The organism is Acinetobacter sp. 12966 (genome assembly GCF_031196995.1).
Taxonomy (GTDB): domain Bacteria; phylum Pseudomonadota; class Gammaproteobacteria; order Pseudomonadales; family Moraxellaceae; genus Acinetobacter; species Acinetobacter geminorum.
The window spans coordinates 115,344-173,014 of sequence record NZ_JAVIMC010000023.1 but is presented as its reverse complement, the minus strand read 5'-3'; the positions used below and the strand labels follow the sequence as shown (position 1 = coordinate 173,014).

Genomic DNA, 57,671 nt, shown 5'->3' with positions numbered 1-57,671 from the left:
ACAGTGTTCCGCCTTCACAAATTATGGAAATGGGCAGTCTTGACGGGATTGTAAGCTGTGTCGAATTAGGGGTGGGTTTTGCTTTATTACCGAAATCATATCTCACAAAAGTTGCAGATAAAGTTTCAGTCAATTGTTTTGGACTTAATACTGAATCCGCTCATTTTACTACTTACTTGGTTGCCCAGTCTCCTGAAACATGGGGAACCAATTTAAAGCAGTTTATTCATTTTATTGAGCAACAATTTCAATTAAAGGTTGCTTAGGTTGTGATTGATTTTCATACGTAAATATCTAACTTAATTTATAAATTAAAAGTGATATATATGTATGAAAAAGTCATTTTATATTCTCACAGAGGTTTGTAATCATCTTGATGCTATAAAATTGTTGAAAAGGGTAGTTTATATAGGCCGGCTATGGTCAAATATGCCCCCTTGAAAGATGACACAAGCAATAATTTGGAGTTTGGGAATGAATATACCCTTAATCATCAATATTGTGGTTTTTGTCGGGTTAATATTTTTACTCGCCCAAACACGTAAAACGGACTGGAGCTTATCGAAAAAAGTTCTGGCTGGCTTAGTTCTAGGTGTGGTGTTTGGTTTAGGACTACATTTGATTTATGGCGGTGGCCATCCGATTCTTGCTGAATCTATTAGCTGGTTTAATATCGTTGGAAACGGCTATGTAAAACTTTTACAAATGGTTGTGATGCCTTTGGTATTTGTGTCTATTTTGGGAGCGGTGGCAAAATTACACCAAGCATCTTCTTTAGGCAAAATCAGTTTTTATACGATCGGTACTTTACTCTTTACAACGCTGATTGCTGCACTGGTAGGGGTATTTGTTACCAATCTGTTTGGCTTAACGGCAAAAGGTTTGGTGCAAGGTGCTGCTGAAACTGCACGTTTAACTGCGATTAATACAGATTATGTAGGTAAAGTTACCGATTTAAGTGTACCGCAGTTTATTCTTTCCTTTATTCCAAGTAACCCATTTGCTGAATTAACTGGTGCAAACCCAACTTCAATTATTAGCGTGGTTATTTTCGCCGTCTTTTTAGGTATAGCAGCGCTTAACCTAATGAAGGACGACGCAGAAAAAGGTCAACGTATTCTGACTGCGATTCAGACGTTGCAGTCATGGGTAATGAAACTCGTTCGTCTCGTGATGACACTTACGCCGTATGGTGTATTTGCGCTTATGACCAAAGTTGTGGCTAGTTCAAATGTCGCAGATATCTTAAATCTAGGCGGTTTCTTGGTGGCGTCTTATTTAGGCTTGGTGATTATGTTTATCGTACATGCCATTATTTTGATGATGACGGGTGTTTCTCCTCTTAAATTCTTTAAGAAAGTTGCTCCAGTTTTAACGTTCGCATTTACTAGTCGTTCAAGTGCTGCCAGTATTCCATTGAGCATTGAAACACAAACTCGTCGTTTAGGTGTGCCTGAATCTATTGCAAGTTTCTCTGCTTCTTTTGGGGCGACTATTGGTCAAAATGGTTGTGCAGGTTTATATCCGGCAATGCTCGCGGTGATGGTTGCACCTACTATGGGTATTAACACCTTAGATCCAATGTGGATTGCATCGTTAGTTGGTATTGTGACTTTAAGTTCAATTGGGGTTGCCGGAGTAGGTGGTGGTGCGACTTTTGCTGCGCTGATTGTTCTTCCTGCAATGGGTTTACCTGTAACTTTGGTTGCGCTTCTTATTTCAATTGAACCCCTCATTGATATGGGACGTACTGCATTAAACGTAAATGGTTCAATGACTGCGGGTGTAGTGACGAGTCAATTCATGGGCCAGACTGATAAAGAAATATTAAACAGTGAAGATGAAATTGAATTAACTCAACATCATTAAAGATCAGTAAAAAAAACGGCTCTCTATTCTGGATGAGCCGTTTTTTATATGCATAAATTATTACTGTGATGTTAATTTTAAAAAAACTGTATCTGTTTTTCTTTTAAATAATTTTCGAAAATGAGCCTATTACAAAAGAGAGCACTATCATGAAAATGTATCAAGTCGATGCTTTTACAAAAGAGTTATTTCGTGGAAATCCAGCCGCTGTCGTTGTTGAAAAAGAGTGGTTAGATGTAGATTTAATGCAGAAGATAGCACTTGAAAACAACTTATCTGAAACTGCTTTTGTAAAAATTATAGACTCTGAAAACTATGAAATCCGTTGGTTCACTCCAACGATCGAAGTTGATTTCTGTGGGCATGCCACACTTGCCAGTGCTTTTGTATTATTTAAAGATTTTACCGAGAAAAAGACTCTTAATTTTCATGTCCGAAATTTAGGGCTTTTTATCGTTCACCAAGATGAAGACGGTAAAATCAGAATGGATTTTCCAATTCGCAAAGCTCATCAAGTTGAAGATTATCCAGCTCTTTTACGTCAAGCATTAACAAAACCCTTTAAAGCGGTTTATCAAAATGTTCAAGCCTACATTGTTGAGTATGAATCAGTGCAAGACGTGTTAGATGAGCAGCCTGACATGAACTTACTTAAAGCCTTAGGTAAACGGACTGCGATTACCACTGCAGGGATGGATGTTGCAATCACCTCAAAAGCCGATCAACAATATGATTGTGTATCGCGTTATTTTGCACCTGTCGCGGGCATTGAGGAAGATCCAGTTACGGGTTCAATTCATACGGCAATAGCACCATTATGGGCAGAGAAACTCGATAAAAATAATATTATGGCTTATCAGGCTTCTAGCCGTGGAGGCGTTTTATATTGCAATATCCTGAATCAGGAACGTATTGAAGTTTCAGGGTATGGGAAGCTTTATATGCAAGCTGAAATTTTTCCTTAAAATATAAGGCCGTTTAAATAAACGGCTTTTTTTTCAAAACTTTACTATGAAAGTCAGCTTAAATTTCCTACTATAGTCCCACAACTATTGATTTTTTATTATTCAAATTAATTGGTATTTATATGTTTATGCAGTTTAAACAACTGACACTCTCCCTATGTATTCTTGGTTTAAGTGCTGCGTCTTGGGCACAAACTACACTAGTAAAAAGTAAGCAAAATATTGAGGAATATAAATTAGATAATGGTTTTCGGATTGTACTTGCGCCGAATGACAAAGAAAATAAAATCTTTATTAATACCATTTATTTAACAGGCTCATTAAATGACCCGCAAGGTAAAAGTGGCTTAGCTCATTTGCTTGAGCACTTGGCTTTTAAGGGGACACAAAATGTTAAAGGGGAAGAATTCCAGCGTCGTTTAGATCAATATACATTGATGACAAACGCTAGTACCGATTATTACTCGACCAAATATACCAATATTGTTCGTCCAGAAAAAACTGCGCTTGATCAGGTGCTGTATCTTGAATCTGAACGTATGGATAAATTAGTTCTTCAAGAAAAATTTGTTCCTTCTGAAATTGAAATCGTAAAACGCGAACGTGAGGTCCGTATGGATCAGCCTTTTGCTGTGCTGATGGATCAAATGTGGAAGTCAGCTTATGGTAACCAATATTTAGGTCGTTTACCGATTGGCGATTTACCTGAGCTTAAATCGATTAAAATGCCTGAATTAAACCAGTTCTATCGTAGCTGGTATGCACCTAATAATGCAGTCATGGTGATTTCAGGTAAGTTCGATAAGACAGATGTCTTAAAAACAATAGATCAATATTTTAGCCCAATCGCGGCAAGAGCTGTTCCTAAGCCTGTACAGATTCCTGTGCTCGACTCTACAAAAATAAAAAATCGTCAGTTTATGGTGAAAAAGGGGAGCGATCTCGCTAAATTCCATATCTATATGAATGGTAAAAATACCAAAATTCAGCCCACGCTCGCTTTAGCGCCTTTGTTATATACAATGCAGCCAAGTGGTCACTTATACCAGAACATGGTTGAAACAGGTATTACCACAAATGTTGATGCGAGTACTTGGCTAGATCAAGATTTTAATGTGGTCTTTCTTGGTGCCATTTATTCACCTAGTAATGACCCAAAAAAAGTTGAAAGCTCTTTGTTAGCGGGCATTGAAAAAGGGAAGCCTTTTACTGAGGTTGAATTAAATCGTGTTAAAAGTTTAATGAAAACTCAAGGTGACTTAATCACTAAAGATGCGGTAGCACTTGGGTCACGGTTAAGTGATTACACCGTCGCTGGCGGGCAATGGGATCAATATTTTAAAGATTTGGATTCAGTAGAAAAAGTTAAGCTAGATGAAGTGAATCAAACTTTAAAGCAGTTCCTTGTGGCTGAGCATCGTATTGATGGCGACATTTTGCCAACCCCCGAAGACCAGAAAAAAGCTCAACAGCAAAATTCAAAAGAGTCGCCTAAAACTCTAGATCAGGTCGAAGCAAAGGCTGAGCCTTTAAAAGATCCGAAAGTATATCAACAAGAAGTTGCTGAGTTTTTAAAAACTTCAAAGCAATATGTTGAAAGCAATGAGAAAAAGATTATTCGTGGAAAACTAAAAAATGGAATGAAGTATGCTTTATTCCCAGTTGAAACACGTGATGATCGGACTTATGCAACGATTACGATGGACTTCGGAACAGAAAAATCTTTATTTAATAAAGGTACGGTAGTTGATTTAACGTCATACTTATTGCTTCGTGGTTCTGATAAATACAGTTTGCAAGATATTGCTGATAAATCAATTGATGCAGGCGGTGCGGCTTATGCAAGTGCTGATGGCAATGGCATGACCATTAATATTCAGTCTAAATCAGAAAAATTTGATGAGTTTTTCAAGTTTGTTCTTGATGTGATGAAAAATCCGAAATTTGAACAATCTCAATTTGATTTAATTAAATCGCAAAGCTTATCAAGCCTTGATCGCCCTTATACTGAGCCAGATGTAGTGGCTGGCTTAACACTTTCACGGTTGCTTGAAGAATATCAACCAGGTGATTTGCGTTATCACTTTGAACCTGAACTGGCAAAACAGCAGTTGAAAAATGCAACTCAAGAACAGGTGAAAGAGTTATATGAGCGTTTCTTTGCAATGAACCATGCTCAAATTGCCATTACAGGTGAATTTGATGCGAAAAAGATGCAGAAATTACTGAATCAGGAATTTGGTCGTTGGAACGGTAAGCAACCATATCAAAAAATCTTGATTGATCACGTTGATTTTCCAGCACAGCAAGTTCATGTTTTGTCTGAGCAGCGCGAATTTGGTAGCTACCAAAGTGTGCTTTCAATTCCAGTTGGGAAAAACCATCCAGATGCATCTGCTCTCATTTTAATGAATTATATTTTAGGGGAATCTCAAATTTCATCACGTTTAGCTCAAGAGCTTCGTGAGAAAAATGCGTTGGTGTATGGTTTTGGAAGTGGGCTGCAACTTGACCGTGACACGAATGTAGGGGCTTTGAGTATTAGTGCAAATTATACTTCGGGTCGCTCAGCACAAGTGTCTGCATCAATACATAAAGTGTTAAATGATTTGGTTAAAAACGGTGTAACTGAGCAAGAGCTTGAAGCTGCTAAAGCAGATATCATGAAGAAACGAGTTACGGCACTAGAAGATGAGCGTAATATTCATGGCATGTTAAATCTACAGCTTGAAACAAACAAAACATTGCAAGACCGAATTCGTCATGATCAAGAGTTAACTAAATTGACTGTTGCTGACATTAATAGAGTAATTAAGAAGTATATTAAACCTGAACATTTAGTCGAAGTGATGGCTGATCAATATGGTCAGGCAGCAAAAAAATAAAGTCTTCTCGTAAATAAAAAGCCACTGAAAAGTGGCTTTTTATTTAGGTCTTTAAATCATATTAATGATCATGTTTGTGCGCGTGAAAATCTTCATTTTTACGGAAACGTAAATAATTTTCGAATTGTTCACAATACTCATCGAAGTTATCTTCAAGCATCATCTGAAACTGCTGAAGAAGGTAAGACATGACCTGATCTTTCGCATCACGCATTTCATTACCATCTTTAAAGTTATTTGCTGCTACCCACGTATTGAAACGGGCAGTGGCAAATAACATTGCAGCACTCACTTGACCACGTAGCTCAGCTGGATCTACTTTTTTATCTTTTGGCGGGCGACAAAAATCATTAGCTTGTTTAATAAATTCATCCGCACGCTCAAAGAAAACAGCATTTAATGCTTCTTCTTCAGTAATATCTGTTGCATTAATCTTTTGAGACATGACTTATTCCCGCAAAAATAGAGCTGCTTATTATAGGCAAACGCTTGCGGAAACAAAACCTTTGACTTAGTCTGTAAATAGCCTAAGTATTGGTAGGAGAAACTAATATGCAAGATGCAATTGCTATTCAAAGTTTAAAGACAGATATTGCTTTATTACGCCAGCATGTTTTCCCACCTCAATATTTAGAGCATGTCGAAGGATTGCCCATTTATTATGGCTTGCAAGAAGAAGTCGAAAACTACTACCGTCAATGGCAGGGGCTAATTGAAAGGGCGCAAGAGCTTTTTCAGCCATTTATGGAAGATGAATTACCAGATGCGATTCATTTGCCAAGTCATTTAAATTTACCGCTATTCTTTTTTCACGTAGACCGAATTCGGATTAATAAAACACGCGCAAAAGAATCTAAAACTTTTCGCGGTGTTGCGAGTCTTATTGAAAAATGCGGGCAGTTCGAAACTGATCAGATTTTTACGATGCAAGAATGGTTGCAAAGTGATGATACCGCGGCTCTGGTTGCTCACCGTGAATTCATCGATTTAAGAACCTATGTATTCCAGCATGGACAAAGCGAATATACACGTTCACGCTTTTATACTAATGGGATTGTGCTAGGGATTGAGCCGCATTTTAAACTGGTCGATGCTCGTGATAAGCCAAGAAAACAACGCAGCGATAGCTATAGTGATCCCTTAGCAGATAACGGCGTATGGAAAGTATTTGGTAAATACCGATAAAAAGTCGCTGCTTGTTTACAGCGACTTTTTATAAATTACCAGAAAGTTTCAACCTCACTAAAAGCCTGTAAAGCTTTTGCTGAGCGCTTTTGTAATTGTGGCTGTTTGGCTTTGACCCAGCCTAGAGCAAACCAGAAAGACGGATCTTGTTCAACCACATTGTTAAAAATACCTTCTGCAATAAACAAATCGTTATATTGACCTAGGGTATTTTGCACAGGTTGTAGCTGTTTTAAATATTGCTGTACTTTTTTATTTGGATAAAGGCTCGAAATAAACTCAACACAATAACGTAACTGTTTAGCTTGCTTTCTTATTTTGTGCTGTTCATTCACTTCAAGCTCAGAGAAGTGTTCAGCATTATTAATCACTTGATGATGTAACTTATCTAAACTCTTTTTAATGTGTTTTTTTAATCCACCTGTTTTGCTGTCTGAATCTTCTTCTGAATAAGCAAATGCTAATAAATCGAGTAATAGCTTAATCGTGTCCGCAGAGGTAAAGATTGTTGAGAGTTCTTTTGAGGGCTGAGCTGAAACTGGTAGTAAAAGTTCAGGTGATCCATGTTGTTGAATAATAGGTAACACTTCGGTGCGAATCGCATCTTCATCACGAGTGTCTCCAAGTTTACGGAAAAGCTCGGCAATTTGTTCTTCCCAAACAGGATTTAGCTCGCTTGACCAACCTGCAAAATGCTTAAGGGCACTACGTAAACGACGTAAGCTGACACGTGCCTGATGGATATGCTCAGCTTTGGCAACTCCATCGGCAATGACAGCCATATTTGGTAAGAATTGCCCTAAACAGTTTTCGACAATCTTTTTTAGAGCCTGTTCAGCAGTAATATCTTTATTTAATGTCAGACTTTTAGCATGAACAGCAGGTGAGGCGGCTTGTCCTAATGCTAATAAGTTGCCACGTTCGGCTTTGCTTCTTACATCAAGCCAAAGTGCGTAACGATTAATCCATTGCTGCGCAAACTGAATGAGCGTTTTCACAGCCCCTTGTTTGAGTTCAAATTCGACTTCACAAATTACACTTTGTGCATCCGCTGTTTTTACGACCCCATCATCTAAGCAAACTTCAATCGCTGTATTATCTGCTTCAAACACATGGTAGGTGCGCTGTACATCAGTCTCAAACTGCAAACTTAATTTTTCGGCTTCTGTTCCTAAAGCCGTATTAATTAAATCAGTTACCACTTTATTATCTTGATATAACTCAAGGTTTAAGTCAGGTTCTTGGTCACACACACCTAAATGAATTTCTTCTTCAACACGGTGGAGATGGCTTTGACCTGCGGCTTTAAATGTTTGTACCCATTGATCATCTTCTTTACGTAAACGTAAGGCCATACCGTTTTTTGCAAGCAGTCGATCAGGAGTATCGTAATACTTTGCCTGTAAGTGAATATTCTTTGCTTTGTGTTTTTTTAAGTATTGCTGGACAGTTTTTTTCTTCGATTCAGGTAACTGAAACTTTAGTTCGACTTCGACCATAATATATCTCCCTGAATCAGGTATTTAGACTATCTTGAATAAGTATAATAGCTTAGCTCTAAAAATAATGGTTTTGATAGAGAAAGTTACAATCAAACATATGACGCTACACTTTTATTTAGGTGTACAATCAGGTGACGTTTTGATCAAATAAAAATCAGGAAGATGATCGTGAATGCACCAGTGAACTTTAGCCATGAAGCTCAGCCAGAGTTTGAATTGCCGATTAAAAATTATCAGGAATTTTATCGTTTTTATTTAACTGAACACCGTAACATCATGAGCAGACGTTTGCATGTGGTGGGTAGCAGTATTGGCATATACTTTTTTTCAAAAGCAATTCGTAAGAAACAAGCAAAATATGCACTCTATGGTTTAGTGTCTGGCTATGCGTGTGCATGGATTGGACATTTTATGTTTGAAAAAAATAAGCCTGCCAGTTTTAAACAACCTTTCTATAGCTTTATTTCTGATTGGCGAATGTTGTCTGATGTTGCACGTGGCCGTTTGAGTTTGGTTGATCGTAAACACGACAAAATTCCGAGTTAATTTTTACTTTCTCTTTTAAATATACCGATTGGTACTGGTAAGCCTATATCAATCGGTACTTATGATGGCCTATAAATCCGTTATACTAGCGAAGTTTTTAAAAGCGAGAGTAGAGTATGCGCGGTTTATACCTCATTACCAACGATGACCCAATCCAACTATTATTAGAAAAACTAGATGCCGCACTCGCAACTCATCAGGTCGCAATTTTACAGTACCGCCGTAAGAAAATAGACAAAGCAGAGCAACCCGCAGAAGTCGAACAAATCAAATTATTGTGTGAAAAATATCAAGTTCCTTTTGTCATTAATGATGACCTAAAACTGGCCGCTCAGTTTGGTTTAGGTGTGCATTTAGGGCAAAGTGATGGCGAAATTACTGATGCAAAATCGCAATTACCAGAAGGCGTCATTATTGGCCGTACTTGCCTGAACTCATTAGAACTTGCACAAAAAGCAATTACAGATGGCGCGACTTATATTGCATTTGGTGCGGTCTATGCGACCTCTACAAAACCTGAAGCAGGTAATGTGGGGATCGAAGTGATTAAGCAAGCAGCAGCCCAATATGATGTACCAATTTGTGCGATTGGTGGTTTAACTGTTGAAAACTCACAACCAGTGATTGAAGCTGGGGCTGACCTGTGTGCAGTCATTAGTGATATATTAGGCCGATCAACTGCTGAAATTCCTGCCCGTGTACAGGCCTGGGCACAATTATTTTCTTAAGCTTTCAAAATTATTTTTTAGATATTTAAGACGAGCATTTCCATGAGTTTATCTCCAAAGCAAGAACAGTTATTTAAACAAGCCAGCAAACACATTCCAGGTGGTGTGAACTCTCCGGTACGTGCCTTTAATGGCGTTGGAGGAACACCGGTTTTCATCGAGAAAGCAAAAGGTGCTTATTTATGGGATGTGGATGGTAAGCGTTATGTTGATTATGTTGGTTCTTGGGGACCAATGATTTTAGGTCATGCTCATCCAGAGATTATTAAGGCTGTACAAACAGCAGCAGAAGACGGCTTAAGTTTTGGCGCACCAACCGTACACGAAACAACATTGGCAGATATTATCTGTGAAATCATGCCATCAATTGAATTGGTACGTATGACCAACTCAGGTACAGAAGCAACCATGACGGCTATTCGTTTAGCGCGTGGTTATACTGGCCGTGACAAAATCGTGAAATTTGAAGGTTGTTACCACGGCCACTCAGACTCACTTTTAGTAAAAGCAGGTTCGGGCTTACTTACTTTAGGTGAAGGTGAACCTACTTCAAAGGGTGTTCCAGTTGATTTTGCTAAACATACTTTAACGCTGCCGTATAATGATATTGCTGCATTAAAAGAATGCTTTGCTAAGTTCGGCCATGAAATTGCGGGTGTTATTATTGAACCAGTCGCGGGTAACATGAATATGGTGAAACCAATCGACGGTTTCTTACAAGCCATTCGTGATATTTGTGATGAATATAAATCTGTATTCATTATTGATGAAGTGATGACAGGCTTCCGTGTTGCTTTAGGCGGTGCGCAATCAGTTTATAACGTTAAACCTGATTTAACGACTTTAGGTAAAATTATTGGTGCAGGTCTGCCTGTTGGTGCATTTGGTGGTAAGCGTGAAATCATGGAATGCATTGCACCTTTAGGTGGTGTATACCAAGCAGGTACATTATCTGGTAACCCACTTGCTATGCGTGCTGGTATTGAAATGTTTAAACATTTACGCCAACCTGACTTTTACAGCAAATTATCTGCTCAACTTGAAAAGTTACTTGCAGGCTTACAAGCTGCAGCTGATGAAGCGGGTATTCCATTTAAGACTCAGCAAGCTGGCGCAATGTTCGGTCTTTACTTTACCGACCAAGAAGACATTACAAGCTTTGACTCTATGTTGGCATGTGATATTGAAGCTTTCAAAAAGTTCTTCCATGGCATGTTAAAACGTGGGGTCAACTTGGCACCTTCAGCATTTGAAGCAGGCTTTATTTCATCTGCACATTCTGATGAAGATATTGAATTTACGATTCAGGCTGCAAAAGAAACATTCGCTGAAATGAAGTAAGCAAAAAAGCCCGTGTTAAATGGGCTTTTTAATTTGAGCTATTTTTATATTTGTAGAGAACAATGTTTTATCCCTTACCTCGAAAAATCCAATTAGCTGCAAGTACTTCAAATTGGTCAATTGAGTCAGCGCAAAGTATTTTGCTCATGGTTGGGCTCAATGAGCTTAAACTACGACCAGATTGGTCTGAGCAACCATTGGCGAACCATTTGGAATTGTTGATTAAGCGCGCTCAATCACTCGAAATTCCAATTATTTTTATTGAGACATCTCAGCTTCAACAAACCATGTTGGAGCTTGGTCAGCGTTTGTCATCAAATACTAAAGCCCAAGTTATGATGGCAGGTGATTTGTCGCCTCTGTTTAAACAAGTCATGCAGCTTGTTTTATCGATTACAGATCAGGTCAGTGTTGTAAATGATGCGATCTTGGCGGCTAATCTAGAGCAGCATATCCAATGGGTTGAAAAGATCAGTTTTGACCATATAAAACATTTAAATACGCAGAGCTTAATGCGGTTATGGTCTTTAAGTGCGCCGTCCTCTTATATCTTGTCAGATAAAGGAATCTTATTGGCAATTGCTGAACAGGTGGGGCGACATCCTATGGAGATCCATCCTGAAATTGATTTAAGAAACTACGGACTAGATCAGTCTGCTGTGAATTATCTGGTCGATCTATGGCGTGCAAATGGTGCGAGCTTAAGTGCTGAAGAGATAATGCAAGCACCGACATTGCAACATATTATGCAGTTATTGAAGCCTTGACTGACTATAGACCTCAAGTGATCCATAATATTTGCAAATTCTGCTGTTAATTTACCCGAACGGCATTGTAATTCGGACGTAAGCTTTTTATTATTGCCCGCTTGTTTTTCATCTTACCTTGGGAATACAACTTTGAGTGATTTTCTAAGTGAACATCTGATCTATCGTGATGATGATTTTATGGTGATTCATAAACCTTCGGACATCTTGAGTGTTCCTGGTAAGGGTGATTTACATGATAGCGTTTTGACTAGGTTGGTTGCGATTGAACCTAAAACTTTGCTCATTCATCGTCTAGACCGAGATACCTCAGGTATTTTAGTATTTGGTTTATCGAAGCGCGGTCAAAGTGCGATTGCACGTCAATTTCAAGATCGTCAGACTTCAAAAATATATGAAGCGCTTGTCGCAGGTCATTTAGAGGGTGAAGGGACTGTAGATATTCCTGTCATCTATGACCCAAGCCGACCACCTTTACATATTGTCGACGCTTCTCACAACAAGCCTGCTTTAACACATTGGCAGGTCATAGAACATTTTCAGATTCAGGGACAGCCTGTAACTCGTGTGAAATTAACACCAATTACGGGCCGATCTCATCAACTCCGTGTACACATGCAATATCTTGGGCATCCAATTGTAGGTGACACGCTGTATGCAACACCGGAGCAGCAACTTGTTCCGCGTTTATGTTTGCATGCCAAACAGTTAAGTTTTAATCATCCTGTCACAGCAGAAACATTAACTTTTGACTGTCCTGTACCGTTTTAATGTAAAAATTTTAATGCGTGATTTTTTGTAGCAAAGCGATTTAATTGGTTTTTGCTTCAAAATTTTGCTTTAAAGACTACATAAAAAGATGCAAAAATAAGCTAATTTGCATCGTACAATATGTAGTGCGAACTTGAGAGAAAGGTGGAAAAATTGCAGCAGTATGCTATTGGTCAACGTTGGCTATCAGACACAGAAACTGAGCTCGGTTTAGGTGTTCTTATTGATGTAGATGAAAGATCTGTCAGCATTTTATTCCCCAAAAGTGATGAGACACGTGTCTATGCACGTAATAATGCTCCACTATCTCGTATCATCTTCAATACGAATGATGAAGTTCAAGATCAAGAAGGCCAGAAGTGGATCGTTGAGTCTGTTGAAGATCGTCATGGCGTTTTGCGTTACAACGTTGTTCGTACTTTAGAGAATGGCGAGCAAGAGCGTAAAGCACTCAATGAAACACGTATTGGTGCGCAAATTCAATTATCTAAACCTTTAGATCGTTTGCTTGCAAGTCAAGTTGACTATAAAGAGTGGTATGACTTGCGTATTGAAGCGATGTTGATGCAAGCACAAATGCAGACCAGTCCTCTACGTGGGATGGTCGGTGCACGTGTTGGCCTGATCCCTCATCAGCTTTATATCGCACATGAAGTTGGTAAACGTTTTGCTCCTCGTGTTTTACTTGCCGATGAAGTTGGTTTAGGTAAAACAATTGAAGCTGGTTTAATTATCCACCAACAGCTTAAAACTGGTCGTTCAGAACGAATTCTGATTTTAGTCCCTGATTCTCTTCAGTATCAGTGGATGATTGAAATGCGTCGCCGTTTTAACTTGCAATTCTCTCTATTTGATTTAACGCGTACAGCATCTATTAAAGAACATGATCCAGAGCTTAACCCGTTCTTGACTGAGCAATGCATTATTGCCAGCGTTGACTTAATGGTTGACCATGATGATTTGCGTGAGCAAGCCATAGAAGCTGGTTTTGATTTGCTTGTGGTTGATGAAGCACATCATTTGATGTGGAGCGAAGAAGAAGGCGGTAATGACCGCTACGATTTAATTGAAGAGCTTGCTGAAAATACAGCAGGAGTATTATTACTCACTGCAACACCTGAACAATTAGGTGTGGAAAGTCATTTCGCACGTTTACGTTTACTTGATCCACAGCGTTTTAGTAGTTTAGAACGCTTCTTAGATGAAGAGACTCAGTACCAGCAGACTGCAAAAATTGCTGAAGTACTCATGTCGGATCAAGCTTTAGCCCCAGAGCATTTATCTGCTTTAGAAGGTTTGTTAGGTCACAGTATTGAAGACCAGCCAGATCAACGCTTTAGAGCAATTCACGAATTATTAGACCGTCACGGTACTGGACGTATTTTATTCCGTAATACGCGTGAAGCAATTCAAGGCTTCCCAGGTCGTGATTGTCAGCCAGCACCATTACCAGCACCAGAAGATTGGTCAAAAGACGGCAAACTGCGTGAGCAAATGTGGCCTGAAGAAGCACAGATTGATGGTTCATGGATGCAAAATGATCCGCGTGTGCCATGGTTAATGGAAATTTTACGCAAAGATCTTAAGCATAAAAAAGTGCTTTTAATTGCGCGTAGCGGACCAGTAGTTGAATCTTTAGAAAATGTGTTGCGTTTGCATGCAGGTATTCGTACTGCAATGTTCCATGAAGGGATGAGCTTACTAGAACGTGACCAAGCGGCTGCTTATTTCGCTGAAGAAAGCTATGGCGCACAGATTCTACTGTGTTCGGAAATTGGTTCGGAAGGCCGTAATTTCCAATTTGCCAGTGATCTAATTTTATTTGATCTACCAGCTAACCCAGATGTTTTAGAGCAACGTATCGGCCGTCTAGACCGTATTGGTCAAGAAAACCGTATTCAAATTCATGTGCCATATCTTGTGGGAACAGCTCAAGAGCGTATGTTCCGTTGGTATAACGAAGCATTAAATATTTTCAGCAATATTTCTCCAACAGCACAAACGCTGCAAGAGAACTTTATTGTTGAGTTAAAAGACTGTTTACTTGCAGACCAAGGTCAAACATTTGAAGATTTGCTTGAAGAGGTGAATGTTCAACGTCAAGCCTTAGAAGCTGAACTTCAAGCTGGCCGAGATCGTTTACTTGAATATAATTCATGCCGTCCTATTGTGGCACAAGAAATTGTTCAAGCTCTTGAAGACTATGACGACAATACAACGCTGCCAATGTTTGTGAAGCGTTTCATGTCATCAACCAATATCGATTTTGATGAACAAAGTAATGGTACGGTGATTATTAAACCGACCGACCAAATGCAAGTGCAAGGTTTGGCATTAGACGAAGAAGGTATGACAGCCACTTTCTATCGCGATCAAGCTCAGCTCCGTGAAGATGCTCAATATTTAACTTTAGAGCATCCATTCATTGAAAGTGTTATGGAGATGATCCGTACGCAATCATTTGGTAGTACCAATGTTGCTGTACTTAAATCTAATGCATTAAAGCAGGGTTCAGTGTTAATTGAAGTCTGGTTTAAAGTGGATGTTGTTGCACCGAAGTCACTGAATTTACCATCAAGCTTACCTAAGCAGCTTATTCGTGTATTGTTAAGTGAAAATGGTCAGGACTTATCTGAGAAAATTGATCCGACAATTTTAAAACCATATTTGCACCATTTAGATGGTAATAGCTGTCGTCAAGTAGTTAAAGCTCGTCGTGATATCATTGAGCAGCGCTATAAACAAGCGTTAGAAATTGCGAAAGTTGATTTACCGCAGCTTCAGCAGCAAGCAAAAGAACACTATGGTAATAAATGGCAATATGAAATTGACCGTTTAACCTATCTAAAACAGTTCAACCCAAGTATTCGTCAAGATGAAATTGAACGTTTACAAAAGTTGCAAAAAGAAGGCTTGAGCTTGCTTGACGGTTTAACTGTTACACCAGAAGCAATTCAGGTGTTAGTTGTGGTTAAGCCGTAACTCACTCAAAACAAAAAAAGCGCCGAGAGGGCGCTTTTTTTATATATTGATTTTGAGTTAGATGAGACTGGCATCTTTTAACTCTAGCTTTAAATAAGCATAAAAAATTGGAGCAGCGATTAAACCACCTAAACCAAAAATTGACTCAAATACTAGCATTGCTAATAAAATTTCCCATGCATTGGCATTGATCTTATGCCCAATAATTTTAGCATTAATAAAATATTCAAGTTTGTGAACAAGAACGAGATAAAGTAATGCTGCTCCTGCTAGTCCAAGAGAAATGGTAAGAGCGGCAATAAATGTCAAAGTATTTGAAATCAGATTACCTAAAATTGGAATCAGTCCAAACATAAAAGTCAAAATGGTTAAAGTTTTTGCAAAAGGAAGATGGACTCCCCACAGCGGTAATAAAATAAATGCAAACAAAATAAAGAGCAGCGTGTTAATAGCTGAAATTTTTATTTGGGCAAAAACAACATTTTTAAATGAAATTGATAATTTTTGAATACGTTGGATAAGCAGTGACTTAAAAACAGGCTGAGGCGTACGGCGATGAAAACCATGTATCGCCACCAAAATACCAATAATTAATCCCATGACCATAGTCACGAAGTTATGCAAAATATCGGAACTGGTATTTTTTAGGGTGGTGACGTTATCTTTCATAAATGCAAAGATTTCGTCTTTTAGATCTGTCACGCTATCAGGAATATAACCTGGAAGATATTTTGTGATTTCTGCTTGTAAATGAAGTAAGGTTTGATCAACTTTGCTATTAATACTATGTAATCCGACGCCTTTTAGATCGTATACAACGAAACTAATCAGACTGGTAATGAAAAAACCAATAAGCGAAATGGTAACAATACTAAGTAAAATACTAATAAAAATACGGGCTCTTTGGCCGTCAATATAACGTTCTACAACCGAACTTAAGCTAATAATAATTTCATAAATGAGAAAGCCTGCAAAAAAACTTGCTAATAGATGTAATGGGATAACCGAAAGCAAAAAGATGCCCATAAGAATGTAGCTTGCAATCAGACTTTGACGATTATTCAAATTTTGCATGTGGATCCCTGAGATCGTTGGGAATATAGGAGAAAGAGCAAACGGAATGATTATTTATACTCTGGCAAGCTATTCGCTTCAATCAGTGAATTATATTTTTATTGGAAAATAGAGGAGTTAGATGTAAAAATGGCCTGTTCATCAACAAGCCATTCATTAGATCATTTTAGCGAATTTTTGCTTCATCTAGATGACGTGCGCCTTCTAAAATCATCCGAATCATAATCATGGTTTGTTCAGCAACTTCTGCACGTTGATTAATCGGTAAATCAATCACTTTGGCACCCATGTGAAACACAAGTTGAGTAATAGCTTTTGCAACAAGGTCTGGGTGATACAGGTGATTATTATTTAAGCGCTCAAGACGAATTAAATCTTCTTGTAGCTCTTGCTGAAAAAAGTTGAGCTGGCGGTCTACGGCAGCCTTATAAGAAGCAGAACCTGTAAAACTTTCACGTAGTAATAAACTTAAATTACCTTCATCGGCATCGAGTTGTTGAAGGAAAATATCGACAGAACTACGAATAATACTTTCTTGTAAGGAAGCACGTAGACGAGCCTGACGGATGATTTTACGTAAAACGATACCTGCACGGTCAATTAGAGAAATTGCTAATTCATCAATATCTTTAAAATGTCGATAGAAACTATTTGGTGCAATTCCTGCTTCTCGAGCTACTTCTCGTAAACTCAATGAAGCAATACTTTTTTGCGGACCAATAAGGTTTAAAGCGGCCTGAAAAAGTTCTTCTTTAGTAATTGTCGCTTTTCTTCCAACAGAACGCGTAGCTGTTTTAATTTCAATGACATCTTGTTGTTGAGGTGTGTCATTCAGGTTCTGAGAAAGTGAAGATTGGGTCATGCTGTTCAATATATTTGTAAACTCTCAGGATTATAGCCTTAGAAGCTGAACTTGTGAAATTGTAATTAAAAGTACGGGTGTATATACAAATATATATACATGTGTATAATAATTAAAAAAGAGCGACAGAGCCTTCAATTATGCAAGCAATCGAAAAGAGAAATTCTCTATTCAATTCATTGACACAAGCCATCTTTGATAAAGAAATGGCTAATTTCTGGCTACAAAAAGTTAATCCTTTATGGTCTGTAAAGCACGGACTTGTTCAAATTGTAAAAAAAGAATTTGTCGCTCATGACATGGTGAGCCTGACGCTAAAATGCAACCGCCTAGTAAAAATGGGTGTTGCAGGCCAGCATCATCCTGTGATTGTAGAAATTGCTGGTCGTCGCTATGAACGTACTTACAGTTTGACGCAAATAGATGCGCAGCACTTACGTTTAACAGTTAAAAAAGTTGCTGATGGTATCGTGAGTAACTGGTTTATTTCAGAAAGCAAAATTGGTGACGTTTTTGAGCTTGGACAACCGTATGGTGACATGCAACAAAACATCAAAACATCGAATTTAACTATGTTGGCTGCAGGTAGTGGCATTACCCCAATGTTGAGTCTAATTACTGCGATTAAACAAAGCCAGCAGTTAGATAAAGTTCAGGTACAACTTTTATATTGGGTAAAACAGCGTTCAGATGCGGCTTTTGTTGAATACTTTGAAAAAGTTGCACAGCAATATCCGAACTTTAATTATCAGATTTTCTATACACAAGAAACCCCAAATGATGAACGTTTAAATGCAGAGCATTTAGCTTTAGTTGATGATGTCGAAAACAGCACAATTTATGCGTGTGGACCTTCTGGTTTTGTGGCGACTGTTGAGCAACTTTTTGAAAAAGCTCCAGCCATTTTAACAGAGGCCTTTAGCCTAACAAATGAAAGCTCTGCTGATGATATTGGTTATGTGAATGTCACATTAACCGAGTCTAATAAGGTAATTGCAATTCCTAAAGGCCAGTCAATTCTGGTTAGTCTTGAACATGAAGGTCTTAAACCAACTCATGGTTGCCGTATGGGAATTTGTAATAAATGTGTTTGTAATAAATCACAAGGTTCAACACGTAATTTACTCAATGGTAGTGAAAATACTGAACCAAGCCAATTACTTAAAATTTGTGTGAACTCAGCACAATCCGATCTAGTTATTGATCTTTAAGAGAGAACTCTTATGAATATGCCAGTGAAAGTCGAATATTTTAAAAATCCTAAAAATCGAGATTTGACTCCAGCAGAACTTGATGCATTTGCAAAAGAGCTCGATCAGATCAAGCAAGAAGTATTGGATGATTTGGGCGAGAAAGACGCTAAATATATCCGCCGTGTTTATGCTGCAATTCGTTATAGTAGCTTTCTAGGCCGAGCATGTTTGTTTGCAGGTTGGTTCCCACCAGCGTGGATTTTAGGAACAGGCCTATTAGGCTTCTCTAAAATTATGGAAAACATGGAACTCGGTCATAACGTGATGCACGGTCAATATGACTGGATGAACGATCCTAAATTTAATGGTCAAACTTACGAGTGGGATACAGTTGGTACTTCTGATAACTGGCGCCAAACTCATAACTATAAACATCACACCTATACCAACATTAAAGGTATTGATGATGACATTGGTTACGGTTTACTTCGTTTATTCCCAGAGCAACGCTGGAAGCCAGGTTTCTTACTTCAACCTGTTTATAGCATCCCATTTTGTTTATTGTTCCAATGGGGCGTAGCTATTCAGAATCTTGAAATTGGACGTGTCCTTTATAAACGTAAGAGCATGGCAAAATTCTTGGAAGAATTAAAACCTGTTAATAAAAAGATTGGAAAACAACTTTTTAAAGACTATGTTTTCTTCCCTTTAATTGCAGGTCCAGCAGCTTTGCCTGTATTTACTGGTAATTTGGTTGCAAATGGTCTTCGTAATATCTGGACATTTACGATAATTTTCTGTGGTCACTTCACAAAAGATGCAGAAGTATTTCCAAAGTCTGTTTTACAAGAAGAAAGCCGTGGTCACTGGTATATGCGCCAGATTCGTGGTTCTTCTAACTTGAAAGGTTCAGAAGCATTACATATTTTAAGCGGACATTTGAGCCATCAGATTGAGCACCATTTATTCCCTGATATTCCAGCGCGTCGTTATCGCCAAATGGCTCCAAAAGTTGAAGCTGTATGTAAAAAATATGGTCTAAATTATAACAATGCAAGTCTGGCTAAACAGTTTGGACAGGTGGTAGGCCGTATCTTTAAATACGCTTTACCTTTTAAAAAATAAGATATTACTTTAACCTCGAAACGCACTACTGATTTTCAGAAGTGCGTTTTTTATAGTTAGCACTAGCATGAAGAAGTAAGAGGAGCATTATTGAATATATCCCACTGTTCAAACTGCTTTAAAGATAATGAAATTTCTTTTTCTATATTATTTTCATCTAACTGATTTGCATTAAAAACAACATGAGGTGTGTGCCAGATTAATCCACATCGTTGTGCAGTAGCTTTTAAAGGTGCCATCAGCTCATCTATGGTGAAGCCATTTTGACCATGTTTTTGATAAGCTGAATTCAAATTGCCAACCGTAACATGTAGGTAAAGTGGTTTACCTTCAATATTTTGGCCTTCCTGTTCATAAAAAAGATAAAACATCCGCGTTAAAACCGCATCCATCCAAGTTTTGAAAATCGGAGGAACTGAATACCAATAGATAGGGAACTGAAAAATAATGTGTGACGCAGAGATTAGACGTTGAGCTTCAATTGCTCCGTCTTTCATTATATCTAGAGATCCGTTATACAATTCTTGAATATCAACAATATTGATTTGGTTCTGAAGCTTTAATGCTTCAACCAAAGCACGATTAACCTTGGACTGATTTAAATCGGGATGAAAGACCAGTAAAAGTGGCTTATTCATAGTATGTCTCCTTAATTTCTATGATGATTAATCACATGCATAAACAATATTCACATCATAAAAAAAGTAGACCTATAATAAAATTGACTAAATTAATTGAGCAGATGAAAGAATTTTGATGAACAAACAGACTTCTTGGGATGATCAGAAATTCTTTTTAGTTGTTTTAGAAGAGGGGAGTTTCTCGGCAGCTGCTCGTAAATTAGGCGTCACACAACCCACTGTTCGAACACGTATAGAACAGCTTGAAAAACATCTAGGAACTGTTTTGTTTAGCCGTTCTGTTCATGGCTTGAAACCGACTGAGCATGCTCTAGCTCTTGAACTGCCAGTTCGAGCTATGCAACGTGCTTCTGACCATTTTATGCGTACAGCAAGTGCCGCCTTAAATCTAATTGCAGGCAGTGTACGAGTAAGTGTATCGGAGTTCTTAGGCACGCTTGTTCTGCCTCAAATGCTCTCAAAATTCCATTCACTTTACCCGGACGTTAATATCGAAATATCTTTAAACAATGCTTCTGCAAACTTACTTGAGCAAGAAGTTGATCTGGCAATCAGGATGTATCCTCCTGTTCAGGAAGCGCTTGTAGCCAAAAAGGTTGGTGAGGTGCCATTGGGTCTATATGCACATCGAGATTATATACAGCGTAAAGGTTACCCCACCTGTCTAGCAGATTTAAGTCAGCATGATTTGATAGGACCCGACCATAATCTTCTTGAAAGAGAAATGATTAGGATTTTTCTACCTGAAATAAAAAATGAACAATTCAAAGTACGCACCGATAGTCATCCTGCTCAGTTCTCAGCAGTTAAAGCCGCTTTAGGAGTAGGTTTTATTCAGTGCCCTATAGCAAATCAATGCTCAGAGCTTGTTCAACTGCTTCCAGACCTAGAGATTCATCGATATGATCTATGGCTGGTTATTCATGAAGACTTTAGACAAATTCCAAAAATCAGAGCGCTTTTTGATTATTTGGCTCAAGCTTTTGCAGAGTATGTAGATGGGGAAAGTTAGTTAATAAAAAGCCCAAGCAATCACTTGCTTGGGCTGGAAAAGGTAATTTATTTAAACTGAATTGAACCATTTGCATTCACAGTAATTTTAGACTCACCAGCTGCCATGTCTTGAGCTGGTGCAGCTTCGGCAACGGCAAACTTAGCCATGCTGGCACGCATTACAGGTTGTGGAAAATAGTTATTCGTGTTCAGGTTTAGAGTGACCAAAGTATATTGGTTTTTACTCCAAGCTTGGGTCAACATTTGAGCACGTTGTTGGAAGTTTTTAGAGGCTTCTACCATCAACTCATTTTCAACTTTTTTACGTTGCTCATCAGAAACCGTAAAGTTAATTGATTGAGTTTGGAAGTTTTGCTGTAACTCGTTTACTAACTGGCTAGCGGCTTTAAAGTCTTTACTTTCAAGACGGATTTCAGCACGGCCACGCCATTCTTTTAACTTATTGCTATCGTTATCGTAAATTGGGTAAGTGCTTTGGGCACCAGTTTCCACTTTTACTTGAGGATATTTACGAGAAACGCTAAGCGCTTGATTCATTAATTGATTAATTTGATTTGAAAGTTCAGCTGGTTGTTTGTTACTTTTTTCAATATATAAAGTCGCATGCATTTCATCATTAGAAACTTGGCGAGAAGCTTCGGCTTGTACATTTACAATATTGTAGTTCAAAGCATTATCATCCTGAGCAAAAACTAAAGGGCTAAGGAGGGAACCTAAAAGAAGGGTTGATACGGCTAAAGTACGCATAAATTTTTCCTTTAAAAATTAATATAAATTTAATTTTTTTCATTAAGAAATGTTAAACATAACTTATGCATAACTTTTGCAGATTTTGTGGCGTATTTGTAATATTGAGATCAGTTTTTTTAAATGATGGCTAATGTAAAATCTTTTAAAAAATAGTAACTTAAAAATAAAATATTTCAAAGTAAACTAAAAAATCAAAGTAATATAAAAAAAGAATATTTTCTTTAGGTTGTCACATAGTATGATGATAATTCATCATAACTATTGGGATGATACATTTTTTCAATAAGATTAGATGAGTAAAGTACATAAAAGACGTTTTTTTTCTTGTAAAATTAGGTATCATCGCGCTCCTAGTTACAAGATATAAAATAAGTGTCTTTGCTAGTTCTATAAAGCACCGAGTCAAAGGACCAATCGTCACCAGACTTATTTCTTTCTACCCCTATCAGAGATGGTAATCCGATATGAGCGTTACTTCCGTTAACCCTGCCACTAATGCTACTAACGAATATTATTTGACTCGCCAAAGTCAAATGGAATCAAATGTTCGTAGCTATCCACGTAAATTACCGTTAGCGATAGCGAAAGCACAAGGATGCTGGGTTACTGATGTTGAAGGTACACAGTACCTTGATTGTTTAGCTGGGGCAGGTACATTGGCTTTAGGTCATAATCATCCTGCGGTGATTCAAAGTATTCAAGATACATTGGCAAGTGGTTTGCCATTGCATACTTTAGACTTAACCACACCTTTAAAAGATGCATTCACTGAAGCATTGTTAGCATATTTACCTGGTGGTAAAGAAGAATATTGCTTGCAGTTCTGTGGTCCTGCTGGTGCAGACGCAACTGAAGCAGCAATTAAACTTGCTAAGACTTACACTGGCCGTAGTTCAGTGATCAGTTTCTCTGGCGGTTATCATGGTATGACCCATGGTGCACTTGCTATGACTGGTAACTTAAGTGCAAAAAATGCAGTTAACGGTTTAATGCCAGGCGTACAATTCATGCCATATCCGCATGAATACCGCTGCCCACTTGGTTTAGGTGGTGAAGCTGGTGTTGACGCTTTAACTTACTACTTTGAAAACTTTATTGAAGATGTAGAAAGCGGTGTAACAAAACCGGCTGCTGTTATTCTTGAAGCGATTCAAGGTGAAGGCGGCGTAGTTACAGCTCCAGTAAAATGGTTGCAAAAAATCCGTGAAGTGACTGAAAAGCACAATATCGTTTTAATTTTAGACGAAGTTCAAGCTGGCTTTGCACGTTCAGGCAAAATGTTTGCATTTGAACATGCAGGTATTGAACCTGATGTTGTTGTAATGTCTAAAGCAGTAGGTGGTGGTTTACCACTTGCAGTATTAGGTATTAAACGTAAATTTGATGCTTGGCAACCTGCTGGTCACACGGGTACTTTCCGTGGTAACCAACTTGCTATGGGTACTGGTCTTGTCGTATTAAAAACGATTAGCGAACAAAATCTTGCTCAAAATGCGCAAGAGCGTGGTGACTTCTTACAAGCTGAATTTAAAAAATTAGCCCAAGAATTCCCATGTATCGGTAACGTACGTGGTCGCGGTTTAATGATCGGTGTTGAGATCGTTGACGAGCGTAAACCAGCTGATCGTATTGGTTCACATCCTGCTGATTCACAATTAGCTGCTGCGATTCAAACTGCTTGTTTCAACAATAAATTATTGCTTGAAAAAGGTGGTCGTAACGGTACAGTAATTCGTTTACTTTGCCCGTTAATCATTACTCAAGACGAATGTGTTGAAGTAGTTGCTCGCTTTAAGAAAGCAATTGCAGAAGCATTGGTTGCAGTACGAGGCGCATAAGTATGGTGGATTTTGCAGAACATCGTAAAGCGTTACTCTGCAATGATGCACAATCCATTGCTGACTATGAGTCAGCAATGGGCGAAGCGGTCAAAGCCGTTTCAGCATGGTTGCAAGATGAAAAGATGTACACAGGTGGTAGCATTAAAGAATTGCGTTCAGCAATTTCTTTCCAACCTTCAAAAGAGGGTATGGGTGTACAAGAATCTCTTCAACGTATGATTGAGCTTTTCTTGAATAAAAGCTTGAAAGTACACCATCCACACTCATTAGCACACTTACACTGTCCAACCATGGTGATGAGCCAGATTGCGGAAGTGTTAATCAATGCAACTAACCAATCTATGGACTCATGGGATCAAAGCCCTGCAGGTTCATTAATGGAAGTCCAGCTCATTGATTGGTTGCGTCAAAAAGTAGGTTATGGTTCTGGTCAGGCTGGTGTTTTCACTTCTGGCGGTACTCAATCTAACTTGATGGGTGTGTTACTTGCTCGTGACTGGTGCATCTCGAAAAACTGGAAAGACGAAAATGGTAATCCATGGTCTGTACAGCGTGATGGTATTCCTGCCGATGCAATGAAAAACGTCAAAGTCATTTGTTCTGAAAATGCACATTTCTCTGTGCAAAAGAACATGGCAATGATGGGTATGGGCTTCCAGTCAGTTGTAACTGTTCCTGTGAATGAAAATGCACAGATGGATGTAGATGCTCTCGATAAAACGATGGCGCATCTCCAGTCTGAAGGTAAAGTTGTTGCTTGTGTCGTTGCGACAGCAGGTACAACCGATGCTGGTGCAATTGACCCATTGAAGAAAATCCGTGAAATTACCAATAAATATGGTTCATGGATGCATATTGATGCGGCATGGGGCGGTGCATTAATTCTGTCAAATGACTATCGTGCAATGCTTGATGGTATTGAGTTGTCTGACTCGATTACCCTCGACTTCCATAAGCATTATTTCCAAAGCATTAGCTGTGGCGCGTTCTTGTTGAAAGATGAAGCGAACTATCGTTTCATGCACTACGAAGCTGAATACTTGAACTCTGCTTATGACGAAGAGCACGGTGTACCAAACCTTGTGTCTAAGTCATTACAAACGACTCGTCGTTTTGATGCATTGAAATTGTGGATGACAATTGAATCACTAGGTGAAGACCTTTATGGTTCAATGATTGACCATGGTGTAAAACTTACTCGTGAAGTTGCAGATTACATCAAGGCAACTGATGGTTTAGAACTTTTAGTTGAACCACAGTTTGCTTCGGTATTGTTCCGCGTTGTTCCACAAGGCTACCCAGCTGAGTTTATCGATAGCTTAAACCAAAATGTAGCGGACGAATTGTTTGCACGTGGTGAAGCAAATATCGGTGTAACAAAAGTTGGTAATGTACAGTCATTGAAAATGACAACATTAAGCCCTGTTGTGACATTTGAAAATGTTAAAAACCTTTTAGGTCAAGTATTGGCGGAAGCTGACCGCATTAAAGATGCAATTGCTTCTGGTAACTATGTACCACCAATCGACTAATTGAGTTGATAACAAAAAAAGCTCGGTTTATTGCCGGGCTTTTTTATTGCAGATTGTTTTTATTTGGATTGTGTATGAAGACAAGAATACATGCACAAATCATGCATATTTTCAAAAAACAAAAATAATTATGCATGATTTATGGGAAGCAAATTTCTTATTGTATTGGTATGTCCCCAATATTTTGGTCACATTGTTATATCAATATCGTACTTACTTTAAATAATCCCGCGTTAACTGAAAAAAGTAAGTGGCTGTAATTACAATTAAGACAAGGAAGAAGAAATGCAACAAGCGAATATGCTCAATGAGTTTAAACTTATTATTGGCGGTCAACTTTGTTCAGGTGAACAAGGTGAGCTAGAAATTCTTAACCCTGCTACTGGCTTAACTGCTGCACGTTGTGCAAAAGCATCGGTTGCACAGGTAAATCAAGCAGTGAGTGCAGCTAAACAGGTATCTAAAGCTTGGCAACAAGTCTCGCACGATGAACGTAAATCAATTTTAAATAAAATTGCTGACGGTATTGAAAAGCATGCTGAAATGCTCGCGGAGCTGGTTGTGCTTGAACAAGGTAAGCCATTGGCGCTTGCACAAATGGAAGTGCAGGGTGCAATTGGCTGGACGCGTTATGCGGCTGCAATGGATTTACCTGTAGAAGTAATTGAAGACAGTGAAACTAAGCGTATCGAGCGCCATCGCCAACCATTAGGTGTAGTGGCTTCAATTACGCCATGGAACTGGCCACTGATGATTGCAGTTTGGCACATCATGCCTGCATTGCGTGCGGGTAACGTGGTCATTAGCAAACCTTCTGAATACACACCACTCTCAACTTTACGTTTATGTGAAATCATTCAGCAAGAAGTCCCTGCTGGTGTTATTTCAATTGTGGTTGGTGCTGGTGAGATTGGTGAAGCATTATCTTCTCATCCAGATGTGCAAAAAGTTGTGTTTACGGGATCAACTCGAACAGGTCAGCACATTATGGCTGGTGCAGCTCAGCAGCTAAAACACTTAACTTTAGAGCTCGGCGGTAATGATGCTGGTATTGTATTGCCAGATGCAAATATCGATGAAATTGCAGCTAAGATTTTTAATATGGCGTTCTTAAACGCTGGTCAAACATGTGCAGCTTTAAAGCGTCTGTACGTGCATGAAAGCCAATATGAAGCTTTATCTCAAAAGTTAGCTGATATTGCCAACGCCCAAGTGGTGGGTGACGGAATGGCGTCTTCTACAACATTTGGTCCAGTACAAAACCAAATGCAATATAACAAAGTGAAAGCTCTTATTGCCGATGCCATTTCTCAAGGTGCAAAAGCACTTTCAGGACAGCAAAAAGTACCAGAGCAGGGCTACTTTATTGCACCAACTATTTTGACTGGAGTTTCTGACTCTTGCCGCGTGGTGGAAGAAGAACAGTTTGGACCAGTGTTGCCTGTTTTAAAATATACTGATATCAACGATGCTATTGCTCGTGCCAATGACAGTGAGTTTGGTTTGGGTGGTTCAATCTGGTCGTCAGATATTAAAGCAGCGCAGACTTACGCTAGTCAGCTTCAATGTGGTACTGTTTGGATTAATACCCATGCAGAAGTCCTGCCTCATGCACCTTTTTGTGGCTGGAAAATGTCAGGCTTAGGTGCTGAGTTTGGCTTGGAAGGTTTGCTTGAAAATACGATTGGGCAAACGGTTCATATCAGTAAATTCTAAATATTCATTTTAAGGCGGATCTAGTATCCGCCTTTTTATTTTCACTTTTAAGAGTGAAATGCTTAGTTTACTTATTGGGAGTGATGATAGCTCATACTTTTAGGTTTGATTAAAAAATGATTCTGTTCTTTAATTTTTTTAAGAACAATGTAAGACTTTATGTGGCCAATAAAATTATAAGAAAGTAATCTTTCAGTCACAAATTGAGAAAGCTGTTCTAAATTTTCAGCAACGACTTTTAAAATAAAATCTGCATCACCACTAATTGAAAAAGCATCCTGAATGTTGTCTTCAGCTTCAATGAGCTCTTGAAAAGCTTGCTGCGATTTTGCCTCGTGTGTTCTTAGATTAATATGGATCATCGCTGTAACTTCGAGTCCTAGCGCCTGTTGCTGGATGCGTGCCGTGTAGCCTAGAATGATACCTTTTTGCTCAAGTAGCTGCCTTCTTCTTGAACATTGCGAAGCAGATAAACCAATTAAATCTCCTATTTCCTGATTGGTGAGCCGTCCATTCTTTTGTAGTGCCTGAATGATTTGCCAGTCGAACTTATCCATTGCATAAAATCCTTTTATGATACACAAATCATGTATTTTTATTAAAATGCGTTTTCATTATGCACGAAATCTAAAAGATAGATGAAATATTATTTTTCTATGGAATAAAAATTGGTCTCAAAGGATATAGAGCAATGTTCATAGAAATCGGTGAATTTTTAAATCTTCGTTTAAAACAAATGGGTATCCAACATCTCTTTGGTGTACCTGGTGATTTTAACCTCTCATATCTAGAACAAGTTGAAGCAGACCCACAACTCGAATTTATTGGAAATTGTAATGAATTAAATGCTGCTTATGCAGCAGATGGTTATGCACGAATTAACGGTTTTTCTGCCTTGGCAACCACTTATGGTGTAGGTGACTTAAGTGCGATTAATGGTATTGCAGGTGCCTATGCAGAAAATGTACCTCTTATTCATATCTCAGGTATTCCGCCTTTACATGCAGTTCAAAAGGGCACACTAATACATCACACGCTTGTCGATGGTAACTACGACAATATTATGAACTGTATGAAAGAGTTCACAGTTGCCCAAACACGTTTAACTCCAGCAAACGCAGCCTTTGAAATTGACCGTGTATTACGTCAGTGTTTCCTTGAACGCCGTCCTGTGCACATTCAACTACCAGGCGATATTACTCACGTTAAAATTGAAGTATCTGAGCGTCCGCTCGACTTAAGCTACCCAGCTGTTGAACCTGAATTATTGCAGAGTGTGGTAAGCAAACTTTGTGACATTATTGAGAATGCTCAAAGTCCTGCACTTCTTATTGATAATGAAGCTTCAGTTTTTGGTGTAACGTCACTTTTAAATGATTTGTCTCAAAAATGCTCAATTCCATTTGCAGGCATGAATACTGCAAAAAATATTATGGATGAAGGCTCACCTCGTTACATCGGAACTTATGTGGGTGGGGCAAGTCAACCGCATGTAAAAAATATCATTGAACAATCTGACTGTTTAATTGGTGTTGGCGCGCGCTTTACCGATGTAGGCTCAGCTGTATTTACGCATCAAATTGAGACCAAGAACTACATCGAAATTAAATCTTATGGCTTGAATATTTTTGGTCAGGATTTTCCGGGTATTGAAATTGGACAATTACTTGTCGAGCTAAATAAAAAAGTTGCGCCACGTAAATCGACAATACCTCTTCTTGAAAAACAACCACAGAAAGTAATTGAAGCTCCAGCTCAGCAAAAGCTAAGTCAAGATGTGCTTTGGAATTACATTTCAGGGTTCTTAAAAGAAGATGATGTGATTATTGGTGAAGTGGGGACATCAAACTCTGCTTTGTCAGGAATAAAGCTTCCTGCCACAGCTAAATATATTGCTCAGCCGCTTTGGGGTTCTATTGGCTACACCTTACCGGCTTTGCTTGGCAGTTTGTTGGCTGCTCCTGAGCGTCGTCAAATTCTATTTATTGGTGATGGTTCATTCCAGCTTACGGTACAAGAGCTTTCTACCATTATCCGTCATGGTTTAAAACCAATCATTTTCTTGCTGAACAATGGCGGCTACACCATTGAACGTTTAATTATGGGTGAAAACGCTGCCTATAACGACGTGCAAAACTGGAAATACACTGAAATTCCAGCGGTATTTAACGGTAAAAAAGGCCATACAACTTATGTGGTTGAGACTGCTGGACAGCTGAAGAGCGTTTTAGACAACGTTCAGCAAAATGATCAATTAACCTTTATTGAATTGAAACTACCAGCAATGGATGCACCGGTGAGTTTGAAAAAATTTGCTTCTGTGATTGCACGTTTTGACTACGGTGATCGCGGTTACGAAATTTTAAAGGAGCGTTCCCAACCGATTAAATGTAAGGATGCAATCTCTTTTTAAATAGAAGACAGGACAAGTCTTCTCAAAAATTAAATGGACTCACATTACAGCAAATTTATGTCCGAAGATCGGTTCCTGATCTTCGGATGTGGTGCTGAATAAAGGTGTACAGGAAGTGACACCAACATTGGAGATAATGTTATGGATGCAAACAATAAGCACGAGTTAAAACAAGGCTTATCCAATCGGCATATTCAACTCATCGCACTCGGAGGGGCGATTGGTACAGGATTATTCTTAGGTCTATCACAAACAATTAAACTGGCAGGTCCTTCAATTTTATTAGGATATGCAATTGCTGGAATTATTGCCTTCTTAATTATGCGTCATTTAGGTGAAATGGTTGTTGAAGAGCCGGTCAGTGGTTCTTTTAGTTATTTTGCGAATAAGTATTGGGGCAAAATGGCTGGTTTTATGTCTGGCTGGAACTATTGGGTATTGTACGTACTCGTCAGCATGGCTGAATTGAGTGCAATTGGGACATTTATACAGTTTTGGTGGCCTGAAATTCCGACATGGCTGACTGCTTTATTTTTCTTTATTTTAATTAACGGCATTAACTTGGTAAATGTCCGCTTTTTTGGGGAATCCGAGTTCTTATTTTCCTGCATTAAAATTGTTGCCATTTTAAGTATGATTGGTTTCGGTGCTTATCTTTTACTTTCAGGCTCAGCAGGTCCTCAAGCGGGTGTTGCAAATTTATGGCAACACGGTGGTTTTTTCCCGCACGGGATTCACGGTTTTGTCATGGCTTTGGCTGTCATTATGTTTGCATTTGGTGGCTTGGAACTAATTGGTATTGCTGCGGCTGAAACGAAGAAACCTGAAACGACTATTCCTAAAGCAGTAAATCAGATTGTGTACCGTATTCTGATTTTTTATATCGGTGCAATCGGTATTCTTTTATGTCTTTATCCATGGAATATGGTGGCAGAAGGCGGCAGTCCATTTGTTATGATTTTCCAATCACTCAATAGTAACGGTGTTGCGAACGTCTTAAACTTTGTGGTCTTAATTGCTGCTATTTCAGTTTATAACAGCTGTATCTATTGTAATAGCCGTATGTTGCATGGTTTGGCAGAGCAGGGTAATGCTCCTGCAATTTTGAAAAAAGTAAACAGTCGCGGTATTCCGGTTCCAGCAGCAGTTGTTTCTGCATCTATCACAGCAATATGCGTGGTCGTGAATTATCTGATTCCTGGTCAAGCTTTTCAGCTCTTTATGATGCTTGTGGTGGCTGCGCTTGTTATTAACTGGCTTATGATTTCAGTGACTCATTTGAAATTTTCTAAAGCAATGAAATTGCAAAAGCGTCAAACCAAATTTCAAAGCATCCTTAGCCCATGGAGTAACTATTTAACCATTAGCTTTGTGTGCTTTATTCTTATTATTATGGCGATGACTCCAGATATGAGACTTGCCGTGATTTTAGGTCCAATTTGGCTGGCTGTTTTAGCGCTTACGTATTTATTAAAATATCGTAAAAAAATGGTTACGATGCCAGAAGTACAATCGAGTTGATCGCTTAAATTGACAATCATATTGCGGTTACCTGACATAAGGCAGGTAACCCTTTATCTTTTGTCATATTATTTTCATGTTACAAAGAAATTATTATTTTTAGAAATATTTTAATAACCATTTCCATAAACAAAAATTATTTTAATCATCAAACTTAAAATAACTAAATTATCGTTTTTTAATACGTTTATAACATCTTTGTTTTTTATATTTTATAAATACAAAAAACTTATATTTTTAATGAGTGTAATAATACAGACTAATATGCAAGGTAAAATGCCTACTACGATTAAATTAAATAGTTGATAGTAGTCAAAAAATAATAATGTGACAATTAACAATATTGAAATCATTAAAGCGTCATCATACTGTAACTTAATTGTCATATTTTCTATTCACAATGCAGCTATCGAAGAGCGTACAAGCACTCAACAAAAAGTGACGTACAACCTATTGCATTAATGAGAGAGAATAGAATGCGCTTAAATCCACGTCAAATCGCAATTGCGTTAGCAGTAACTGGGGCAGCTGTAACAACGACTGCAAATGCAGCTCGTGATACGATTCAAATTGCTGGTTCTTCAACTGTATTACCGTTTGCCAGCGTTGTAGCTGAAGAGTTTGGTAATACTTTCCCTCAATTTAAAACTCCTGTAGTGGGTTCTGGCGGTTCTTCTGCTGGTTTGAAACAATTCTGTCAAGGTGTTGGCGATAACACAATCGACGTTGCGAACTCTTCTCGTAAAATTAAGAGTACTGAGATTCAAGCTTGTAACAAAGCTGGTGTAAAACAAATTCAAGAAATCAAAATTGGTTACGATGGTATTGTATTCGCGTCTAACTCAAACAAAGCGGCTTATAAATTAAAACCTTACCACGTGTTTGCTGCTTTAGCTGCACAGTTACCTTCAAAAGGTAAATTGGTTCCAAACCCATATACAAACTGGAATCAAATCGATAAAACACTTCCAAATGAACCGATTACTCTTGTAATTCCTGCATCTAACCACGGTACTCGTGAAGTTTTCCAAGAGAAAATGGTTGAAGCTGGTTGTGAAGCATATGAATACTTCAAGAGCTTAGATAAAGATGCTCAGAAGAAAGCATGTTCTACTTTCCGTAAAGATGGCCGTGTAATTGAAATCGCTGGTGACTATACAGAAACATTAGCACGCTTAAAAACTTCTCCAAGTGCAGTAGGTGTGTTTGGTTTAAGTTTCTATGACATGAACCGTGACAAGTTACGTGTAGCAACAGTAAACAACGTTGTTCCATCTGAGAAGACAGTATTGAATGGTACATACCCTGTATCGCGTCCATTGTACTTCTACGTGAAAGGCGAACACTTAAAATCAGTTAAAGGCTTACCGCAATTTGTAGAATATTTCGTAAGCAAGAAAGCAACTGGTAAAGGTTCTAAAGCTGAGCGTGATGGTTTAATCGCGATGTCTGATGCTGAACGTGCAAAAGTTTTGGCTGACTTTAAAGCAGGTAAAACTGTTAAATAAGTTAGTTTGAATGAAGGCTGGTGATCTTAAGAGTTCATCAGCCTTTTTGTCTAACTTGTTTTTCCAAATTATGACAATTGAGAAAACAGTGGAGAGTACATGAATCTGCTACTTATCGGTGTGTTGTTAGCCCTCGTGGCAATTGCATATCAACTTGGGCTGAGAAAGAGCCGTAACATAGCAGGTAAGGGAAGCAACTCGGCGACGTTACATTCTCGTCCTGGTTATTATGGCGCACTGGTTGGTCTTTGGTGCGGTATCCCTGCTTTTTTAATTTTGATCATTTGGAACTTGGTTGAACCAAGTATTTTAAATCATATTATTTTTAATAATATTCCGGCGTCTGTAAGTGCTTCTCTGGATGAAGCGGGTAGAAGTGTATTAGTTGATCGTGTTCAATCAATTGCTTCAGGCTTTGGGGTGAGTGATAAACCAGCAGCTTACGAATTAGCAGCTGCTCAACAGTTTTCCAAATTTCAAACGATTGGCTCTTTTGCCAAATTTGCTGTTGTAATTTGTGCTGCTTTATTAGGTTTGGTTTGGGCAAAGAAAAAAATCAGCCAACAATATCGTGCTCGTAACCAAGTTGAACGTGCCATTAACGTTGCTTTGATTTTATGTTCTGGTGTTGCGATTTTAACCACCATCGGTATCGTAATGTCGATGTTTGGCGAAGCAATGCACTTCTTCCGTTTTGTAAGTCCAATGGACTTTTTCTTTGGCACAGAATGGAACCCAGGCTTTAGTACTTCTGGCAATGCTGAAGGTAGTTATGGTTTATTACCATTGCTATGGGGCACGCTCATGGTCAGTGGTATCGCTCTACTCGTTGCTGTACCAGTTGGATTAATGATCGCAATTTATTTAGCTGAATATGCTTCACCATGGTTCCGCTCATGGGCAAAACCGACAATTGAGGTCTTAGCTGGTATTCCAACAATTGTTTATGGTGTATTTGCCATGATGATTATTGGACCATTCTTTAAAGCTGCGGGTGCTTATATTGGCTTAGAAATTAATGCGACGAGTGCTTTAACTGCTGGCTTTGTAATGGGAATTATGATTATCCCGTTTGTGTCATCTTTGTCTGATGACATTATTACTCAAGTCCCGCGTGCACTACGTGACGGTTCTTTAGGACTGGGTGCGACTAAGTCTGAAACAATTCGTCAAGTCGTATTGCCAGCAGCTTTACCGGGTATTACAGGTGCTTTCTTATTGGCAGTCTCTCGTGCGGTTGGGGAAACCATGATTGTGGTTTTAGCAGCAGGGAACAGTCCACTTTTACACGCAAATCCATTTGAAGCTGTTTCGACAGTGACAGTCACTATTGTAAAACAGTTGACTGGAGATACAGACTTCTCAAGTCCGCAAGCATTGGTTGCATTCGCACTAGGTTTAACACTATTTGTTATTACCTTGGGATTAAATATTGTAGCACTGTACATTGTGCGTAAATACCGTGAGCAATACGAATGAGTACATCAAATACATCATCTCCTATGGATCAGAACGTATTTGATCCGAAAGCTGCTGCTGAAACACGTGAACGACGTAAACAGGTTATTGAAAAATCTTTGGCTAAACGTCATCGCAAAGAAAAAGCTTTCCGTTTTGCGGGTTTATCGGCAGTCGTTATTGGTCTTGCATTCGTTGCTCTCTTGTTCGGTAGTATTTTGGCAAAAGGTTTACCTGCTTTTTGGCAAACTAGTATGAATGTTCCAATTTACTTTGATCCTAAAGTAATTGATGCAGGTCCAGTGCCTGTACGTACTCAAGGTGAAACACCTGCGCATTACCAAGAACGTTATGTTGATTGGCAAACTAAAATGGGTATGGTGGATTGGGATGGCATCATTGTAAATGGAATGATTGCTAAAGATCCTGCACTTGCCTCACAACGTGACTACCTGAGCAGCTTATATGCAAGCTCGGAAGCTTATCGCCTGCGTGATATGGTCTTTGCAGATCCATCATTAATCGGTAAAAAAGAAAATATTACCTTCTTAGGTGATGCGAATGTCGATGTTTGGTTAAAAGGTAATATTGATCGTTCATTACCAGATGATCAGCAACAACTTGATCCAGAAGTGCGTAAGCTTGCCGATGAGTTAAAAGCAAAAGGTGTTCTTGAAAGTACCTTTAATACGACTTTATTTAAGAATCCTGACTCTCGTAGTTCTCCGGCAATTAGTGGTCTTGCAGGTGCATTCATGGGTTCATTGTTCATGATGCTCATCGTGATCATCATTGCGATCCCAATTGGTGTTGCCAGCGCAATCTATCTCGAAGAGTTTGCTCCAAAAAATGTTCTTACAGACATTATTGAAGTTAACATCAATAACCTTGCTGCTGTTCCTTCAATTGTATTTGGTTTACTCGGCGCAGCAATTTTCATTGGTTGGATGCATTTACCTTTATCAGCTCCGCTAGTGGGTGGATTGGTTTTAAGCTTAATGACACTACCAACTGTCATCATTACCACGCGTGCTTCATTAAAAGCTGTGCCGCCTTCTATTCGACAAGCTGCACTTGGTTTGGGAGCTTCTAAGTTCCAAACGATTTTCCACCATGTTTTACCGTTGGCATTACCGGGCATTATGACAGGTGCAATTATTGGTGTTGCCCATGCACTTGGTGAAACAGCACCTTTACTTTTAATCGGGATGAGTGCATTCGTTGCAAGTATTCCAACAACACCATTTGATCAAGCCACTGCTTTACCTGTCCAAGTTTACTTATGGCAAGGTAATGAGTTGCGTAACTTCTTCGAAGGCCGTACTGCCGCTGCGATTATCGTACTACTTGCATTAATGATTGGTTTAAACAGTCTTGCAATTTGGTTACGTAAAAAGTTCGAAGTGCGTTGGTAATAGAGGATAAATCATGAATACTATTGATATTACGAATTCCTTAGAAAAGGATAAGTTAGTGAATACTGAACAATCGCAATTTACAGATAAACCGCTGAATCATGGCACTTCGTATGTTTCGCATTTTGAACCACACGCTTCAAAAAAGCAGAACTCAACTGAAATCAAGATTAGTGCACAAGATGCCCATGTTTATTATGGTGATTTTGAAGCCATTAAAGGTATTGATCTAGATATTTACCAAAACGAAGTGATCGCGTTTATTGGCCCATCAGGTTGTGGTAAATCGACCTTTCTTCGTACTTTAAACCGTATGAATGACACCATTGATGGTTGCCGTGTAACAGGTAAAATTACACTCGATAATCACAATATTTATGACCCAAATCTAGACGTTGTATTGTTGCGTGCTCAGGTTGGTATGGTGTTCCAAAAGCCAAACCCATTCCCTAAATCTATTTTTGACAACGTGGCTTATGGCCCAAAACTTCATGGTTTAGCACGTGATAAGTACGATCTAGAGGAAATTGTTGAAAACAGCTTACGTAAAGCTGGTTTGTGGGACGAGGTTAAGGACCGTTTGAACCAGCCGGGTACAGGCTTATCAGGTGGTCAGCAACAGCGTTTATGTATTGCTCGTACCATTGCTGTTAGCCCTGAAGTGATTTTAATGGACGAACCGTGTTCTGCACTCGATCCAATTGCAACAGCAAAAGTAGAAGAACTCATTTCTGAGTTGTCTAATCAATTCACAATTGTGATTGTGACTCACTCAATGCAACAAGCTGCACGTGTTTCTGATCGTACTGCTTATTTCCATTTAGGTGATTTGATTGAAGTTAACTCAACTGAAAAAGTCTTCACTCAACCTGACCATCAGTTAACAGAAGCGTATATTACTGGACGCTTCGGTTGATTAATAATCAATAAAAGAAAAAGAGCCATGTGCTCTTTTTTTATTTTATAAATGAAAATGACTCTATTTTGCAAAAACGCTATTGAATTTTAACCAAAAGGACCACATCTTAAGGCTATAAAAGATAACTTATGAGCTTAGAATTTTATGTTATTCCATTTGCCTAAACTCCCTGCAGAAATACGTGTTAGTCATTTAAATGCACGTGTAAATGAACAGAGAAAAAAAATTGCACAAACTACGGCAAGCCGTTTAGAACTTTTACAATTAGCTCAACAACTTGCTAAAGAAGCTAAAATTCGCCGTAAAAATAATCAGAAAATTTTTGTTTTAGATTTCAAGGGTGATATTCAAGCTTCGGCAGTTGAAAACTTGCGTGAAGAAATTACTCTGATTTTAGCAACTGCTAAAGCAGGACGTGACCGTATTGTAGTTCGTCTCGAAAGCCCAGGTGGTATGGTCCATGGGTATGGTCTGGCAGCAGCTCAGTTGGTGCGTTTGCGTGATGCTGGTTTTCATGTAACTATCTGCGTAGATAAAGTCGCTGCGAGTGGCGGCTATATGATGGCATGTATTGCAAATGAAATTATTGCAGCGCCGTTTGCTATTGTTGGTTCAATAGGTGTAGTTGCTCAAGTTCCAAACTTTAATCGCCTTTTAAAAGAACACAATGTGGATTTTGAGCTTTACACAGCAGGGCAATATAAGCGTACTGTAACCATGTTTGGTGAAAATACGCCTGAAGGTAAAGCGAAGTTTGAAGAAGAGCTGCAACAAACTCATGTCTTATTTAAGCACTTTGTAGAAAAGTACCGTCCACAGCTTAATGTTGATAAAGTGGCTACAGGTGAGCATTGGTATGGTGAAGATGCTCTAGATCTTAACCTTGTTGATAAACTGCAAACATCTGATGAGTATTTATTAGCTTTATTGCCACAACATGATGTGTATGTCATTAATACACGTAAGAAAGCGACCTTAGGTGAAAAGCTGGGTTTACAGGCAGCGCAAATGGCAGATAGTTTGATCCCTACTGTCATGAACAAGGTAATGGAAAGCCTAGCAAAAGCGAACACGACGCTTGTGCAGGTACGTGATCCAAAACTATAAGTTTATCTAATTCAAATGTTATAAAGGACCAGCTTAAATGCTGGTTTTTTTATAAAGATAATATTCAAAGTTGTCTTATTAAATACGCTTAGATTTTTAATAGAAAGTAAAAAATAATTATTGATAAATATGCTTTTTGAATTGTGATAAACACATGGTTTTGATATTTTAAACAGCAATAAAATAGCTTTTAGATGAACCATTTAAAAAGTTAGACATTTAAAAATATAACTGAAATTTAGGACAGGAAATAATGACAAGAATAATTGTAGCATCCAAAGAGGGTTTGGACGTTCTGCAAGATGGTCAGCTCAATAAGGTCGTGTTAAGTAAACCTTCTATTATTCAAATTGGCGTAAGTCAAAAAGATATAGCATCGGTGGAAAAACAAGGTGGAAGTCTAGTCGTCCATTTAAAAAATGGAGAGACCATTTTCTTAGAAAATTTCTTTAATGAAGTAACGAATACAACAGAACATTCACTTGTTCTTCCGACTGAGCATGGAAAATTTGTTGAGGCACAATTTGATGCTCAAGGTAAGGTGATCGACTATACAGGTTTAAACCATGTCACAGATTTAGCCTATACGAGTACGAGCCAACCAGCTTCGACAATGGCGGTTGATGATTCCCCAACTTTTTCGATGGGTAACGTGCTAAAAGCTGGTTTGGCGGTTTTAGCTGCTGAAGGTTTATATCTTTGGGCTTTTGATAACGATGACAAAGATGACTCTTCAGGACCAGTAGATATCTTAGTTCCTGCTGCACCGACTGCTACTGTTGCTGATGATACTGTTACGGTTAATGGTAAAGCAGAAGCAAATGCAAAAATTTATCTTAAAGATGCTGCTGGAAATACAGTCGCAACGGGTTTGGCAGATGCGAGTGGTAATTTTACAATTAAACTCGATAAGCCTTTAGCAAATGGAAATAAATTAAATGTTTTTGCTGAGGATGCTGCTGGCAATATGTCTAAAGCTGGTGTTGTGACTGGTAGTAAAGACACAATTGCTCCAGATGCTCCCCAAGCTCAGCTGAGTGATGATGGTTCATTGGTAACAGGTAAAGCTGAAGCAAATGCAAAAATTACTGTTTATGATGCTGGTGGTAACGTATTAGGCACTGTAACTGCGAATAAAGATGGTATTTTTTCTTTAAAGCTTACTCCTCCATTGACGAGTGACGCCGGAGGAAAAGTTGTCGCTGAAGATGCTGTAGGCAATAAATCTGAGCCAAGTAAAATCGTTGCTGGAAAAGATACTTTCGCTCCGGATGTTCCTTTAGTTGAAGTCAATAAAGAAGGTACCACAGTTGAAGGACAAACTGAGCCTAATGCAAAAGTTCAGATAAAAGATGCTGATGGTAAAGTGATTGGAACTGGTACTGCAAACGCACAAGGTGAGTTTCAAATCACGCTTTCGCCTGCATTAAAAGAGTCACAAAAGGCAACAGTTGTTGTTGAAGATGCAGCCGGTAATACATCTAAACCTTTAGAAGTTTCTCCAAGTTATGACTCTATTGCACCTGAGAAGCCTGTTGCTCAGATTAATACTGATGGTACAACCGTAACAGGTACAACCGAAGCAAATGCAAAAGTTGAAATCAAAGATACGACAGGTAAGGTCATTGGTACGGGAACGGCAGATGCAAATGGAAAATTTACAATTACGATTTCGCCTGCTTTAACTGATAACAAACATGCTTCAGTTTCGGCGATTGATAGTGCAGGCAATAAATCTGAGGTTCTTGATATTATTGGTACTAAGGACACAACCCCGCCTGCAAAACCTGTTTTAAACAGTGTGGATGATGATGTTGGTGCTCTAAAAGGTGCGATTACTGCTGGTTCAGAAACTGACGATGCAAGACCAAAGCTCACAGGCTCAGGTGAGGCAAATGCAACTTTAACCATTTATGATAATGGTGTTGCTATTGGGATTGTAAATGTAAGTAGTAGTCGATCATGGAGCTTTACGCTCGATAAAGACTTAGCAATTGGTAAACATACTATTACTTTAACTCAAACAGATGCAGCAGGCCTTACAAGTGAAGTGAGTTCACCATTTACGTTTTATGTGGTCGCTCCAAAGGCTGCCAGTTTAAGTGAGGTAGCTGTTGATACTGCTCATACAGAAACTGTATCTGTTGCTGATAGTGTTGGGTTAAATACATTAAAGTTAGTACAAAGCACAACAAATGAAACGGATAGCCAAGAGCAGAAATCTGTGCCATTAGATGATTTGTTAAAAAGCTCTACGTCTAGTGAACCAGACCCAATTGAAGCTCTTTTATCTTCAGCGGCATTAAAGCCTACTCAGGTAAATGATCAGAGTGATATAACTACGAATGCTAGTAATATTACTGCCAATCTTGAGCATGTTTTACCTGATACGACTTCTTCGGTTTTACAAAGCCTTTTAGAACAAACCTATCCTGTTGTCTAAAGTGATCTTAAAAAAAAGCGCTCATTGAGCGCTTTTTTATTTATGAGTTATTTGTTTTAGATGGAATCATGAGTGCAAGAAGTCCATAGAAAATTGCACCAATGGTCGCTAACAGCATATCTTTATGGGCATCCCACATATCGCCTTGTTGCCCATTATAATTTTCGGCTTCTTCCGGAGATAGTCCAATAGCAATTGCCCACTCAATAAGTTCATATAAAACACTTGAAGCCATTACAAATTGAACCACTAGCAAAAATAGACTGAATGGCTTTACTGATGGTAACCACACCTGAAACACGCGATAAGTAAGAGGGTAGAGACAAATACCATAGGCAAGATGAACCAAACGATCATACATATTACGGGACCAACCCATGTATTGATCTAAATTAAAATTGAATGCTTGTTGTATCCAATCATTGTATGGAACATATGAATACAGATAATGCGCACCAACAATATGGATGAGTAAAAACAGTAAATAGAAAATAAAACTTAAAAAATCGAGTCCAATCTTCTTAAAAATAACAAAGAGCAAAATCAACATAAACACTGTGCCCGCTTGATGAAGTAAATATGCTTCAAATTCAATAGGGTGAATAGCTGAAATGACAATCGCAATCAAAAGCAAGCCAAGAGCAATATAGTGTTTAAGTTTGAATTGTTTTTCGATCATTTTATAAAGACTTTATTGTGATTTATATCAGTGTAATAAAAAAGCGAAGCCTAAGCTCCGCTTTTTGTAAACTTTTTAATTAGATTTTGCTAATTAAATCGTTAATTTGTTTCGCTTGTTCGGCTGCATTACCTGTGTAAGTTGCAGGCGTAAGTTCAGCTAAACGCGCACGTTCTTCGCTTGGTACTTGAGCGAGTTCATCACCATTTACGAAATTAACCATCATGTCACGAGTCATTGCTTGACCACGAGTTAATGCTTTTAGTTTTTCATATGGTTTTTCAATGTTGTAGCGACGCATTACCGTTTGAATTGGTTCAGCTAAAACTTCTTGAGCTTGGTCTAAATCTTCATTTAAACGGTTTGCATTTAACTCAAGTTTACCAACACCTTTTAAGCACGCATCGAAAGCAATTAAGCTTTGCGCAAAACCAACACCCATATTACGTAATACAGTTGAGTCAGTTAAGTCACGCTGCCAGCGTGAAATTGGTAATTTTTCACCTAAGTGAGTCAATACTGCATTTGCAATACCTAAGTTACCTTCAGAGTTTTCAAAGTCAATTGGGTTAACTTTGTGTGGCATAGTTGATGAACCAACTTCGCCTTCTTTCAATTTTTGTTTGAAGTAACCTAGAGAGATGTAACCCCATACGTCACGGTTAAAGTCGATTAAAATCGTATTAAAACGACGTAACGCATCAAACAACTCTGCCATGTAATCATGTGGTTCGATTTGAGTTGTATAAGGGTTGAATGTTAAACCTAAAGATTCAACAAAAGCTTGTGCGTGAGCAGCCCAATCAACATCTGGATAAGCAGAAAGGTGAGCATTGTAGTTACCTACAGCACCATTGATTTTGCCCAGCAATTCAACATTTTCAAATTGTTTGATTTGACGAGCTAAACGGTATGCCACATTCGCCATTTCTTTACCCAAAGTTGTTGGGCTGGCAGTTTGACCGTGTGTACGAGACAACATAGGTTGTTCAGCGTGAGTCGTTGCCAAAGCAGAGATCGCATTAAGGATTTGCTTCATGCTTGATACTAAAACTTCACGACCATTTTTAAGCATAAGCGCGTGAGACAAGTTGTTGATGTCTTCTGAAGTACATGCAAAGTGAATGAATTCACCCGCATTTTGCAATTCAGCGATACCAGCGATCTTCTCTTTTAAGAAATACTCAACTGCTTTAACGTCATGGTTAGTCGTACGTTCAATCTCTTTAATCCGGTTCGCATCTTCTTCAGAGAAGTTGCTAACAATTGCATCTAAAGCTGCATTTGTTTCGTTTGAAAAAGGTGCAACTTCAACAATTTCTGGACGGTTAGAAAGTGCTTGTAACCAACGCACTTCTACAGTGACACGAGCATGGATTAAACCAAACTCAGAAAGAAAAGGGCGTAGCGCATCACATTTGCTGGCATAACGTCCATCTAATGGTGATAGAGCGGTTAAAGCGTTCATAACGATTCCTTAATGTTGGAATAAACATAAAACTAAAAAAATCTCGTTTATAGTCTTAAACGACTTGGTACTGTAAACGAGCAAGTGCTTGAATATCCTGTAGCAATTTACGTTTGCTAAAAATCATGTTCCACGAACTACCGCCGAGTTGTCGCCATAAATGGGCCATTTGTAAGCCCGTAAACAAACAAGCACGGATGCGGTTAGTATGGTTGGTATCTTTAAATGCTTCTGCATTACCACGAACTAAAATTCGTGGGTTAATCTGCCCAGCCGTATCAACATAAGTTTGAGCCAAATTGGCTAAAATGCTTGGGTGTAGGTAGTTATTATCAAAAAAAGACAGCTGTTTTAAAATTTTCTGCTGAGCTTTCTCGATGATTGCGACATATTCAGGATTGCTATAAACCTTTTTTTCTAACTGTAAGAGCGACATCGCGTAGGACATTGGCAATTTGGCCGTGCCCATTTTGGGAAGGCGAGACTTAGGCATGTTTGAAAAAGGTTGAGTAATACAATTTTCGAGTGTTTTAAGCCCTAAAGAAATATCTGCCAACTGATTAAAAAAATCTAAGGTTTGAACACCATTATTGGCTGTAGGACGAATATTTAAACTTGCTTTAATTAATAACTCAAAATAGAAGTTACCACTTTCACCAATACTTTGCTGACCCGTCATGGCTGTCATATGGGTGAGCTGGGTGGCCTGAAATACCCCAGCCAAGGCAAGGGCACGGTTTTGGCGAACATTCAAGGCTTGTGATTGTTGAAATGGTAACTCCACCATGCCATTCATTCCCTTAAATAAAATTTGGTGTAGGGGCATTTGTATGGTGAATGACACCCCCGCCTAAGCAAACTTCATCTGAATAAAATACAACGCTTTGACCCGGTGTAACAGCACGTTGTGGTTCATCAAACTCAACGCGAACACCGTGTTCAGTGTTTTCATCAATAAAAATTGTACATGCCTGATCAGGTTGGCGATAACGCGTTTTAGCTGTACAGCGTAATCCTTCAATTGGAATATTTTGTTCACCCGCTACCCAGTCAATTGACTCACTCCACAGTTGAGTGCTTTGCATGAGTGGGTGTTCATGTCCCTGACCAACAACGAGGCGATTATTGGCAAGATCTTTATGTAGTACGAACCATGCACCTTCAGCTGCACCTTTCAAACCACCTAGACCAATTCCACCACGTTGACCGAGCGTATAGTACATCAGACCGTGATGTTCACCAACTTCTTTACCTGTATCAAGTACAATTTTCCCAGGCTGAGCGGGTAAATATTGTTTAAGGAAGTCATTAAAACGACGTTCCCCAATAAAACAAATTCCTGTTGAGTCCTTTTTCTTGGCTGTAGCAAGATCAAGTTCTTCAGCAATTCTGCGAACTTCAGGTTTTTCGATTTCGCCTACTGGGAATAATGTTTTATTAATTTCTCTACCATGAACGGCATGTAAGAAATAGGTTTGGTCTTTATTGTTATCTACACCACGTAATAATGGTGCGTATGCTTCGCCTTTAGAGTTATATGCGGTTTCACCACGGCGTGCGTAATGACCCGTTGCGATAAAGTCTGCACCTAAAGTCATGGCATGATCTAAAAATGCACGGAATTTAATTTCTTTATTACATAAAATATCTGGGTTTGGCGTACGACCAGCAGCATATTCAGCTAGGAAAAGTTCAAACACTCGATCCCAATATTCCATAGCAAAGTTTGCTGTATGCAGCTTAATGCCGATTTTATCAGCTACCGCTTGGGCATCAGCTAAGTCTTCCATTGCCGTACAGTATTCCGTGCCGTCGTCTTCCTCCCAGTTCTTCATGAAAAGTCCTTCAACTTGATAACCCTGTTGAAGTAAAAGTGCTGCAGAAACAGAAGAGTCTACACCACCAGACATACCGACGATGACACGTTGTTGCATAGGACTAGGCATCCAAATGAGAAGTTAATGAGGGAGAGAAGGGGTGCTCATAAATAAGCGATAAAGGATAATGGTGGCCTTTCATAGCATCTTCAACTGCTTTTAGCACAAGAGGGCTACGGGCACGGGCAGATTCTTTAAGTTCATCGGGTGTCATCCACACAGCCGCGACAATGCCTGTATCGAGTTGAGGATCACTTTCAACCTGAGTCACATGCGCTAGAAAACAGAAGCGGTAATAAGTACGATCAGGAAACATTGGCGGGGTATAAGTATAAATACCAAGCAAGGCATCAATTTCAATATGATGGCCTGTTTCTTCAAGTGTTTCTCGAATGGCAGCTTCTGTTAATGACTCACCACATTCCACATGACCAGCAGGTTGGTTAAATACTGTGTGTACAAAACCTTCGCTATGCTCTTCAACAAATAGATAGCGTCCGTCTTTTTCTACGACTGTAGCAACAGTGACATGAGGAGTCCATGCGGCCATAAAAAAGCACCATGATTTAAAAGACGTATAATACGAAATTTAGGGGTTTTTGGCTACGGTGATCTGCTAAACGATATGAGCAATACAACAAAACCATATCGTTTAAAAATCAGAATTTTTAATACTCACAAACAAGATGGATAATTAATCTTCATCTGCTTGTGCAGCTTTATGATTATTTTGCACTTTTATATAATGTCTTGCTGAATAAGGAAGAAATGCCAGTTCTTTTTCAGTCAGTGGTCGCACTTGTTGTACAGGGCTTCCTACATACAAATAACCACTTTTTAAGACTTTGCGTGGCGGAACTAAACTTCCAGCACCAATCATCACATCATCTTCAATAATTACGTCATCTAGAATAACAGTATTGATTCCGACTAAGACACGATTACCGATGGTACAGCCATGTAAAGTCACATGGTGTCCAACCGTTACATCTTCACCAATAATCAGAGGTGAGCCATTCGGTTTGGCATCATTTTTATGGCTAACATGCAACATACAATGGTCTTGTACGTTACTGTTTTTGCCAATTTGAATACTATTTACGTCACCACGGATGACTGCGAAAGGCCAAACAGAAACATTTTCAGCTAAGCTAACGTCACCAACCACAACAGCCATGTCATCGATATAACAGGTTGTATCTACTTGGGGGTGGTGTTCAAGATAAGGACGAATGTTCTTTGCCATGAGTAGTATCAAAATAAAATTTAGTCGAATTATAAAATAAAAAAGCACTCAGGCTAAATAGCATGAGTGCTTAATTCAACTATTCAAAAATTAGAATAAGTTGCTGAAGAATTGCTTGATATGGTCGATTAAACGAGCAAAGAAACCTGCTTCTTCAACTGGCTTTAATGCAACTAACGGCTTTTCAGCAATTACTTTGCCGTCTAGGCTAGCAACAAGTTTACCGACAACTTGACCTTTTTGAAGTGGTGCATTTAAGTTAGGTTGAACGACTAACTGAGTTTTAATGCCATCAGCTTTACCTTTAGGCATAGTCACACTAAAGTTTTCAGCCAAACCAACTTGAACTTCATCTTCTTTACCAAACCAAACTTTTGCTTTTGCAAGAACCTGATTTGCTGGTTGAACATTTGCAGTTTCAAAGTTGGCAAAGCCCCAAGCCAATAATGCACGTGTTTGATCAGCACGTTCAGACATGCTTGGAGTACCAAAAATTACTGAAATTAAACGCATTGGACCACGTTTACTTGACGTTGTTAAGCAGTAACCCGCTTCTTCAGTATGGCCTGTTTTTAAACCATCTACACTTGGGTCTGTATAAAGCAAGGCATTACGATTACCTTGTTTAATACCATTAAAAGTAAATTCTTTTTCAGAGTAAATTGGATAGTATTTTGAACTGTCTTTAATAATATGTTGTGCTAACACAGCCATATCTTTTGCAGTTGAATAGTGACCTTCCGCTGGCATACCAGTTGAATTAATAAACTGGGTGTTTACCATGCCGATACGTTTTGCTTCCTGATTCATCATATGAGCAAACGTGCCTTCATTTCCGGCAATATGTTCAGCCATTGCTTTTGATGCATCATTACCTGACTGAATAATAATACCGCGGAGCATTTCTAGAACTGTCGCTGTACCATTTAAAGGCACATACATACATGATTCAGAACTACTTCCTTTACACCATGCAGACTCGTTCATACGAACCTGCTCATTTTCAGTGAGTTCACCTTTTAATAATTTTTGTTCAATGATGTAACTAGTCATCATTTTTGTCATAGACGCAGGTGCAAGCTTTTCGTTTTCATTTTTAGAAGCGAGAATTTGTCCTGTCTCATAATCCATTAATACATAAGACTTATTATTTAATTCTGGCGGAGCTGATAAGACAGTTGCTGCATAAGAAAAACTTGGTAAGAGGAGTAGGGCAGCAATAGCGCTTTTTCGAGTCATTCTAGGTAATTCCAATATCTTGTATGAAGCAGAAGAACCTAGCATTTTAGGATAAAGCAAAGCCGACTTCTACGGGAGAAGTCGGCTTTTTCAAACAGTATTGTAACTCAAGAGTTTTTTACTAATTTAGTTTTGCGATTGATATGCTTTCACGTCTTGGCAAACTAATGTGTTTTGTTCATCGCCGGCAGCTTTCGCATCGCTACGTGCTTCTTTTAAGTATTTCTTGAAAGCTTTGTCTTTACTACGTTTTTCTAATGCAGAAACAGCATCAGTTTCATTTGGTAGGTAGTCTTTAACTAAACGTTCATAGCCTTGAGAAAAATCAGCATCTTTTTTACCAATCAAACTTGGACAAATTTCAGAAAGTACTTGAATTGCAGCTAATTCTTCAGGAGTTGTACCTTGTTGTGGAGTGACTTCAACAACATTTTCATTTTCGGTTTTCTTTTCGGTTGTTTTCTTCTTATCAGCAGCAAAACCAGCTGTTGCCATGCTCATAAGTAAAACCAAAGAGAGCGATTGAACTAAGCTTTTCTTCATAAACATCGATAACCCAAAATAAAATTTCTAAAAATATGCCGTTAGCTTAACTAATTTAGAATTTAAAAAAATGGAAAAAATGTATTGTTATGTTGGTTTTCTGCTTAATGGCAAACAGAAAACCCAAAATGAATAAGTTTCTAGATCACAAAAGGGTAAGATCTATTCTTTATAATTAACGATCTCTTCACAGAGCTCATGTTGCTCATGATGGTCCATTTGTTTTGCAGCAAGACGAGCTTCATTTAACAGATTTTTAAATTCAGCATCGTTTTTTAGCGTCGCTAAGGTCATTGATTTATTTGAATAACTGCTTAAATACATTGCAATAATTTTTTGAGCATTTGACTCAAGTTTTTTATTTGTTCCGACAAAAGCTGGACAGATTTCCTGCAAAACTTGTGTTGCGGCAATGTCATCTTTAATTAAGCTATCAGCCTCTTGTGTTGAGATGTCCTCATCTGCAAAAACCGCTTGCGTACACAATGTGATACTGATCCCCAATACCTGAAAAAAAGGAGCGAAAGTTTTCATTTTTTCACAATTTTATAATGCTATGGAGGCATAAATATATATAATTCAACAAATAATTCAATTGTGAAAACCATTAGGTTTATTTGTAGAGAAAGATTTTTGTGAATATTTTAATTGCGAACGATGACGGTGTTTTTGCGCCAGGTATACAAGCTTTAGCTGAAGCATTAAGACCACTTGGACGCGTGGTTGTGGTTGCACCAGAAAGTGAAAGAAGTGGTTTTTCAAGTGCATTAACATTGGATCGTCCATTACGCCCAATTCAAATTGCCGAAGATGTCTGGGCGGTGAATGGTACGCCAGCAGATTGCGTTTATTTATCCATGAACGGTTTGTTTGATTTTGAGTTTGACTTGGTCGTGAGTGGAATCAATAGTGGTGCAAACTTGGGAGATGACGTTTTATATTCGGGAACGGTAGGGGCCGCTTTTGAAGGCCGCTTAATGAAACAGCCTGCAATTGCCGTATCTTTAGCTGGCCCTGACGTGCGCGCTTATAACAATAAAGAAGATTATGCTCAGGCTGCTCAGTGGGTACATGATTTTATTGCAAGCGGATTACCATCTTTGCCTCCACGACATATCTTTAATATCAATATTCCTGATGTGCCGCAGTTAAAAGGAGCACAGATTACATATCAAGGGCGCCGTGCTCAATCTAAGCCTATTACTAGTCATGTCGATCCACGAGGCCGTCAAGTTTATTGGATTGGCTTAGCCGGTGAGGCGGTTACAGATCCGCAACGTGTTTCTAGCCAGATTCAATCTGATTTCTTTGCCGTTGCAAACGGTTATGTAAGTGTTACGCCTATTCAAATGGATGCAACAAATTATGCTGTTTTAGAAGATTTACAGATCAGTTTGAGTCAATAATTTGCCTCGAATGTTATAACTTTGTGAATAAAGAAAAAGAGGAACGTGTTTCCTCTTACTTTTTTGGTACTCTTAGCCGAAATGATTTGTAGCATTTAGTGAGGGAGATCAATGCATTTAATTGGGCAACAAAGTAGAGTGCATATCCAAAAAGACAAAATAATGAAAATTATGATGCTGTCTGTAGCGGTAGGTTTTACTGCGGTTATGGCAGGATGTGCGTCTAAACCACAAATTAATAATAGTTCTCGCTATGCAATGGCTCCTAACTATTACACAGTTCGTTCAGGTGATACTTTAAGTGGTATCGCAATGCGTTATGGCCTTGACTATATTAGTATTGCCGAAATGAATGATATTGCTCCGCCATATCGTATTTATGTTAATCAGTCTTTGCGTTTGAAGAAAGGTTCTTCACCAAGAACTGTATCTACGCAAGTCATGACTCAACCTGAGCAAATCAAACGTCAAACCATTGCTCTACCAACCACACAACCTGTTACCCCAGTAACTCAGCCTACAACGACCGCACCATCAACGAATACGACAGTGACTTCAGTTGCACCGAATTCTAGCCTACGTTGGATAAAACCGAACAATGGGCCAGTGATTCAAGGGTTTAATTTGGCAAATAATGTCAAAGGAATCCGTTATGGTGGAAATCAGGGTGACCCTATTTATGCTGCAGCAGATGGTCAAGTTGTCTACGCGGCAGATGGCTTAAAAGAATACGGCAATTTAGTTTTAATTAAGCATATTGACGGTTATATCAGTGCCTATGCCCACAATAGCAAGATGTTGGTGAAAAGTGGTGACAATGTAACTGCTGGACAAAAAATTGCCGAAATGGGCTCTACAGGAGCATCTCAGGTTATGCTTGAGTTCCAGATCCGTTTGGATGGCAAACCAATTAATCCTGTAAATCTTTTACCAAAATAGCTAATGCATAAAACTTAGGTTTCCTCGTATAATATAATTGGTTGCTTTCATTACAACAATAAGCATTTTTTTATAAATTTAGAATTAGATTTGAGGAAACCTATGTTAGATCAGCTTCGTGCGATGGGTGTTTTTGCTTGTGTGGTTGAAAAAAGTTCATTCAGTGGTGCGGCACGTGAATTAGGAATTACAACAAGTGCAGTGAGCCAGCAGATTCGCTCCCTCGAGCATGAAATGGATGTGATTCTATTACATCGCTCCACTCGTAAACTTAGTTTGACAGAAGCCGGACAGGCTTTTTTTTCAAGCTGTCAAGAGATGTTGGCGGCGGCTGAAAGGGGAAAAATCAGAATTAATGAGTTGAGGGATGACTTAATTGGGGATTTGCGTATAGCAACAACTCCTGATTTAGCAGTTCAGCACATTATTCCTGCATTATCTCACTGGATGTCAGCTCATCGCGGTTTATCTGTGCATTTTGAGGTTGGACATCGTTATATCGATTTGATTGAAGAGCGAATTGATATTGCAGTACGTATGAGCTCTACTCCAGTAGAAGAGAGTAGCTCTGTCATTCCAATGGCTTTTGTAGATCAAATTTTAGTAGCTTCTCCAAGTTATCTAAATCAGTCTAGTCCAATTGTGCATCCTAATGATTTAAGAGATCATGAGTTATTGTCGATCAATGTCATGAACGACGCACATCATTTCCATTTTCACCATGTAAAAACAGGTGAGACACTGAATATTGAAATGCAGAGCCGTTTGCAGAGCAATAATTTACAAGTTGCAAAAGCGTTATGTCAGCAAGGGCATGGTATTGCACGAATTCTATATTTAGATGCTCAAAAAGAGTTAAAAAATGGTTCTTTGATTGAACTCATGCCAGATTGGAAATTACCAACTTTTACTTTGTATGCAGAAGTTGCCAAACATGATCAACAACCAATGAAAATTCAGCGCTGTGTTGAAGCACTTAAACAATATTTTAGTCAATTAGCAGGAGGACGAGCGATCCAAATCGTTCGCTAATTTTGCCACTCTAAAAGTAAAAAGGGCCTGTATTTGACAGGCCCTTTTTTATTATTTCTGTTTTAAGGTTGCAACTTCTTCTACACTTTCTTGTGGTAGATCTTCCGCAGTAAGTTCTTCATGCTTCTTAATTTTTTTCTTATTTTTCTTTTTCTTCTTTGGCTCCTCTTCAATTTCTGCGCCATCTTCAATGGCTTGCCAATATTCGAGTTGCTCCATTACAGCAGCATAAATAGAGTGTTTACTGTATTTACCTTTTTTGTCGAGTGTACCGACAGGGCGGGCCATTAGAATTTCAAGCGCCTGATCAATCGTATCAATCGCATGTATATGGAATTTACCACTTTGTACCGCATCAATCACATCTTGGCGTAACATCAAATGCTGCATGTTTTGCCGAGGAATAATGACGCCTTGTTTGCCAGTTAAACCTTGTAATTTACAAGCATCATAGAAGCCTTCAATTTTTGCATTTACACCACCAATTGGTTGAACTTGGCCTAACTGGTTCATAGAACCCGTAATTGCCCATGATTGATCAATTGGTATTTGGCTAATTGCAGAAATTAATGCAGAAAGCTCGGCAACTGTTGCACTGTCACCGTCTACTTGCCCATAACTTTGTTCAAATGCAAGCGCAGCAGAGAAATGTAAAATCTGTTCACGACCAAAGTGAGCTTTTAAGAAGCTCGACATAAGTAATACGCCTTTGGCATGTAGTGAACCACCAAGCTCTACACTACGTTCAATATCAAGAATATCGCCGCCACCTTGATAAACAGATGCCGTCAAACGTGAAGGTAAACCAAACTCAACATCTGCATAGTGAATGACAGAGAGGGCATTGATTTGGCCTAAACGATGACCAGAAGTTTCGATTAACTGAGTTCCACGTGACAGATCTTGCCAGTAAAGTTCTCTTAAATAGCCTAAGCGATACTGTCTGTGTTGTAGTGCCAAGTTAATGTGCTGGTCGGTTACAAGCTTTTCATTGGCTTTAAATGCATGGTGATGTGCTTCGCGAATGAGGTCGCCCAAAGTTGAAGCATGTAACGACAGTGAGCTTTGGTCTTCTGCCTGACGACTTGAATCGGTTAGTAAAGCTGCTAAAGCACTGCGATCAAACGGAAGTAATTTATCCGCTTGTACATAATCAGCAATTAGCTGCATGTAGGCTTGTTCATTTTCGTCATTACGTTGTAATGTATCGGTAAAATCGGCACGAATTTTAAAGACACTACCAAGCTCTGGTTCTACTTCTAAAATTTCATAATAAATCTCAGGCTCTGCCATAAGAACCACTTTAATATCAAGTGGAACAGCAGCAGGTTCAATCGAGATAGAGCCTGTTAATGTCAGCATATGTTCAAGAGAAGAAAGCTTGAGCTGACCTGATTTCAAGGCACGCTTTAAACCTTGCCATGCATAAGGCTGTTCGAGTAATTGCTCGGCCTCAAGCATTAAAAAGCCACCATTCGCTTGATGTAGGGCACCTGGACGAATGAGCGTGAAATCTGTGGTAATTGTGCCATTGTGAGTAAGTTGTTCAACATGACCAAGCAAGTTGTAGTGCGTTGGGAAATCTTCAAAAATAACCGGTGCACCACTATTTGGTTTGTTTGAGACAATTACATTAGCCTGATAACGTGCCGGCACACGATTGAACATTGCCGGAGCAAAGTCATCTTCTTCTTGCTCTAAAATGAGTTCAACATTATCAATTACATCTTGAGCATATTGTTTTAAATAATCTTCAAGGCCTTTGACTTGACCATATTTATTTAAAATCAAATCCATGCGTGGCTTAACCACTTGAGTCGCGATGTCTCGATTCAACACAGAGACTTTGTCACGTGCGTCATCTTCTAAATCACCTAAATGCAAACCAAGACGCTCGAGCTTTTTATCCATGTAGCGAACATTCGCCGCAATTTCAGCACGTTGCTTAGTATTTAAAGCATCAATTTCTGTTTGAGTCAGTTCTTGCACCTGATCATCTTTTACTTGTACAGGTACAAAGCCATGCCTTTCATTACGGGAGATGAGTTTTAAATCGAGCTCTTCACCTTCTTTGGTTAACTCGACAAGCGCTTGTTGCTGTTCATCTCCAGTTTCCTCACGGATACGCTCAATACGGTTATGATAGGTCTCGGCACTAAAACGGCGTTCAAGCTGTTTTAAAATAATTTGCCAAGTTTGATGAAGGGCATGTTGAAACTTAGTTCCTTGTCCAGCAGGGAAGCGTAAAGCAAGTGGTTGGCGTGCCTGCTTAAAATTATATACATATACCCAGTCATCTGGAGTAGGCATTGTTTTCGCATGTTGTTGGAGTAAACGCTTAATCATGGTGCGTTTACCCAAGCCTGCTGTTCCTACTGCAAAAATGTTATAGCCAGAGTAGGGTAAGGAAATCCCTGCTTCTACCGATGCTTTGGCACGGTCTTGCCCTAAAAAGTTATTAAGCGGTTTTATACGTTTTGTAGAAGCTGGAATTTTTTCAAAATCTGGAATATGTGTTAGTTGTTCGGGTTTTAAGGCTGTTTTATCCAAAGTCATTTTTATATCAGGTTGCTCAAAAGCTGAAGGAAATGCATTTATTGTGACGTTTGTGGTGTTTGTTTTAGCGAGTGATAAAGTTGAGATGGTCACTTGATCAAGTTTTTGTGTCACTGTTGATATCCAGCAAAAGAAAACGAAGGTTGAAGCTTAAAGGTATACAGGTTTAGCATAAAATATCAAGCAAACTTGCCGTTTTTATCGCCAAAACAAAATTGATTGCATAAAGAATCTTGAAAGCAATTGTAAGAAGGGTTTGAATAGGCACATTTATAATTTATGGAAAATAAAAAACGAATGAGTGCTGAATCAAAAGGGTGGAAAAGTTCCTTTATGGCCTTCTTGGATCGCCGAGCAATTATTATGTTGTTTTTAGGCTTTTCATCAGGAATTCCCATATTTCTAATTTTTTCAACTTTATCATTTTGGTTGACTGAGGCTGGAATTAACAGAAGTACTATCACGATGTTCTCTTGGGCAGCTTTGGCTTATTCGTTCAAGTTTATTTGGGCACCCTTGATAGATAAATTACCACTTCCTTATTTAACAAGAAAAATGGGGTTAAGACGTAGTTGGCTATTAGTTGCACAAATTTTGGTTATCTGTGCAATTTGCTTAATGGCATTTACAAATCCCTTGCCGAATACTTCTGATTTTGGCTCATTTTCAAATCTGACCATTATGGCAGCAGCTGCTATTTTCCTTGGCTTCTCTTCAGCTACGCAAGATATTATTGTTGATGCTTATCGTATTGAATTAACTGAAGATCCTAATGTGCAAACTGTTTTAGCTTCAACGTATAATGCTGGATATCGTACTGCTACAATCATTACACAATTAGGTGCGTTATTATTTGCAGCTTCACTGGGTACGGCTGTTGGTAATTATATATATGAAGCTTGGCGAACTACATATTTATTAATGGCAGGCCTCATGGGTATAGGAATAATTACAACATTATTTATTCATGAGCCTGAAGTTAAACGTATTCAACATCACTATCAAGCTAAAGACTATTTTCAGTTATTCTCGGTTTTTGTTATTTCAACCATCGTTTTTGGGATTAGCTTTTACCAAATTGGTTTAATTTTTGATTCGTTTTCTATCGAAGATGCTTTTTTAAACTTTCTACTTTTAGTCATTAAATTTTTAATTAGTATATCAATTGCGGTTATTGTAATTTTTGGGTTAATTAAGTTTGGTCTAATTAATAAGAAAATTGTTGTAGAAACATGGTTGTCACCTTTACTAGATTTTTTTAAGCGATATGGATTAAAAGTTGCTTTAGCAATTTTATTGCTAATAGGTTTTTATCGTATTTCAGATGTCGTTGCTGGTGTAATGGCTAATTTATTCTATTTAGACTTAAATTTTGATAAAGAGGAAATTGCTTGGTTTAATAAGTTTTTTGCAATCTTCTTTGTCATATTGGGTGGTTTTCTCGGAGGAATGTTAGCGCAACGCTATAATGTAATGAAAATGATGTTGTTAGGAGCAATTTTAGCAAGCACTACCAACTTGATTTTTGTTGGATTAGTTAAATCTGGCGCTACTATGCAAAATGTTCAAGTTCATATAGGGGATCACACTTATACTACAAGCCCTGATGAAGTGGGAAATTGGTCACTAAAATTCCCGAGTAATACATTGACGTCAGCTCAGAATGAAGTCTCAATTAATTCTCAGCCTGTAGGCTATGCTGAACCTTTAAAGATAAACCTTCCATTAAAATTATTTAACTCAGAATCACAACCAGATATTTATGTTCAAGCAATTGGTGGAGATAATCTTTTATATAAAGATGAACTGAAAAAAGATGTAATTCTTCATGGTAGTTTATTGAATCTACCTAAAAATGGTGGGCTAAAATCAGTTAGTATTTTATTGAATTCACAAAATAAAATAGAAGGTAAGATTAAAGGTAGTGACTGGAATGTTATTATTCCTGGAAATGATCTTGCTAAACTTAATTCAATACAAGTAGAAGCAAATTATGAAGCCAATAAGCAAATACATACTTTAACTTTAAACCATTCTTATCAAAAGCAACTAGAAGAAAATCAACCTCGTTATCGTATGAGTTTATCCGATATTCCAGCGATTCCGATTGATAAAAATGTTGATATCGAATTGAAAGGAAAAGTAGTTGTTCCTTATAGCAAAGTTTGGTTAGTAATGGGTATCATATTTGATAACTTAGCCTCTGGATTAGCTGGGGCAGTTTTTATTGCATTTCTTTCTAGTTTAACTAGTGTGTCATTTACTGCCATGCAATATGCTATTTTTAGCTCGCTAATGCTGTTGTTACCAAAAACGATTGGTGGTTACTCAGGTACAATAGTGAATCATATCGGTTATTCAGGCTTTTTTACGGCTACATTTTTGATGGGATTACCAATTTTATTACTCGTGATTTGGGTAGGTAAGTTGTTGGCTAATCAATCATCAAAATGAAAGTTTCCTAGGAGATAAATATATGCGAATGCTTCATACAATGTTGCGAGTAGGCAATTTAGAACAATCTTTAAAGTTCTATACCGAAGTATTAGGGATGAAGTTACTTCGTAAGCGTGATTATGAAGAAGGGCGCTTTACACTGGCATTTGTTGGTTATGGTGATGAAGAAACCAATACCGTGCTTGAGCTTACACATAACTGGGATACATCAAGTTATGATTTAGGTAACGCTTATGGTCACATTGCCATTGGTGTTGACGATGCCTATAAAGCGTGTGAAGAAATTAAAGCACGTGGTGGCAAAGTTGTGCGTGAAGCGGGACCAATGAAAGGTGGTGTAACCGTTATCGCATTTGTTGAAGATCCAGATGGTTATAAAATCGAATTGATTCAACAAGATGCTAATGCGACAAATAACTAAAAATTGACTGTGATGCTTTAAGAATTAGTTCTTAAAAGCCTAGCTTTATTTTTTTAGCCCAGTATGATGAACGCTTGACCAAATGGTCAATTTATCAACTGGGTTTTTTATTTATCTAGAATAATCATAGGATATGGCTATGCTGAAGTTATTGGCTCTTGATCGATTTACAGTTTTGTTAGTTGGAATGGTACTACTAGCAACATTTTTTCCAGTCAGTGGTCAAGCAGCTCAATATTTCAATACACTGACCACAGTCGCAATTGCAATTTTATTCTTTTTACATGGTGCGAAACTATCACGTGAGGCTGTGATTGAAGGTATTTTGCATTGGAAAATGCATTTATTGGTCTTCGCATTTACTTTCTTTATTTTCCCTGTAATTGGTCTGTTGGCTAAGCCGATTTTGTTGCCTCTATTAGGCCAACAGCTGTACTGGGGTTTTTTATTTATGTGCTTTTTACCTTCTACAGTTCAATCCTCTATTGCATTTACATCAGTGGCAAAAGGGAACGTGGCGGGAGCCGTGTGTAGTGCATCTTTTTCAAACTTGATTGGTATGTTTATTACACCAGTATTGGTGAGCTTCTTTATTTTAGGCCAAAGCCAACATGGATTTGACCCGACGACTTCAATTATACAAATTACATTATTACTGTTAGTGCCATTTATTTTAGGTCAATTATTACGTCCTTATATTTTCCCTTATATGGCAAAAGTTCCGAGTATTGTTAAAGCATTCGATCAAGGCTCAATTTTGATGGTGGTCTATGGCGCATTTAGTGGAGCCGTAGTTGCAGGTCTTTGGCATCAAGTAAGTTGGAAAACTTTACTCATTCTAACAATTGCGTGTTCAGTACTTTTAACAATTATTATGCTATTAGCACTTTACCTACCACGTGCTTTAGGTTTTAACCGAGCAGATCAAGTCACGGTTTTCTTTTGTAGCTCTAAAAAGACCTTGGCAAGTGGTGTTCCGATGGCACAAATCTTATTTATTGGTCAGCCTTTAGGCATGATTGTGTTGCCTATTATGATCTTTCACCAAATCCAATTAATGGTGTGTGGGGTGATTGCAAATTACTGGGCTAAATCGAAAGATTAATTCGCAAAAGAAAATTATTTGACGTATAATGTTGCCCACTTGTTGTGCTTAGCTCTAACCCTAGAGGTTTCGGTGGGCCAAAAGAATGGTCTGTTGTGGTGTTGATCTGCTCATTTTGAGCCTGTCCTCAACTTAAGTTGAGAGTGATCAATTGCGATGACAGCTTAAGCCTTTCTTCCAATTAGGAGTAATCGACGATGCGCGCCGATATTCACCCAAAATATGAAAAATTAGTTGCAACTTGTTCTTGCGGTAACGTAATCGAAACTCGTTCTGCTTTAGGTAAAGAAACTATCTACCTTGACGTATGTTCAGCTTGCCACCCATTCTACACTGGTAAGCAAAAGAATGTAGACACTGGTGGTCGTATCGACAAATTCAAACAACGTTTTGCTGGTATGTCTCGCTCTATCAAGCGTTAATACTGCAACACGAAACAAAAAACGGGCTTTATGCCCGTTTTTTGTTTTTCACTACAAGACCATTATTGGTCTTGTACGTCTGTTAATCGATCAAGTTTTTTCTGGAAATAGCGCCCTTGCAAGAAACGCGTTTCCACATTCCAAGCGTTTGCAAATAGGTTCATATCATCTAGATCACTCAGTAAAATTCCTACAGGTTTTACGGTCA

The 57,671-nt window shown here is 38.5% G+C and carries 50 protein-coding genes (2 of these 50 cut by a window edge); 32 read left to right on the top strand and 18 right to left on the bottom strand.

Annotation, left to right across the window (positions count from 1 at the left end):
- The 4 genes from RFW85_RS04365 to RFW85_RS04350 form a co-directional block, all read left to right on the top strand.
- On the top strand, positions 1-266 hold the 3' end of the coding sequence (locus RFW85_RS04365; protein ID WP_170249471.1) for a LysR family transcriptional regulator. It extends 616 nt beyond the left edge of the window; 266 of the gene's 882 nt are visible here — the last part of the coding sequence; its start codon lies off the left edge, out of view; it ends in the stop codon at positions 264-266.
- A 208-nt stretch (positions 267-474) separates the two neighbouring features.
- Positions 475-1,869 (top strand): L-cystine transporter, encoded by a 1,395-nt coding sequence (locus RFW85_RS04360; protein WP_170249470.1) that lies wholly within the window; start codon positions 475-477, stop codon positions 1,867-1,869.
- 149 nt (positions 1,870-2,018) lie between these two features.
- On the top strand, positions 2,019-2,834 hold the full coding sequence (locus tag RFW85_RS04355; protein ID WP_170249469.1) for a PhzF family phenazine biosynthesis protein: 816 nt from the start codon (positions 2,019-2,021) through the stop codon (positions 2,832-2,834).
- A gap of 122 nt (positions 2,835-2,956) precedes the next feature.
- Positions 2,957-5,719 (top strand): pitrilysin family protein, encoded by a 2,763-nt coding sequence (locus RFW85_RS04350; RefSeq protein WP_170249468.1) that lies wholly within the window; start codon positions 2,957-2,959, stop codon positions 5,717-5,719.
- A 61-nt stretch (positions 5,720-5,780) separates the two neighbouring features.
- On the opposite strand, the gene RFW85_RS04345 is transcribed toward RFW85_RS04350, so the two are convergent.
- Entirely contained in the window at positions 5,781-6,164 is a 384-nt protein-coding gene (locus tag RFW85_RS04345) for a DUF3144 domain-containing protein (RefSeq protein ID WP_002118682.1), read from the bottom strand.
- Between the two features lie 107 nt (positions 6,165-6,271).
- Here RFW85_RS04345 and RFW85_RS04340 point away from each other — a divergent pair, with 107 nt between their 5' ends.
- Complete coding sequence (locus RFW85_RS04340) at positions 6,272-6,904, top strand: hypothetical protein (protein WP_170249467.1); 633 nt, start codon at positions 6,272-6,274, stop codon at positions 6,902-6,904.
- 35 nt (positions 6,905-6,939) lie between these two features.
- Here the strand turns inward: RFW85_RS04340 and RFW85_RS04335 are convergent, their stop codons facing one another.
- Positions 6,940-8,403 carry a CYTH and CHAD domain-containing protein gene (locus RFW85_RS04335; RefSeq protein ID WP_170249466.1) on the bottom strand — a complete coding sequence of 488 codons (1,464 nt, stop codon included), beginning with the start codon at positions 8,401-8,403 and terminating at the stop codon, positions 6,940-6,942.
- A gap of 165 nt (positions 8,404-8,568) precedes the next feature.
- Here RFW85_RS04335 and RFW85_RS04320 point away from each other — a divergent pair, with 165 nt between their 5' ends.
- The 6 genes from RFW85_RS04320 to rapA all read left to right on the top strand — a co-directional run bounded on the left by RFW85_RS04320 (position 8,569) and on the right by rapA (position 15,541).
- Positions 8,569-8,952: a DUF962 domain-containing protein gene (locus RFW85_RS04320; RefSeq protein WP_080947611.1), complete on the top strand. Its 384-nt coding sequence runs from the start codon at positions 8,569-8,571 to the stop codon at positions 8,950-8,952.
- 116 nt (positions 8,953-9,068) lie between these two features.
- The gene (thiE, locus tag RFW85_RS04315) at positions 9,069-9,680 is read left to right on the top strand and encodes a thiamine phosphate synthase (RefSeq protein ID WP_309171169.1); all 612 of its coding nucleotides are present in this window, start codon (positions 9,069-9,071) and stop codon (positions 9,678-9,680) included.
- Positions 9,681-9,722: 42 nt separating this feature from the next.
- Positions 9,723-11,021, top strand: a complete 1,299-nt coding sequence (gene hemL, locus RFW85_RS04310) for a glutamate-1-semialdehyde 2,1-aminomutase (RefSeq protein WP_016146072.1) — start codon at positions 9,723-9,725, stop codon at positions 11,019-11,021.
- Positions 11,022-11,083: 62 nt separating this feature from the next.
- Entirely contained in the window at positions 11,084-11,788 is a 705-nt protein-coding gene (locus RFW85_RS04305; RefSeq protein WP_170249464.1) for an acyl carrier protein, read from the top strand.
- A gap of 132 nt (positions 11,789-11,920) precedes the next feature.
- Positions 11,921-12,559 (top strand): RluA family pseudouridine synthase, encoded by a 639-nt coding sequence (locus RFW85_RS04300; protein ID WP_005067937.1) that lies wholly within the window; start codon positions 11,921-11,923, stop codon positions 12,557-12,559.
- Positions 12,560-12,703: 144 nt separating this feature from the next.
- Positions 12,704-15,541: an RNA polymerase-associated protein RapA gene (gene rapA, locus RFW85_RS04295; RefSeq protein WP_170249463.1), complete on the top strand. Its 2,838-nt coding sequence runs from the start codon at positions 12,704-12,706 to the stop codon at positions 15,539-15,541.
- Between the two features lie 57 nt (positions 15,542-15,598).
- Here rapA and RFW85_RS04290 read toward each other — a convergent pair whose 3' ends face one another.
- Both RFW85_RS04290 and fabR read right to left on the bottom strand, forming a co-directional pair.
- Positions 15,599-16,615 carry an AI-2E family transporter gene (locus tag RFW85_RS04290; RefSeq protein WP_170249462.1) on the bottom strand — a complete coding sequence of 339 codons (1,017 nt, stop codon included), beginning with the start codon at positions 16,613-16,615 and terminating at the stop codon, positions 15,599-15,601.
- 166 nt (positions 16,616-16,781) lie between these two features.
- Positions 16,782-17,477, bottom strand: a complete 696-nt coding sequence (gene fabR, locus RFW85_RS04285) for an HTH-type transcriptional repressor FabR (RefSeq protein WP_002118668.1) — start codon at positions 17,475-17,477, stop codon at positions 16,782-16,784.
- Between the two features lie 140 nt (positions 17,478-17,617).
- Here fabR and RFW85_RS04280 point away from each other — a divergent pair, with 140 nt between their 5' ends.
- Both RFW85_RS04280 and RFW85_RS04275 read left to right on the top strand, forming a co-directional pair.
- Complete coding sequence (locus tag RFW85_RS04280; protein WP_170249461.1) at positions 17,618-18,688, top strand: ferredoxin reductase; 1,071 nt, start codon at positions 17,618-17,620, stop codon at positions 18,686-18,688.
- A 12-nt stretch (positions 18,689-18,700) separates the two neighbouring features.
- Complete coding sequence (locus tag RFW85_RS04275; RefSeq protein ID WP_002118415.1) at positions 18,701-19,795, top strand: acyl-CoA desaturase; 1,095 nt, start codon at positions 18,701-18,703, stop codon at positions 19,793-19,795.
- 62 nt (positions 19,796-19,857) lie between these two features.
- Here the strand turns inward: RFW85_RS04275 and RFW85_RS04270 are convergent, their stop codons facing one another.
- Entirely contained in the window at positions 19,858-20,433 is a 576-nt protein-coding gene (locus RFW85_RS04270; protein WP_086265416.1) for an NAD(P)H-dependent oxidoreductase, read from the bottom strand.
- A gap of 118 nt (positions 20,434-20,551) precedes the next feature.
- Between RFW85_RS04270 and RFW85_RS04265 the strand changes: the two genes are divergently transcribed.
- Complete coding sequence (locus RFW85_RS04265) at positions 20,552-21,448, top strand: LysR family transcriptional regulator (RefSeq protein WP_170249459.1); 897 nt, start codon at positions 20,552-20,554, stop codon at positions 21,446-21,448.
- Between the two features lie 47 nt (positions 21,449-21,495).
- Here RFW85_RS04265 and RFW85_RS04260 read toward each other — a convergent pair whose 3' ends face one another.
- The gene (locus tag RFW85_RS04260; RefSeq protein WP_170249458.1) at positions 21,496-22,197 is read right to left on the bottom strand and encodes an SIMPL domain-containing protein; all 702 of its coding nucleotides are present in this window, start codon (positions 22,195-22,197) and stop codon (positions 21,496-21,498) included.
- Between the two features lie 467 nt (positions 22,198-22,664).
- Here RFW85_RS04260 and RFW85_RS04255 point away from each other — a divergent pair, with 467 nt between their 5' ends.
- From RFW85_RS04255 to RFW85_RS04245, 3 genes are all read left to right on the top strand, one after another.
- Complete coding sequence (locus tag RFW85_RS04255; protein WP_002118718.1) at positions 22,665-24,038, top strand: diaminobutyrate--2-oxoglutarate transaminase; 1,374 nt, start codon at positions 22,665-22,667, stop codon at positions 24,036-24,038.
- A 2-nt stretch (positions 24,039-24,040) separates the two neighbouring features.
- Positions 24,041-25,573 carry an aspartate aminotransferase family protein gene (locus RFW85_RS04250; protein ID WP_309171168.1) on the top strand — a complete coding sequence of 511 codons (1,533 nt, stop codon included), beginning with the start codon at positions 24,041-24,043 and terminating at the stop codon, positions 25,571-25,573.
- A 285-nt stretch (positions 25,574-25,858) separates the two neighbouring features.
- Entirely contained in the window at positions 25,859-27,289 is a 1,431-nt protein-coding gene (locus RFW85_RS04245; RefSeq protein WP_309171167.1) for an aldehyde dehydrogenase family protein, read from the top strand.
- A 71-nt stretch (positions 27,290-27,360) separates the two neighbouring features.
- Here RFW85_RS04245 and RFW85_RS04240 read toward each other — a convergent pair whose 3' ends face one another.
- Positions 27,361-27,846: an Lrp/AsnC family transcriptional regulator gene (locus RFW85_RS04240; RefSeq protein ID WP_004700117.1), complete on the bottom strand. Its 486-nt coding sequence runs from the start codon at positions 27,844-27,846 to the stop codon at positions 27,361-27,363.
- A gap of 134 nt (positions 27,847-27,980) precedes the next feature.
- On the opposite strand from RFW85_RS04240, the gene RFW85_RS04235 reads away from it, so the two are divergent.
- The 8 genes from RFW85_RS04235 to blp2 all read left to right on the top strand — a co-directional run bounded on the left by RFW85_RS04235 (position 27,981) and on the right by blp2 (position 40,073).
- Positions 27,981-29,702, top strand: a complete 1,722-nt coding sequence (locus tag RFW85_RS04235; RefSeq protein ID WP_309171166.1) for a thiamine pyrophosphate-binding protein — start codon at positions 27,981-27,983, stop codon at positions 29,700-29,702.
- A 141-nt stretch (positions 29,703-29,843) separates the two neighbouring features.
- A complete protein-coding gene (locus RFW85_RS04230) occupies positions 29,844-31,223 on the top strand; it encodes an amino acid permease (RefSeq protein ID WP_309171165.1) in 1,380 nt (459 codons plus the stop codon).
- Between the two features lie 476 nt (positions 31,224-31,699).
- Positions 31,700-32,731: a substrate-binding domain-containing protein gene (locus tag RFW85_RS04225; protein WP_086265410.1), complete on the top strand. Its 1,032-nt coding sequence runs from the start codon at positions 31,700-31,702 to the stop codon at positions 32,729-32,731.
- Between the two features lie 99 nt (positions 32,732-32,830).
- Entirely contained in the window at positions 32,831-34,210 is a 1,380-nt protein-coding gene (pstC, locus tag RFW85_RS04220; protein WP_086265409.1) for a phosphate ABC transporter permease subunit PstC, read from the top strand.
- The gene (pstA, locus tag RFW85_RS04215) at positions 34,207-35,604 is read left to right on the top strand and encodes a phosphate ABC transporter permease PstA (RefSeq protein WP_213034430.1); all 1,398 of its coding nucleotides are present in this window, start codon (positions 34,207-34,209) and stop codon (positions 35,602-35,604) included. Before pstC ends, pstA begins: the two co-directional genes overlap by 4 nt.
- Before the next feature lie 13 nt (positions 35,605-35,617).
- A complete protein-coding gene (gene pstB, locus RFW85_RS04210; protein ID WP_171545303.1) occupies positions 35,618-36,520 on the top strand; it encodes a phosphate ABC transporter ATP-binding protein PstB in 903 nt (300 codons plus the stop codon).
- 147 nt (positions 36,521-36,667) lie between these two features.
- Positions 36,668-37,630, top strand: coding sequence for a protease SohB (sohB, locus tag RFW85_RS04205; RefSeq protein WP_086399814.1), 963 nt, complete (start codon positions 36,668-36,670; stop codon positions 37,628-37,630).
- 253 nt (positions 37,631-37,883) lie between these two features.
- Positions 37,884-40,073, top strand: coding sequence for an Ig-like repeat protein Blp2 (gene blp2 / locus RFW85_RS04200; RefSeq protein WP_170249453.1), 2,190 nt, complete (start codon positions 37,884-37,886; stop codon positions 40,071-40,073).
- A 40-nt stretch (positions 40,074-40,113) separates the two neighbouring features.
- On the opposite strand, the gene RFW85_RS04195 is transcribed toward blp2, so the two are convergent.
- The 9 genes from RFW85_RS04195 to RFW85_RS04155 all read right to left on the bottom strand — a co-directional run bounded on the left by RFW85_RS04195 (position 40,114) and on the right by RFW85_RS04155 (position 47,659).
- Positions 40,114-40,752: a DUF2238 domain-containing protein gene (locus tag RFW85_RS04195; protein ID WP_170249452.1), complete on the bottom strand. Its 639-nt coding sequence runs from the start codon at positions 40,750-40,752 to the stop codon at positions 40,114-40,116.
- A gap of 79 nt (positions 40,753-40,831) precedes the next feature.
- Positions 40,832-42,220 carry an adenylosuccinate lyase gene (purB, locus tag RFW85_RS04190; RefSeq protein ID WP_170249451.1) on the bottom strand — a complete coding sequence of 463 codons (1,389 nt, stop codon included), beginning with the start codon at positions 42,218-42,220 and terminating at the stop codon, positions 40,832-40,834.
- Positions 42,221-42,275: 55 nt separating this feature from the next.
- A complete protein-coding gene (gene hflD / locus RFW85_RS04185; protein WP_002118587.1) occupies positions 42,276-43,007 on the bottom strand; it encodes a high frequency lysogenization protein HflD in 732 nt (243 codons plus the stop codon).
- A gap of 13 nt (positions 43,008-43,020) precedes the next feature.
- A complete protein-coding gene (gene mnmA, locus RFW85_RS04180; RefSeq protein WP_086265404.1) occupies positions 43,021-44,154 on the bottom strand; it encodes a tRNA 2-thiouridine(34) synthase MnmA in 1,134 nt (377 codons plus the stop codon).
- Between the two features lie 4 nt (positions 44,155-44,158).
- Positions 44,159-44,647, bottom strand: coding sequence for an NUDIX hydrolase (locus RFW85_RS04175; protein ID WP_170249450.1), 489 nt, complete (start codon positions 44,645-44,647; stop codon positions 44,159-44,161).
- A 144-nt stretch (positions 44,648-44,791) separates the two neighbouring features.
- Positions 44,792-45,343 carry a gamma carbonic anhydrase family protein gene (locus tag RFW85_RS04170; protein ID WP_170249449.1) on the bottom strand — a complete coding sequence of 184 codons (552 nt, stop codon included), beginning with the start codon at positions 45,341-45,343 and terminating at the stop codon, positions 44,792-44,794.
- A 90-nt stretch (positions 45,344-45,433) separates the two neighbouring features.
- The gene (gene dacC / locus RFW85_RS04165; RefSeq protein WP_309171164.1) at positions 45,434-46,582 is read right to left on the bottom strand and encodes a D-alanyl-D-alanine carboxypeptidase PBP5/6; all 1,149 of its coding nucleotides are present in this window, start codon (positions 46,580-46,582) and stop codon (positions 45,434-45,436) included.
- 126 nt (positions 46,583-46,708) lie between these two features.
- Entirely contained in the window at positions 46,709-47,131 is a 423-nt protein-coding gene (locus RFW85_RS04160; protein WP_170249445.1) for an MCR_0457 family protein, read from the bottom strand.
- A 156-nt stretch (positions 47,132-47,287) separates the two neighbouring features.
- A complete protein-coding gene (locus RFW85_RS04155; RefSeq protein ID WP_170249443.1) occupies positions 47,288-47,659 on the bottom strand; it encodes an MCR_0457 family protein in 372 nt (123 codons plus the stop codon).
- A 101-nt stretch (positions 47,660-47,760) separates the two neighbouring features.
- Between RFW85_RS04155 and surE the strand changes: the two genes are divergently transcribed.
- From surE to RFW85_RS04140, 3 genes are all read left to right on the top strand, one after another.
- Complete coding sequence (surE, locus tag RFW85_RS04150; RefSeq protein WP_086265399.1) at positions 47,761-48,531, top strand: 5'/3'-nucleotidase SurE; 771 nt, start codon at positions 47,761-47,763, stop codon at positions 48,529-48,531.
- Positions 48,532-48,642: 111 nt separating this feature from the next.
- Positions 48,643-49,470: a peptidoglycan DD-metalloendopeptidase family protein gene (locus tag RFW85_RS04145; protein WP_086265398.1), complete on the top strand. Its 828-nt coding sequence runs from the start codon at positions 48,643-48,645 to the stop codon at positions 49,468-49,470.
- 102 nt (positions 49,471-49,572) lie between these two features.
- Positions 49,573-50,502: a LysR family transcriptional regulator gene (locus RFW85_RS04140; protein ID WP_075383520.1), complete on the top strand. Its 930-nt coding sequence runs from the start codon at positions 49,573-49,575 to the stop codon at positions 50,500-50,502.
- A 51-nt stretch (positions 50,503-50,553) separates the two neighbouring features.
- Here RFW85_RS04140 and RFW85_RS04135 read toward each other — a convergent pair whose 3' ends face one another.
- Positions 50,554-53,172 (bottom strand): Lon protease family protein, encoded by a 2,619-nt coding sequence (locus RFW85_RS04135; protein ID WP_170249441.1) that lies wholly within the window; start codon positions 53,170-53,172, stop codon positions 50,554-50,556.
- 165 nt (positions 53,173-53,337) lie between these two features.
- Between RFW85_RS04135 and RFW85_RS04130 the strand changes: the two genes are divergently transcribed.
- From RFW85_RS04130 to rpmE, 4 genes are all read left to right on the top strand, one after another.
- Positions 53,338-55,512, top strand: a complete 2,175-nt coding sequence (locus RFW85_RS04130; RefSeq protein WP_309171163.1) for an MFS transporter — start codon at positions 53,338-53,340, stop codon at positions 55,510-55,512.
- A 22-nt stretch (positions 55,513-55,534) separates the two neighbouring features.
- A complete protein-coding gene (gene gloA / locus RFW85_RS04125; protein ID WP_068613402.1) occupies positions 55,535-55,936 on the top strand; it encodes a lactoylglutathione lyase in 402 nt (133 codons plus the stop codon).
- A gap of 133 nt (positions 55,937-56,069) precedes the next feature.
- Positions 56,070-57,041 carry a bile acid:sodium symporter family protein gene (locus tag RFW85_RS04120; protein ID WP_080973456.1) on the top strand — a complete coding sequence of 324 codons (972 nt, stop codon included), beginning with the start codon at positions 56,070-56,072 and terminating at the stop codon, positions 57,039-57,041.
- Positions 57,042-57,238: 197 nt separating this feature from the next.
- On the top strand, positions 57,239-57,463 hold the full coding sequence (gene rpmE / locus RFW85_RS04115; protein WP_001200845.1) for a 50S ribosomal protein L31: 225 nt from the start codon (positions 57,239-57,241) through the stop codon (positions 57,461-57,463).
- 62 nt (positions 57,464-57,525) lie between these two features.
- Here rpmE and RFW85_RS04110 read toward each other — a convergent pair whose 3' ends face one another.
- Positions 57,526-57,671, bottom strand: the 3' portion of a protein-coding gene (locus RFW85_RS04110) for an EAL domain-containing protein (protein WP_170249437.1). It continues 1,966 nt past the right edge of the window; only the last 146 of its 2,112 coding nucleotides appear in the window; its start codon lies off the right edge, out of view; the stop codon is at positions 57,526-57,528.

Bases quoted from the DNA above. Each gene is read 5' to 3' on its own strand.
- RFW85_RS04235 (WP_309171166.1), top strand. From the start codon at position 27,981: ATGTTCATAGAAATCGGTGAATTTTTAAATCTTCGTTTAAAACAAATG.
- RFW85_RS04140 (WP_075383520.1), top strand. From the start codon at position 49,573: ATGTTAGATCAGCTTCGTGCGATGGGTGTTTTTGCTTGTGTGGTTGAA.
- purB (WP_170249451.1), bottom strand. From the start codon at position 42,220: ATGAACGCTTTAACCGCTCTATCACCATTAGATGGACGTTATGCCAGC.
- RFW85_RS04275 (WP_002118415.1), top strand. From the start codon at position 18,701: ATGAATATGCCAGTGAAAGTCGAATATTTTAAAAATCCTAAAAATCGA.
- RFW85_RS04260 (WP_170249458.1), bottom strand. From the start codon at position 22,197: ATGCGTACTTTAGCCGTATCAACCCTTCTTTTAGGTTCCCTCCTTAGC.
- pstA (WP_213034430.1), top strand. From the start codon at position 34,207: ATGAGTACATCAAATACATCATCTCCTATGGATCAGAACGTATTTGAT.
- RFW85_RS04245 (WP_309171167.1), top strand. From the start codon at position 25,859: ATGCAACAAGCGAATATGCTCAATGAGTTTAAACTTATTATTGGCGGT.
- RFW85_RS04240 (WP_004700117.1), bottom strand. From the start codon at position 27,846: ATGGATAAGTTCGACTGGCAAATCATTCAGGCACTACAAAAGAATGGA.
- RFW85_RS04290 (WP_170249462.1), bottom strand. From the start codon at position 16,615: ATGCAAAATTTGAATAATCGTCAAAGTCTGATTGCAAGCTACATTCTT.
- gloA (WP_068613402.1), top strand. From the start codon at position 55,535: ATGCGAATGCTTCATACAATGTTGCGAGTAGGCAATTTAGAACAATCT.
- RFW85_RS04130 (WP_309171163.1), top strand. From the start codon at position 53,338: ATGGAAAATAAAAAACGAATGAGTGCTGAATCAAAAGGGTGGAAAAGT.
- blp2 (WP_170249453.1), top strand. From the start codon at position 37,884: ATGACAAGAATAATTGTAGCATCCAAAGAGGGTTTGGACGTTCTGCAA.
- RFW85_RS04250 (WP_309171168.1), top strand. From the start codon at position 24,041: ATGGTGGATTTTGCAGAACATCGTAAAGCGTTACTCTGCAATGATGCA.
- RFW85_RS04120 (WP_080973456.1), top strand. From the start codon at position 56,070: ATGGCTATGCTGAAGTTATTGGCTCTTGATCGATTTACAGTTTTGTTA.
- RFW85_RS04155 (WP_170249443.1), bottom strand. From the start codon at position 47,659: ATGAAAACTTTCGCTCCTTTTTTTCAGGTATTGGGGATCAGTATCACA.
- dacC (WP_309171164.1), bottom strand. From the start codon at position 46,582: ATGACTCGAAAAAGCGCTATTGCTGCCCTACTCCTCTTACCAAGTTTT.
- RFW85_RS04270 (WP_086265416.1), bottom strand. From the start codon at position 20,433: ATGAATAAGCCACTTTTACTGGTCTTTCATCCCGATTTAAATCAGTCC.
- RFW85_RS04195 (WP_170249452.1), bottom strand. From the start codon at position 40,752: ATGATCGAAAAACAATTCAAACTTAAACACTATATTGCTCTTGGCTTG.
- RFW85_RS04345 (WP_002118682.1), bottom strand. From the start codon at position 6,164: ATGTCTCAAAAGATTAATGCAACAGATATTACTGAAGAAGAAGCATTA.
- RFW85_RS04160 (WP_170249445.1), bottom strand. From the start codon at position 47,131: ATGTTTATGAAGAAAAGCTTAGTTCAATCGCTCTCTTTGGTTTTACTT.
- pstB (WP_171545303.1), top strand. From the start codon at position 35,618: ATGAATACTATTGATATTACGAATTCCTTAGAAAAGGATAAGTTAGTG.
- RFW85_RS04360 (WP_170249470.1), top strand. From the start codon at position 475: ATGAATATACCCTTAATCATCAATATTGTGGTTTTTGTCGGGTTAATA.
- RFW85_RS04280 (WP_170249461.1), top strand. From the start codon at position 17,618: ATGCAAGCAATCGAAAAGAGAAATTCTCTATTCAATTCATTGACACAA.
- RFW85_RS04355 (WP_170249469.1), top strand. From the start codon at position 2,019: ATGAAAATGTATCAAGTCGATGCTTTTACAAAAGAGTTATTTCGTGGA.
- sohB (WP_086399814.1), top strand. From the start codon at position 36,668: ATGTTATTCCATTTGCCTAAACTCCCTGCAGAAATACGTGTTAGTCAT.
- RFW85_RS04265 (WP_170249459.1), top strand. From the start codon at position 20,552: ATGAACAAACAGACTTCTTGGGATGATCAGAAATTCTTTTTAGTTGTT.
- fabR (WP_002118668.1), bottom strand. From the start codon at position 17,477: ATGACCCAATCTTCACTTTCTCAGAACCTGAATGACACACCTCAACAA.
- RFW85_RS04350 (WP_170249468.1), top strand. From the start codon at position 2,957: ATGTTTATGCAGTTTAAACAACTGACACTCTCCCTATGTATTCTTGGT.
- RFW85_RS04305 (WP_170249464.1), top strand. From the start codon at position 11,084: ATGTTTTATCCCTTACCTCGAAAAATCCAATTAGCTGCAAGTACTTCA.
- rpmE (WP_001200845.1), top strand. From the start codon at position 57,239: ATGCGCGCCGATATTCACCCAAAATATGAAAAATTAGTTGCAACTTGT.
- RFW85_RS04170 (WP_170249449.1), bottom strand. From the start codon at position 45,343: ATGGCAAAGAACATTCGTCCTTATCTTGAACACCACCCCCAAGTAGAT.
- hemL (WP_016146072.1), top strand. From the start codon at position 9,723: ATGAGTTTATCTCCAAAGCAAGAACAGTTATTTAAACAAGCCAGCAAA.
- RFW85_RS04340 (WP_170249467.1), top strand. From the start codon at position 6,272: ATGCAAGATGCAATTGCTATTCAAAGTTTAAAGACAGATATTGCTTTA.
- RFW85_RS04225 (WP_086265410.1), top strand. From the start codon at position 31,700: ATGCGCTTAAATCCACGTCAAATCGCAATTGCGTTAGCAGTAACTGGG.
- RFW85_RS04335 (WP_170249466.1), bottom strand. From the start codon at position 8,403: ATGGTCGAAGTCGAACTAAAGTTTCAGTTACCTGAATCGAAGAAAAAA.
- RFW85_RS04320 (WP_080947611.1), top strand. From the start codon at position 8,569: ATGATCGTGAATGCACCAGTGAACTTTAGCCATGAAGCTCAGCCAGAG.
- RFW85_RS04175 (WP_170249450.1), bottom strand. From the start codon at position 44,647: ATGGCCGCATGGACTCCTCATGTCACTGTTGCTACAGTCGTAGAAAAA.
- pstC (WP_086265409.1), top strand. From the start codon at position 32,831: ATGAATCTGCTACTTATCGGTGTGTTGTTAGCCCTCGTGGCAATTGCA.
- RFW85_RS04255 (WP_002118718.1), top strand. From the start codon at position 22,665: ATGAGCGTTACTTCCGTTAACCCTGCCACTAATGCTACTAACGAATAT.
- RFW85_RS04230 (WP_309171165.1), top strand. From the start codon at position 29,844: ATGGATGCAAACAATAAGCACGAGTTAAAACAAGGCTTATCCAATCGG.
- hflD (WP_002118587.1), bottom strand. From the start codon at position 43,007: ATGGTGGAGTTACCATTTCAACAATCACAAGCCTTGAATGTTCGCCAA.
- mnmA (WP_086265404.1), bottom strand. From the start codon at position 44,154: ATGCAACAACGTGTCATCGTCGGTATGTCTGGTGGTGTAGACTCTTCT.
- thiE (WP_309171169.1), top strand. From the start codon at position 9,069: ATGCGCGGTTTATACCTCATTACCAACGATGACCCAATCCAACTATTA.
- RFW85_RS04145 (WP_086265398.1), top strand. From the start codon at position 48,643: ATGCATTTAATTGGGCAACAAAGTAGAGTGCATATCCAAAAAGACAAA.